Source organism: Dyella sp. RRB7 (assembly GCF_022761115.1).
Classification (GTDB): Bacteria; Pseudomonadota; Gammaproteobacteria; order Xanthomonadales; family Rhodanobacteraceae; genus Dyella.
Map to the genome: position 1 here is coordinate 56,751 of NZ_JAKWJS010000009.1, position 56,725 is coordinate 113,475.

Annotated in this window: 51 protein-coding genes and 1 riboswitch (2 of these 52 only partly in view); of the genes, 26 read left to right on the forward strand and 25 right to left on the reverse strand. The window is 66.2% G+C overall.

What is annotated here, in order from left to right; genetic code table 11:
• The 10 genes from MJ606_RS17205 to MJ606_RS17250 form a co-directional block, all read right to left on the reverse strand.
• Positions 1-105, reverse strand: the start of a protein-coding gene (locus MJ606_RS17205) for a hypothetical protein (protein WP_243050783.1). The gene continues 258 nt to the left of window position 1, outside the view; only the first 105 of its 363 coding nucleotides appear in the window; the start codon lies at positions 103-105; its stop codon lies off the left edge, out of view.
• A 45-nt stretch (positions 106-150) separates the two neighbouring features.
• A complete protein-coding gene (gene accC / locus MJ606_RS17210) occupies positions 151-1,524 on the reverse strand; it encodes an acetyl-CoA carboxylase biotin carboxylase subunit (protein WP_243050784.1) in 1,374 nt (457 codons plus the stop codon).
• Between the two features lie 13 nt (positions 1,525-1,537).
• Positions 1,538-1,993, reverse strand: coding sequence for an acetyl-CoA carboxylase biotin carboxyl carrier protein (gene accB, locus MJ606_RS17215; protein WP_243050785.1), 456 nt, complete (start codon positions 1,991-1,993; stop codon positions 1,538-1,540).
• Positions 1,994-2,061: 68 nt separating this feature from the next.
• Complete coding sequence (aroQ, locus tag MJ606_RS17220) at positions 2,062-2,523, reverse strand: type II 3-dehydroquinate dehydratase (RefSeq protein ID WP_243050786.1); 462 nt, start codon at positions 2,521-2,523, stop codon at positions 2,062-2,064.
• 150 nt (positions 2,524-2,673) lie between these two features.
• The gene (locus tag MJ606_RS17225; protein WP_243050787.1) at positions 2,674-3,216 is read right to left on the reverse strand and encodes a TlpA disulfide reductase family protein; all 543 of its coding nucleotides are present in this window, start codon (positions 3,214-3,216) and stop codon (positions 2,674-2,676) included.
• Entirely contained in the window at positions 3,216-5,405 is a 2,190-nt protein-coding gene (locus MJ606_RS17230) for a protein-disulfide reductase DsbD (RefSeq protein WP_243050788.1), read from the reverse strand. Before MJ606_RS17230 ends, MJ606_RS17225 begins: the two co-directional genes overlap by 1 nt.
• A 100-nt stretch (positions 5,406-5,505) precedes the next feature.
• Positions 5,506-6,423, reverse strand: coding sequence for a DMT family transporter (locus MJ606_RS17235; protein WP_243050789.1), 918 nt, complete (start codon positions 6,421-6,423; stop codon positions 5,506-5,508).
• 182 nt (positions 6,424-6,605) lie between these two features.
• The gene (locus tag MJ606_RS17240) at positions 6,606-7,298 is read right to left on the reverse strand and encodes a glutathione S-transferase N-terminal domain-containing protein (RefSeq protein ID WP_243050790.1); all 693 of its coding nucleotides are present in this window, start codon (positions 7,296-7,298) and stop codon (positions 6,606-6,608) included.
• A 124-nt stretch (positions 7,299-7,422) separates the two neighbouring features.
• Positions 7,423-7,743: a divalent-cation tolerance protein CutA gene (gene cutA / locus MJ606_RS17245; RefSeq protein WP_243050791.1), complete on the reverse strand. Its 321-nt coding sequence runs from the start codon at positions 7,741-7,743 to the stop codon at positions 7,423-7,425.
• Positions 7,743-8,429, reverse strand: coding sequence for a class II aldolase/adducin family protein (locus MJ606_RS17250; protein WP_243050792.1), 687 nt, complete (start codon positions 8,427-8,429; stop codon positions 7,743-7,745). Before MJ606_RS17250 ends, cutA begins: the two co-directional genes overlap by 1 nt.
• 257 nt (positions 8,430-8,686) lie before the next feature.
• Here MJ606_RS17250 and groES point away from each other — a divergent pair, with 257 nt between their 5' ends.
• The 11 genes from groES (at position 8,687) to MJ606_RS17305 (ending at position 22,717) form a co-directional block, all read left to right on the forward strand.
• Positions 8,687-8,980 (forward strand): co-chaperone GroES, encoded by a 294-nt coding sequence (gene groES / locus MJ606_RS17255; protein WP_038623202.1) that lies wholly within the window; start codon positions 8,687-8,689, stop codon positions 8,978-8,980.
• A gap of 54 nt (positions 8,981-9,034) precedes the next feature.
• Positions 9,035-10,678 (forward strand): chaperonin GroEL, encoded by a 1,644-nt coding sequence (groL, locus tag MJ606_RS17260; protein ID WP_243050793.1) that lies wholly within the window; start codon positions 9,035-9,037, stop codon positions 10,676-10,678.
• A gap of 218 nt (positions 10,679-10,896) precedes the next feature.
• Positions 10,897-11,283, forward strand: a complete 387-nt coding sequence (locus MJ606_RS17265) for a DUF2946 domain-containing protein (protein ID WP_243050794.1) — start codon at positions 10,897-10,899, stop codon at positions 11,281-11,283.
• A gap of 262 nt (positions 11,284-11,545) precedes the next feature.
• A complete protein-coding gene (locus MJ606_RS17270; RefSeq protein ID WP_243050795.1) occupies positions 11,546-12,604 on the forward strand; it encodes a transporter in 1,059 nt (352 codons plus the stop codon).
• A 74-nt stretch (positions 12,605-12,678) separates the two neighbouring features.
• Positions 12,679-13,206 carry a TlpA disulfide reductase family protein gene (locus tag MJ606_RS17275; protein WP_243050796.1) on the forward strand — a complete coding sequence of 176 codons (528 nt, stop codon included), beginning with the start codon at positions 12,679-12,681 and terminating at the stop codon, positions 13,204-13,206.
• A 77-nt stretch (positions 13,207-13,283) separates the two neighbouring features.
• A complete protein-coding gene (locus MJ606_RS17280; protein ID WP_243050797.1) occupies positions 13,284-13,955 on the forward strand; it encodes a glutathione S-transferase in 672 nt (223 codons plus the stop codon).
• A 116-nt stretch (positions 13,956-14,071) separates the two neighbouring features.
• Positions 14,072-15,223, forward strand: a complete 1,152-nt coding sequence (locus MJ606_RS17285) for a DUF535 family protein (protein WP_243050798.1) — start codon at positions 14,072-14,074, stop codon at positions 15,221-15,223.
• Positions 15,211-15,765, forward strand: a complete 555-nt coding sequence (locus MJ606_RS17290) for a sigma-70 family RNA polymerase sigma factor (RefSeq protein ID WP_243050799.1) — start codon at positions 15,211-15,213, stop codon at positions 15,763-15,765. Before MJ606_RS17285 ends, MJ606_RS17290 begins: the two co-directional genes overlap by 13 nt.
• Entirely contained in the window at positions 15,762-16,754 is a 993-nt protein-coding gene (locus MJ606_RS17295) for a FecR domain-containing protein (RefSeq protein ID WP_243050800.1), read from the forward strand. The genes MJ606_RS17290 and MJ606_RS17295 overlap by 4 nt, the downstream gene beginning before the upstream one ends.
• A 123-nt stretch (positions 16,755-16,877) precedes the next feature.
• Complete coding sequence (locus MJ606_RS17300) at positions 16,878-19,265, forward strand: TonB-dependent receptor (protein WP_243050801.1); 2,388 nt, start codon at positions 16,878-16,880, stop codon at positions 19,263-19,265.
• A gap of 170 nt (positions 19,266-19,435) precedes the next feature.
• Entirely contained in the window at positions 19,436-22,717 is a 3,282-nt protein-coding gene (locus tag MJ606_RS17305; protein ID WP_243050802.1) for an autotransporter domain-containing protein, read from the forward strand.
• 75 nt (positions 22,718-22,792) lie between these two features.
• On the opposite strand, the gene MJ606_RS17310 is transcribed toward MJ606_RS17305, so the two are convergent.
• Complete coding sequence (locus MJ606_RS17310; protein WP_243050803.1) at positions 22,793-23,050, reverse strand: hypothetical protein; 258 nt, start codon at positions 23,048-23,050, stop codon at positions 22,793-22,795.
• Positions 23,051-23,278: 228 nt separating this feature from the next.
• Entirely contained in the window at positions 23,279-25,177 is a 1,899-nt protein-coding gene (locus MJ606_RS17315) for an LTA synthase family protein (RefSeq protein ID WP_243050804.1), read from the reverse strand.
• Between the two features lie 225 nt (positions 25,178-25,402).
• Between MJ606_RS17315 and glnE the strand changes: the two genes are divergently transcribed.
• Positions 25,403-28,255, forward strand: coding sequence for a bifunctional [glutamate--ammonia ligase]-adenylyl-L-tyrosine phosphorylase/[glutamate--ammonia-ligase] adenylyltransferase (gene glnE / locus MJ606_RS17320; RefSeq protein WP_243050805.1), 2,853 nt, complete (start codon positions 25,403-25,405; stop codon positions 28,253-28,255).
• A gap of 52 nt (positions 28,256-28,307) precedes the next feature.
• Here the strand turns inward: glnE and MJ606_RS17325 are convergent, their stop codons facing one another.
• On the reverse strand, positions 28,308-29,282 hold the full coding sequence (locus MJ606_RS17325; RefSeq protein ID WP_243050841.1) for a mitochondrial fission ELM1 family protein: 975 nt from the start codon (positions 29,280-29,282) through the stop codon (positions 28,308-28,310).
• A gap of 135 nt (positions 29,283-29,417) precedes the next feature.
• On the opposite strand from MJ606_RS17325, the gene MJ606_RS17330 reads away from it, so the two are divergent.
• The 6 genes from MJ606_RS17330 to MJ606_RS17355 all read left to right on the forward strand — a co-directional run bounded on the left by MJ606_RS17330 (position 29,418) and on the right by MJ606_RS17355 (position 34,485).
• Entirely contained in the window at positions 29,418-30,011 is a 594-nt protein-coding gene (locus tag MJ606_RS17330; protein WP_243050806.1) for a malonic semialdehyde reductase, read from the forward strand.
• A gap of 54 nt (positions 30,012-30,065) precedes the next feature.
• Positions 30,066-30,659, forward strand: coding sequence for a YceI family protein (locus MJ606_RS17335; protein ID WP_243050807.1), 594 nt, complete (start codon positions 30,066-30,068; stop codon positions 30,657-30,659).
• Between the two features lie 285 nt (positions 30,660-30,944).
• The gene (locus MJ606_RS17340) at positions 30,945-31,151 is read left to right on the forward strand and encodes a zinc-finger domain-containing protein (RefSeq protein ID WP_243050808.1); all 207 of its coding nucleotides are present in this window, start codon (positions 30,945-30,947) and stop codon (positions 31,149-31,151) included.
• Positions 31,152-31,248: 97 nt separating this feature from the next.
• Positions 31,249-32,376: a glycosyltransferase gene (locus tag MJ606_RS17345; RefSeq protein ID WP_243050809.1), complete on the forward strand. Its 1,128-nt coding sequence runs from the start codon at positions 31,249-31,251 to the stop codon at positions 32,374-32,376.
• A 73-nt stretch (positions 32,377-32,449) separates the two neighbouring features.
• The gene (locus tag MJ606_RS17350; RefSeq protein ID WP_243050810.1) at positions 32,450-33,721 is read left to right on the forward strand and encodes an O-antigen ligase family protein; all 1,272 of its coding nucleotides are present in this window, start codon (positions 32,450-32,452) and stop codon (positions 33,719-33,721) included.
• Positions 33,718-34,485 (forward strand): glycosyltransferase family 2 protein, encoded by a 768-nt coding sequence (locus MJ606_RS17355; protein ID WP_243050811.1) that lies wholly within the window; start codon positions 33,718-33,720, stop codon positions 34,483-34,485. Before MJ606_RS17350 ends, MJ606_RS17355 begins: the two co-directional genes overlap by 4 nt.
• A gap of 1 nt (position 34,486) precedes the next feature.
• Here MJ606_RS17355 and MJ606_RS17360 read toward each other — a convergent pair whose 3' ends face one another.
• Both MJ606_RS17360 and lpxL read right to left on the reverse strand, forming a co-directional pair.
• The gene (locus MJ606_RS17360) at positions 34,487-35,401 is read right to left on the reverse strand and encodes a DUF535 family protein (RefSeq protein ID WP_243050812.1); all 915 of its coding nucleotides are present in this window, start codon (positions 35,399-35,401) and stop codon (positions 34,487-34,489) included.
• Between the two features lie 68 nt (positions 35,402-35,469).
• A complete protein-coding gene (gene lpxL, locus MJ606_RS17365; RefSeq protein WP_243050813.1) occupies positions 35,470-36,387 on the reverse strand; it encodes an LpxL/LpxP family Kdo(2)-lipid IV(A) lauroyl/palmitoleoyl acyltransferase in 918 nt (305 codons plus the stop codon).
• A gap of 136 nt (positions 36,388-36,523) precedes the next feature.
• Between lpxL and waaA the strand changes: the two genes are divergently transcribed.
• Positions 36,524-37,789, forward strand: a complete 1,266-nt coding sequence (waaA, locus tag MJ606_RS17370) for a lipid IV(A) 3-deoxy-D-manno-octulosonic acid transferase (RefSeq protein ID WP_243050814.1) — start codon at positions 36,524-36,526, stop codon at positions 37,787-37,789.
• A gap of 84 nt (positions 37,790-37,873) precedes the next feature.
• Here waaA and MJ606_RS17375 read toward each other — a convergent pair whose 3' ends face one another.
• From MJ606_RS17375 to MJ606_RS17385, 3 genes are all read right to left on the reverse strand, one after another.
• Positions 37,874-39,205 (reverse strand): TolC family outer membrane protein, encoded by a 1,332-nt coding sequence (locus MJ606_RS17375; RefSeq protein ID WP_243050815.1) that lies wholly within the window; start codon positions 39,203-39,205, stop codon positions 37,874-37,876.
• 27 nt (positions 39,206-39,232) lie between these two features.
• Complete coding sequence (locus tag MJ606_RS17380; protein ID WP_243050816.1) at positions 39,233-39,892, reverse strand: protein-L-isoaspartate O-methyltransferase; 660 nt, start codon at positions 39,890-39,892, stop codon at positions 39,233-39,235.
• Positions 39,893-40,056: 164 nt separating this feature from the next.
• Positions 40,057-40,392 (reverse strand): hypothetical protein, encoded by a 336-nt coding sequence (locus MJ606_RS17385; protein WP_243050817.1) that lies wholly within the window; start codon positions 40,390-40,392, stop codon positions 40,057-40,059.
• Between the two features lie 98 nt (positions 40,393-40,490).
• Between MJ606_RS17385 and MJ606_RS17390 the strand changes: the two genes are divergently transcribed.
• From MJ606_RS17390 to MJ606_RS17400, 3 genes are all read left to right on the forward strand, one after another.
• Positions 40,491-41,141 carry a TetR/AcrR family transcriptional regulator gene (locus tag MJ606_RS17390; protein ID WP_243050818.1) on the forward strand — a complete coding sequence of 217 codons (651 nt, stop codon included), beginning with the start codon at positions 40,491-40,493 and terminating at the stop codon, positions 41,139-41,141.
• A gap of 78 nt (positions 41,142-41,219) precedes the next feature.
• A riboswitch (TPP riboswitch) is annotated at positions 41,220-41,314 on the forward strand.
• Between the two features lie 60 nt (positions 41,315-41,374).
• Positions 41,375-43,252, forward strand: coding sequence for a phosphomethylpyrimidine synthase ThiC (gene thiC / locus MJ606_RS17395; protein WP_243050819.1), 1,878 nt, complete (start codon positions 41,375-41,377; stop codon positions 43,250-43,252).
• A 142-nt stretch (positions 43,253-43,394) separates the two neighbouring features.
• On the forward strand, positions 43,395-43,580 hold the full coding sequence (locus MJ606_RS17400; RefSeq protein WP_243050820.1) for a hypothetical protein: 186 nt from the start codon (positions 43,395-43,397) through the stop codon (positions 43,578-43,580).
• Between the two features lie 62 nt (positions 43,581-43,642).
• Here the strand turns inward: MJ606_RS17400 and ppa are convergent, their stop codons facing one another.
• The 7 genes from ppa to MJ606_RS17435 all read right to left on the reverse strand — a co-directional run bounded on the left by ppa (position 43,643) and on the right by MJ606_RS17435 (position 52,862).
• Entirely contained in the window at positions 43,643-44,182 is a 540-nt protein-coding gene (gene ppa / locus MJ606_RS17405; RefSeq protein ID WP_243050821.1) for an inorganic diphosphatase, read from the reverse strand.
• A 128-nt stretch (positions 44,183-44,310) separates the two neighbouring features.
• Entirely contained in the window at positions 44,311-45,135 is an 825-nt protein-coding gene (locus MJ606_RS17410; RefSeq protein WP_243050822.1) for a 2OG-Fe(II) oxygenase, read from the reverse strand.
• A 50-nt stretch (positions 45,136-45,185) separates the two neighbouring features.
• Positions 45,186-46,427: a hypothetical protein gene (locus MJ606_RS17415; protein WP_243050823.1), complete on the reverse strand. Its 1,242-nt coding sequence runs from the start codon at positions 46,425-46,427 to the stop codon at positions 45,186-45,188.
• Positions 46,428-46,572: 145 nt separating this feature from the next.
• Entirely contained in the window at positions 46,573-48,624 is a 2,052-nt protein-coding gene (locus tag MJ606_RS17420) for a prolyl oligopeptidase family serine peptidase (RefSeq protein WP_243050842.1), read from the reverse strand.
• Between the two features lie 192 nt (positions 48,625-48,816).
• Positions 48,817-50,865 (reverse strand): sodium-translocating pyrophosphatase, encoded by a 2,049-nt coding sequence (locus tag MJ606_RS17425; protein ID WP_243050824.1) that lies wholly within the window; start codon positions 50,863-50,865, stop codon positions 48,817-48,819.
• 294 nt (positions 50,866-51,159) lie between these two features.
• On the reverse strand, positions 51,160-52,428 hold the full coding sequence (locus tag MJ606_RS17430; RefSeq protein WP_243050825.1) for a 6-phosphofructokinase: 1,269 nt from the start codon (positions 52,426-52,428) through the stop codon (positions 51,160-51,162).
• Positions 52,429-52,433: 5 nt separating this feature from the next.
• Positions 52,434-52,862, reverse strand: coding sequence for a VOC family protein (locus MJ606_RS17435; RefSeq protein ID WP_243050826.1), 429 nt, complete (start codon positions 52,860-52,862; stop codon positions 52,434-52,436).
• A 230-nt stretch (positions 52,863-53,092) separates the two neighbouring features.
• Here MJ606_RS17435 and MJ606_RS17440 point away from each other — a divergent pair, with 230 nt between their 5' ends.
• The 4 genes from MJ606_RS17440 to MJ606_RS17455 all read left to right on the forward strand — a co-directional run.
• Positions 53,093-53,677: an adenylate kinase gene (locus tag MJ606_RS17440; protein WP_243050827.1), complete on the forward strand. Its 585-nt coding sequence runs from the start codon at positions 53,093-53,095 to the stop codon at positions 53,675-53,677.
• Positions 53,678-53,765: 88 nt separating this feature from the next.
• Complete coding sequence (mpl, locus tag MJ606_RS17445) at positions 53,766-55,121, forward strand: UDP-N-acetylmuramate:L-alanyl-gamma-D-glutamyl-meso-diaminopimelate ligase (RefSeq protein WP_243050828.1); 1,356 nt, start codon at positions 53,766-53,768, stop codon at positions 55,119-55,121.
• A 114-nt stretch (positions 55,122-55,235) separates the two neighbouring features.
• Positions 55,236-55,838 (forward strand): LON peptidase substrate-binding domain-containing protein, encoded by a 603-nt coding sequence (locus MJ606_RS17450; protein ID WP_243050829.1) that lies wholly within the window; start codon positions 55,236-55,238, stop codon positions 55,836-55,838.
• Between the two features lie 73 nt (positions 55,839-55,911).
• Positions 55,912-56,725 carry the 5' portion of an NAD(P)-dependent oxidoreductase gene (locus MJ606_RS17455; protein WP_243050830.1) on the forward strand. It continues 5 nt past the right edge of the window, so 814 of the gene's 819 nt are visible here — the first part of the coding sequence; it begins with the start codon at positions 55,912-55,914; its stop codon lies off the right edge, out of view.

The window sequence follows — 56,725 nt, forward strand, 5'->3', positions numbered from 1 at the left end:
GTCGCCACGGATATACACCCACGCATAACGATCCCAGCCATCACCTTCGTCGAAGGCGTCGGTGATGGCCTCGATGGCCTGCGGCAGGGTCAGCAGTTCGGACATGTCGGTATGCATCGGCGAGCCGTGGCAGCGGCTCGCCGATCGAACTCAGCCGCCGGTGGCGGCCTTTTCCTTCTGCTCGGCCATGCGCTTTTCCAGATAGTGGATGTTCTGTCCACCCTGCTGGAACCCGGCGTCGGCCATGATGCGCTGCTGCAACGGGATATTGCACTTCACGCCTTCGATCACCGTCTCGGCCAGCGCCAGGCGCATGCGCGCAATCGCGGTTTCGCGATCGGGGCCGTGCACGATCAGCTTGCCGATCATCGAGTCGTAGTTCGGCGGAATGCGATAGCCGTCGTACAGGTGCGTGTCCACGCGCACGCCCGGGCCACCCGGCGCCTCGAAGCGCTTTACCGTGCCCGGCGAGGGCAGGAAGGAGTCGGGATCTTCCGCGTTGATGCGGCACTCGATGGCGTGGCCGTGGATCTGGATGTCTTCCTGGCGGATCGTGAGCTTCTCGCCGCCGGCGATCAGCAGCTGCTCGCGCACCAGGTCGATGCCGGTGATCAGTTCGGTCACCGGATGCTCCACCTGGATGCGGGTGTTCATCTCGATGAAGTAGAAGCGGCCGTCCTCGAACAGGAACTCGAAAGTGCCGGCGCCGCGATAGCCGATGCGCAGGCATGCATCCACGCACACCTTGCCGATCTGCTCGCGCTGCTCCGGCGTGATGCCCGGCGCGGGCGCTTCTTCCACCACCTTCTGGTGGCGGCGCTGCATGGAGCAGTCGCGCTCGCCCAGGTGGATGGCGTTGCCCTGGCCGTCGGCCAGCACCTGGATTTCCACGTGGCGCGGATTCTCCAGGAACTTCTCCATGTACACCTGATCGTTGCCGAAGGCCGCCTTGGCCTCCTGCTTGGTCATGGTGATGGCGTTGCCCAGATGCGCCTCGGTGCGCACCACGCGCATGCCGCGACCGCCGCCGCCACCGGCGGCCTTGATGATCACCGGGTAGCCGATGTCGCGGGCGATGCGGATGTTCTCATCCACGTTGTCGCCCAGCGGGCCGCCCGAGCCGGGCACGCACGGCACGCCGGCGGCCTTCATGGCGCGGATCGCCTCGACCTTGTCGCCCATCAGGCGAATCACCTCGGCGGTCGGGCCGATGAAGATGAAGCCGCTCTGCTCCACCTGTTCGGCGAAGTCGGCGCGTTCGGACAGAAAGCCGTAGCCAGGATGGATGGCCTGGGCGTCGGTGATCTCCGCCGCCGCGATGATGCGCGGGATGTTGAGGTAGCTGTCGACCGAGGGGCCGGGGCCGATGCAGACCGATTCGTCGGCCAGGCCCACGTGCTTGAGGTTGCGATCCACGGTGGAGTGCACCGCCACGGTCTTGATGCCAAGACTGTTGCAGGCGCGCAGCACGCGCAGGGCGATTTCGCCGCGATTGGCGATGACGACTTTTTCGAGCTTGGGCATCGTCGCGGGCCGCTTAGGCGATCACGAACATGGGTTCGTCGAATTCCACCGGCTGGCCGTTATCGACCAGGATGGCCTGCACGGTGCCGGAGACTTCGGCTTCGATCTGGTTGAACATCTTCATCGCTTCGATGATGCCCAGCGTTTCGCCAGCCTTGACCTGCTGGCCGACCTTCACGAACGCCGGGGCGCCCGGGCTGGCCGAGGCATAGAAGGTGCCGACCATCGGCGCCTTGATCACGTGGCCGGCCGGCAGCGCCGGGACCGCGGGGGCCGCTTCGACGGCCGCTGCGGCGGCCACGGGCGCGGCCACCGGGGCGGGTGCGGCGACCGGAGCGGCGGCCACGGTGACGGTGCCCTTGGGCACGCGCGACAGGCGGACGACTTCCTCGCCCTCCTTGATCTCCAGTTCCGCGAGGTTGGATTCCTCGAGCAGGTCAATAAGCTTCTTGATCTTGCGCAGGTCCATGGTTCAAACCTTTTCGTTGGTGCCGCCGCAGCGGCCTGAAGTGGAATGGGGTGGCCGGTGGCCGTGAATCAGGAGGCGGCGGGCGCCGCGGCCCGGTCGAGCCGGTGCAGGGCGGCGTCCAGCGCCAGCCGGTAGCTGTCTGCGCCAAAGCCGCAGATCACGCCCACGGCGATGTCCGAGAGATAGGAATGACGGCGGAACGCTTCGCGTGCATGCACGTTGGACAGGTGCAGCTCAATGAACGGAATCGCCACCCCGGCCAGCGCGTCGCGCAAGGCGATGCTGGTATGGGTGAAGGCGCCCGGGTTGATCAGGATGATCGTGGTGCCGTCCAGGCGGGCCTGGTGGATGCGTTCGATCAGGCCATGCTCGGCGTTGGACTGCAGCGATTCCAGCGTGTGGCCAGCGGCCTGGGCACGCGCAGCGAGCAGGGCATCGATATCGGCCAGCGTGTCGCGGCCATAGACCTCTGGCTCGCGCACGCCCAACAGATTGAGATTGGGCCCGTGCAGGACCAGGATCTTCGCCACGCCGTTACCTTCGGTTGAGCCGGCAGGGCCGGCTTCCGGCGCGGAGTGTGCGCGTACTCGCCAATGTTGTCCAGTTCGGCGCAGTTCGGCGATGTTTGAAGGAGAAGTTATCGTTAAACCGTGCGCTGACGTATGGCGACCGAAACCCTGTCAGGGCGCGCCCGGGGCCAGCCACTGCTGCAGGGTGTTGGCATCCAGGGCGCCCCGCCGGCTGGCCAGCACTCGCCCGCTTTCATCCAGAAGCACGCTGTAAGGCAGCAGTTCGCCGACGTTACCCAGTCGCAGCGAAGTGCTTGGACTGTCCAGGCTGCCCAGCAGCACCGGGTAGTTGAGCGGGTGGCTGGCCAGGAAGCTACGCACGTGTGGCGGATCGTCCATGGCGATGCCGACGATGATCGGCCCTTTTTCGCCGACGTTGGCCTGCGCCTTCACCAGTGCCGGCATTTCCTGCAGGCAGGGCCCGCACCAGGTCGCCCAGAAGTTGAGCAGTACCCGGCGGCCACGGTAGTCGGACAGGTGATGTTCCTTGCCATCCAGTCCGGCCAGGGCCAGGTCCGGCACGATCTCGCCCGTTTCGACTACATGCACCCCTGCCGGCACCTTCGCGCGCTGGCTCGCATGCTGCATCCAGCCGCCAGCGGCGGCGACCAGCACGGCCAGCGCCAGGATGATCCCGTTGCTGCGGCTCAACATCACGGGGTGCTGGCCACGGGCGTCCCGGCAGCCTTGGTCAGGGCCTCCTCGACCAGCGAGGGGGTGAGCACGGTGGGCAGCTTGCGACCTTCGCCGCCATCCTTGGGGAACACCACGTAGAGCGGCACGCCGGGCGAGTGGTACTGCTGCAGGAACGCGGCGATGGTGTCGTTCACGTCGGTCCAGTCGCCCTTCATGTAGACCGCGCCGGTGCGCTTGAGCAGGTCGCGGAACGCGTCGGTGTCGAGCACGGCGTGTTCGTTGGCCTTGCAGGTGATACACCAGTCGGCGGTCATGTCCACGAATACCGGCGTGCCGGTCTTGCGCAGCTCAGCCAGTTTCTCCGGGGAGTAGGCGACCATCTGCGTCGGGGTTGATACGTGGGCGAGGCAGTACAGCGGCACCAGCGTAAGCAGCGCCAGCACCACCACCAAGGCGCGGCTCGGCGCACCGCGCGAGCGGCTGCGTTCGAACCACCACAACGTCATCGCCAGCAACACCGCCGCCACCAGCACCAGGCCCACGGCGTCGGCGCCGCGCTGGTGTGCCAGCACCCACACCAGCCACACGGCGGTCAGGTACATCGGGAACGCCAGCGCCTGCTTGAGCGTTTCCATCCACGCGCCCGGGCGCGGCAGCAGGCGCGCCAGCGCGGGCACGAAGCCGATCAGCAGGAACGGCAGCGCCAGGCCCACGCCCAGCATCAGGAACACCAGCAGGGCGTTGAGCATCGGCGCGGCGAACGCATAGGTCAGCGCGCTGCCCATGAACGGTGCCGTGCATGGGCTGGCGACGGCGACGGCGAGCACGCCGGTAAAGAAATCGCCCGCATGGCCCGAGCGCGAGGCCAGCGACTGGCCCACATTGCCCAGCGAGGTGCCGAACTGCACCACGCCCGACATCGACAGGCCCACCGCCAGCATCACGCAGGCCAGCACGCCCACCACCAGCGGCTGCTGCAGCTGGGCGCCCCAGCCCAGCGCATGGCCGGCTGAACGCAATGAGGCGATGACGATGCCGATCAAGGCGAAGCTGCACAGCACGCCAGCGGTATAGAAGAGCGCATGCGAGCGTGCCTTGGCGTGGCTTTCGCCGCTTTCCAGCAGGCCGACCACCTTGATCGACAGCACGGGCAGCACGCACGGCATCAGGTTCAGCACCAGGCCGCCGCCGAGCGCGAACAGCAGGGCGACAAGCAGGCTTACTTCAAGCGCGGGCGTGGCATTCGCCGGGGGCATTTCGGGGGCGGGTTCCGTTGCACTGCCTGCCGTCGGCGTGGCGCCACCCAAATCGATGCTCAGCGCCCGCGTCATCAGCGGATAGCACAGGCCGCCGTCCTGGCAGCCCTGGAAGCTGGCTTCGACCTCCAGTGTCTTGCGGCCGGCGGTATCGCCCTCGATGGCCACGGGCAGTTCGAGCTGGTCGAAGTACACCGTGGTCTGCCCGAAATGGGCGTCCTGATGCGACACGCCGGCGGGCCACGCGGGCGAGCCCAGGCGCAGGCCATCGGCGTTCTTCAGCCGCAGCGTGGTCTGGTCGCGGTAGAGGTAGTAGCCCTTGGGCAGGGTCCAGCGCAGCAGCAGGTGCTGGCGGTCGGTGGCCACGGCCTCGAAGCGGAAGGCCTGTTCGGCCGGCAGCGGTGCGTTGTCCAGCCCGCCCTTGTTGCCTGCGCCCAGCTTGCCCAGCGCGGCACCCAGCGAGTTGGCCGGGTCGGGCGCGCTGGCGTCGGCGGGCAGTTCGAGATCCAGTTGTTCGGTATGGGGGGGATAGCAGATCTTGGGGTCGACCTCGTGGCAGCCCTGGTACTGCACGCTCAGCTTGAGCCGGCGGGCGCCGGTTGCCAGTGTGTAGGGCAAGCTGACGTCGATGCTGTGGTGATATGTCTCGACGTCGCCGAGGTATTCGTCGTGATGTTTCTCGCCATCCGGCAGCTGGGCATCGCCCAGCGTCACGCCGTCGCCCGGCTTGAACTTCATGCGGCCGCGATAGAGGTAATAGTCCGGCGCAATGGTCCAGTGCAGCTTGAGCACGCCCGGGGTGGAGGCGTCGGCGCTGAGCTTGTAGGCCTCGGTCACCGGCAGCAGGCCGTCGGTGTCATCCTGCGCGAAGGCGGGAAGACACAGCGTCAGCCACAGGCAGAGCAGGACAGTGAAACGGGCGGCCAGGCGGCCGGGATGGATCAGACGCATTGCGGCTCCAGCGTGGAGAGACCTGCGCCGGGGCGCGGGAGAGCTGAGGATTATGGCTCAGCTGGCGCCGCCGGGCCGATGTCTTCTGGACAACGCGCGCTCAGCCCTGTTCCATGCCCGCGTTTTCAGGCAGCGGCGGCCGCGGGGCGCGCAGGTGCAGGAACCCGGTGGTCAACGCCACCCCGAGCAGGATCACGGTGCAACCGCCGGCCATGGCCAGGGTGACCGGCTCGTGCAGAAACAGCAGCCCCCACAGCACGCCAAACACCGGGATCAGGTACAGCACCGCCATGCTCCGCGTGGCGCCGATGCGGGCCATCAGCCGGTAGAACAGCACATAGGCCAGCGACGTACAGGCCGCGGCCAGGCCAAACATCGCCAGCCATGCCTGGACGCCCGGGGTCCGGGCTGGCCACATCCATAGCGTGAAGGGCAGCAACAACGCGGCGGCGGCAAGCTGGCTACCGGTGGCCACGCTCAACGGCGCCACGCCGCGCAGGCGTCGCTGGCTGTAGTGGGCGCCGAAGGCGTAGCAGACATTGGCGCCCACACAGGCGGCCATGGCCCAGCCGGTCGGGGCGTGGCTGTGGCCGAACCCCACCGTACCGGCCACCAGCCATACCACGCCAGTCAGGCCGATCACCAGGCCGCTGGCGCGAATCGCATCCAGCCGTTCGCCGAACCACAGCCAGCCGGAAAGCGCCACCAGCAGCGGCGCGATGGCATCGGAAATGGCCGATACGCCGGCCGGCAGGCTTTGCGCCGCATACGAAAACAGCACGAACGGCAACGCCGAATTGGCGATGCCCACCACCGCGATGGGGCGCCAGTGCGCCCGCATCTCCGCCATGCGCGGGCGCGAGGCCAGCAGCGGCAGCGAACACAGCGCCGCGCCGATGGCGCGCATGCCGGCCAGCGCCATGCTGCCGAACTGGTCCGCGCCCATGCGCATGAACAGGAACGATGCGCCCCACAAGGCGCCCAGCAACAGCAGTGCGGCAAGGTCGGACTTCTTCATGTGCGTGTGCATGGCGAGGCTCGATGCTTTGGCTCGTCATGCCTGCGAGGGCAGGCATCCGGTGCCTTTCCGGCACGGCGAAAGGCGCTGGATGCCGCGCCCGCTGGCATGACTGATGAGGAGATGCAGGGCTTGCACGGCACAGGCTACGGCAGGGCGCTGCCAGAACCTGTCAGCAGCCTTCAGCGCGGCGCGCCCTGGCCGAACAGCACGCGCCGTTCCTCCTCGGACAGCGCCTGCTTCGGCGTATAGGCGTTCTCGACGCCGGCATAAGTGCGCAGCGTCGCCGGCCGCGCCGAGATGGTTTCGAACCAGCGCGCCACGTGCGGGAAATCCGCCAGATCCTGGCCATGCGCCTGGTGCGGCACGATCCACGGATAGCAGGCGATATCGGCGATGGAGAAGGCGCCGGCGATGAACTCCCGGTCGGCCAGCCGCCGGTTCAGCACGCCATACAGTCGTGCCGTTTCGCGGGTGTAGCGATCGATCGCATAAGGCACCTTCTCGGGAGCGTAGACGTTGAAGTGGCCGATCTGGCCGGCCATCGGCCCCAGCCCGGCCACCTGCCAGAACAGCCATTGCAGCACTTCGGCCCGGCCATGGGTGTCGGTGGGGACGAAGCGGCCGATCTTGTCCGCGAGATACAGCAGGATCGCGCCCGATTCGAACATGCTCAGCGGTGCGCCACCGCCTGCCGGCTCGTTGTCGACGATGGCCGGGATCTTGTTGTTGGGCGAAATGGCCAGGAAGGCCGGCTCGAACTGCTCGCCCTGGCTCAGGCTTACCGGGTGCACCACATAGGGCAGGCCCGCTTCCTCCAGGAACAGCTTGGCCTTGAGGCCGTTCGGGGTGGCGGCGAAATACAGCTCGATCATGGGAAGGCTCCACGGTTGGCTGGCAGCGATGGCGCAGTGTGGGCGGGCCAGTGGCCGCGTAACAGCGCCAATTCAGGAGAAATCCCGGTAGCCGTTGCGGTGGATGACCGCGACGGTCACCGAGCTACCGGGAAGGATCGCTCACCCAGTCGAGATAGGCCTGGTGGCCCTGCGTCACCGGCACCGCGATCAGCTCCGGCAATTCATAGGGGTGCAGCGCCAGGATGCGCTCCTTCAGGGCGGCGAAGCGGGCTTCGGTGGTCTTGATGAGCAGCAACTCCTCGCTGTCCGTGGTCACCGCGCCTTTCCAGCGATAGGTGGAACGGATGCCGGGCAGGTGGTTGACGCAGGCCGCCAGGCCTTCGCCCACCACCGCCTCGGCCAGGGCCTGGGCGCTGGCGGCATCGGGGCAGCTGCAATAGCAGAGCAGGACGGGATCGGGCATCAGGGCTTCACCGACATCAGGCCATAGTGGGCGAATTTTTCCAGCACCTCGGTGATTTCCCCGTCAGTCAGCAGCACCGGCTTGCCGACCTGCCGCGCCAGGGCGTATTGCCGGGCCAGGTTTTCCACCTCGATGGCGCGCCACATGGCCTGCGCCAGGGTGGTGCCGGTGGCGAGCATGCCGTGGTTGGCCATCAGGCAGGCCAGGCGTCCCTCCAGCGCCTGCAATACCGCGTCGGACAAGGCCTGGGTGCCGTAGGTGTGGTAATCGGCGCAGCGGATCGAATCGCCGCCGCCCACGGCGATCATGTAGTGCGCGGCGGGAATGGCCAGGCGGCACATCGCCAGCGCGGTGCTGTACGGCGGGTGCACGTGCACCACGGCGTGGACGTCGGGGCGGGCGGCATAGATATCGCGATGAAAGCGCCACTCGCTGGACGGGCGCAGCGGATGCGCGTAATGCCCGGCCATGTCCACCAGCACGACGTCGTCCGCGGCCAGACCCTCGTAAGGCGTGCCGCTGGGCGTGATCAGGAAGCCCGCCCCGCAGCGGGCGCTCAGGTTGCCCGAGGTGCCCTGGCTCAGGCCGGAAGCGGCCAGCTTCGCCCCCTGGGCGACGATGTCCTTGCGTAGCGTCAGCTCGGCGCTCACTGCCTTGGCGACCCGGATGGTGTGGCGGGCCGCCATCGTCGTCGCTCCCGGCGCGGCTGTCGATAGGGGCGGCTGGAGGGCCTGGGGTGTGCAATTTTCCCTGTCCGGGCTCTTGAAAGCCCTCCATGGCCCCCCATTAGTGAACTCAGCCATCGGACCGGCGCCTCTTGCAGGGGGGCTTTGCGTCGTTAGAATTGGCACTCACCTCCGGGGAGTGCTAACAAGCGCCAGCATAGGCGTCGCTCCGGGGTACCACTTTTGTCCAACCCATCCAACCAAGCTGGAGCCCACCCATGAGCAAACTGCGTCCGCTGCACGATCGCGTCATCGTCAAGCGTCTCGAAGAAGAGCGCGTCTCCGCTGGCGGCATCGTCATCCCCGACAGCGCCACCGAAAAGCCGACCCGCGGCAAGGTCATCGCTGCCGGTGCTGGCCGCATCCTGGAAGACGGCAAGGTCCGCCCGATGTCGGTGAAGGAAGGCGACACCGTGCTGTTCGGCAAGTACGCCGGCCAGGAAATCAAGATCGACGGCGAAGAGCTGGTCTTCCTCAAGGAAGACGACATCGTCGCGGTGATCGAAGGCTAAGCAGCCTCTCCCGCACCTCTTCCCCTACCTACCGAATTCGAAGGAATACACAAAATGGCAGCTAAAGAAGTCCGCTTCGGCGAAGATGTACGCGCACGCATGCTCAAGGGTGTGAACACCCTGGCCAATGCGGTCAAGGTCACGCTGGGTCCGAAGGGCCGCAACGTGGTGATCGAAAAGAGCTTCGGCGCCCCGACGGTGACCAAGGACGGCGTGTCCGTCGCCAAGGAAATCGAACTGGCCGACAAGTACGAGAACATCGGCGCCCAGATCGTCAAGGAAGCCGCTTCCAAGACCTCCGACGTGGCCGGCGACGGCACCACCACCGCCACCGTGCTGGCCCAGGCGTTCATCCAGGAAGGCCTCAAGGCCGTCGCCGCCGGCATGAACCCGATGGACCTCAAGCGCGGTATCGACCACGCCGTGTCCACCGCCGTGGCCGAGCTGAAGAAGCTCTCCAACCCGACCGCTGACGACAAGGCCATTGCCCAGGTCGGCACCATCTCGGCCAACTCCGATGCCAACATCGGCGACATCATCGCCACCGCGATGAAGAAGGTCGGCAAGGAAGGCGTGATCACGGTCGAGGAAGGCTCGGGCCTGGACAACGAACTGGACGTGGTCGAGGGCATGCAGTTCGACCGCGGCTACCTGTCGCCGTACTTCATCAACAACCAGCAGTCGCAGCAGGTTGAGCTGGACGACCCGTTCATCCTCATCCACGACAAGAAGGTCTCCAACGTCCGCGAGCTGCTGCCGGTGCTGGAAGCCGTCGCCAAGGCCGGCAAGCCGCTGCTGATCGTGGCCGAGGAAGTCGAGGGCGAAGCCCTGGCCACCCTGGTGGTCAACACCATCCGTGGCATCGTCAAGGTTGCCGCCGTGAAGGCGCCGGGCTTCGGCGACCGTCGCAAGGCCATCCTGGAAGACATCGCCATCCTCACCAATGGCGTGGTGATCTCCGAGGAAGTGGGCCTGGCGCTGGAGAAGGCGACCATCAATGACCTGGGCCGCGCCAAGCGCGTGGTGATCACCAAGGAAAACACCACCATCATCGACGGCGCCGGCGAAGCCGAGCGCATCCAGTCGCGCATCGCCCAGATCAAGGCGCAGATCGAAGAGACCTCTTCGGACTACGACCGCGAGAAGCTGCAGGAGCGCGTGGCCAAGCTGGCTGGCGGCGTGGCCGTCATCAAGGTCGGTGCCGCCACCGAAGTCGAGATGAAGGAAAAGAAGGCCCGCGTCGAAGACGCCCTGCACGCGACCCGCGCAGCCGTTGAGGAAGGCGTGGTGCCGGGCGGTGGCGTGGCGCTGATCCGCTCGCTGAAGGCGCTGGAAGGCCTGAAGGGTCAGAACACCGACCAGGACCTGGGCATCGCCATCACCCGTCGCGCGCTGGAAGCCCCGCTGCGCGCCATCGTCGCCAATGCCGGCGAAGAGCCGTCCGTCGTCCTCAACAAGGTGAAGGAAGGCAACGGCAACTTCGGCTACAACGCGGCCACCGGCGAGTTCGGCGACATGATCGCCTTCGGCATCCTGGACCCGACCAAGGTCACCCGTTCGGCGCTGCAGTTCGCCGCCTCGGTGGCCGGCTCCATCATCACGACCGAAGCGGCCGTGACCGAAGTGCCGAAGAAGGAAGAAGGCCATTCGCACGGTGCGCCGGGCGGCATGGGTGGCATGGGCGGCATGGACTTCTAAGTCCGGCTCTCCAACGCCTAGCTACGAAGAAAACCCCGCCTCGCGCGGGGTTTTCTTTTGGGCGCACGCAGGCGGGCGTTCACGCCCAGCGCGATGCGCAAAAACATGCGAGGGGCCGCCTTGATCTTGCCGTGCAGCGTGTTGCCGCATACGCGGATGGGACGTCCGATTCATGCTAATTTGCGGGCTCGTTTTCGTGTCCGCGCAGTGAGAAGTTGGTGACCCGACGCAACGCCCATCGACGATGGATAGCCTGGCTGGCGATGCTGGCCATGGCGCTCATCGTGGTGATGCCGGCCGTTTCGCGCGTCATGCCGATGGACGCGCCGATGCCGGGCGCCATGATGGGCATGGGTGCCGCCTGTCCCGACCATGGGGCGGGCATGACGCATGCCGGTACGCCTGATCGTGCCCCTGCCCATGCCGCCGACCGGTGCGGCTACTGCGTCCTGTTCGACCACCATTCGGTGCTTGCCTCGGGCAAGCTGCTGCACCAGCTGCCGGTGGCACCCGGCGTGGCCGTGCCGGTGGTCGCCGCGGTCGATGATGCGTATGCGTCGCCGATCCTGAGCGCACATCCTCGCGGACCGCCGCGCCTGGGCTAACGAGGCAGCAATCGGGCCGCAGCGTCGTCGCCGCGGACGTTTGCCTTTATCTCAACGCCATCGTTTCCCTGCGAAAGCCACGCCGTAGCGTCATGCGCTGCCGGGTGTGGCATGCCGCAGGGTGACATGGCTGCCCCCATTCAACGCGAGCCATCGCGATGGCCGCGTCCCGTCCAGGAACTCATTCATGCGCGTCATGAATCCAAAAGGCATGCCTGTTCGTCGAAGCTTGGATCTTGGTCCAAGGTTGCCACGCCCATCCATGCGATCAGCCCGATCGCTGGCCGCGATCACCGGCCTGTTCGCCGTCGGCTTGCTCCCGCAGCTTGCCCACGCCTGCGCCACCTGCGGCTGCACGCTCAGTACCGATGCCGCCACGGGCTATTCCACCGAGTCCGGCTGGCGCATCAATGTGGACTACACCTTCATCGACCAGGACCAGTTGCGTCACGGCAGCAGCAAGGCGTCGCCGGAGCAGGTGGTGAACCAGCCGTCCGATCCGTCGCTCGGTGGCGGTGAAATCGAGAAAGGCACCATCAATCGCTACATCAATATCGGGGCTACCTATCGCTTCAACGCGGACTGGGGCGTGACCTTCGTGGTGCCCTACGTGCTGCGCGACCACTCCACCTACGGCACGCAACTGCAGCCCTACACACCCGCGGATACCGCGCCGGACCAGGTCAGCAGTGCGCACGTGGCGGGCATCGGCGATGCCAAGATCCTGGCGAGCTACCAGGGCTTTTTGCCCACGCACAACTTCGGTGTGCAGTTCGGCATCAAGCTGCCCACCGGCCACTACGGCGGCCAGGACGACGATGGCAACTTCGTCGGCCATCCCACCACGTTCAACAGCGGGCCGGGCCTCGGCCAGTCGCTCGACACCAGCCTGCAGGCCGGCACCGGCAGTACCGACCTGATCGTCGGTGCGTATTACTTCCAGCCGGTGAGCCAGAATTTCGATGCCTTCGTCAACGGACAATTCCAGGCGGCGGTCAGCGAGCGGCTGGATACGCCGGGTGGCGACTATCGGCCGGGCAATCTCGCCTCGGTGAGCTTTGGCCTGCGTTATGAAGCGCATGCCAACTGGGTGCCGCAGGTACAGGTCAACTGGTTCCACAAGAGCGCGGACCAGGGCGCGCTGGCCGATACCCCGGATACGGAGGGCACGGTGGCCTACCTGAGTCCGGGCATCAGCGGCAGCCTGAGCAAGAATGTGCAGCTGTACGCCTTCGTGCAGGTGCCGATCTATAGCCATCTGCAGGGTTACCAGCTGTTTCCGGGCTGGACGGGCACGGTGGGCATCAGCATGAAGATCTGATCCGGGACCCTGCCTTTCGCGCGTTGCCGCGCCATCGCGGCAGCGCTTTCATCCATGAGTTCGCGACGTTTGCCATGCCCCGTGTTGTTGCCCGTTGTCTGATTTGCCTGCGTGCCGTGCTGATGCTGGCGGCATTCGCCGGTGCCGTGCACGCCAACGACCTGGTCATTGGCGAAGCGGCACCACCGATCACGCTGCATACGCTCGACGGCAAAAACATCGACCTGGGCGAACTGCGCGGCAAGGTGGTGATCGTGACGTTCTGGGCCACCTGGTGCGATCCCTGCCGGGAGGAACTGCCGCTGCTTTCGCGCTATGCGCAGGCCCACGCGGCGCAGGGCCTGGTGGTGCTTGGCTTCAGCCTCGATGAGCCCGATCGGCTCGAGCAGGTGCGCTCGGTGGCGAGCACCCTGAGCTTTCCGGTGGGCTTGCTGGGCGATCCGCATGTGCCGGGTTACGGTCGCATCTGGCATCTGCCGGTAAGCTTCACCGTCGACCGCAACGGCCGGCTGGTCGACAACGGCTGGAAGGACAAGCAGCCCGCGTGGACGGCCGAGCGATTGGATCAGGTGGTCACGCCCTTGCTCGGGACGGCACGTTAGCTGGCGTCGCGTCCGGCGATACCGGCGTGGTCGAGGCCTCGCTACGATGAGGGCTCCGGCCACCTCTGAAGCGCCCCATGCTCACCGTCCATCATCTGAACAACTCCCGCTCGCAGCGCGTGCTGTGGCTGCTTGAAGAGCTTGGGGTGCCTTACGAGATCAAGCGCTACCAGCGCGATCGCAAGACCATGCTCGCACCGCCCGAATTGCGCGCCATCCATCCGCTGGGCAAGTCGCCGGTGGTGGTCGACGAAGGGCTGACCCTGGCCGAGTCCGGCGCGATCATCGACTACCTGGTGGATCGCTACGGAGCCGGCCGCCTGGCACCCGCGGCGGGTACCCCCGAGCGCCTGCGCTACACCTACTGGCTGCACTACGCGGAAGGCTCGGCCATGCCGCCGCTGTTGCTCAAGCTGGTGGCCTCGCGCATCGCCAGCGCGCCGATGCCGTTCTTCGCCAGGCCGATCGCCCGCAAGATCGCCGGCACGCTGCAGGCGGGTTTTGTCGACCCGCAACTGAAGCTGCATCTGTCGTATATCAACGATGCCCTGGCCGGGACTGGCTGGTTCGTGGGCGACACGTTCAGTGCCGCCGATATCCAGATGAGTTTCCCGCTGGAGGCCGCCAGCGCACGCAGCGGCCTGATGGCCCCGTGTCCGCACATCACCGCCTTTGTCGAGCGCATCCGCCAGCGCCCCGCTTACCAGCGCGCCCTGCAGCGCGGCGGCCCCTATGACCTGTTGGGCTGAACCGGGCGGCAGCCCCGGGGAACGCCTTGCGTGGCCGGCCGATGCGCCGGCCATTTCCGTTTTGGGGTGCTCGCACGTCATAGCTCCCGTCACAGTCACTACGCGGATCGCGCGCCTTGAACGAACGGAATCTACTGCCAGGGGAGGATCCCCTGGACGCCGACCTGGTATTCGCTGCAAGCGGCTGCGCCTTCGCGGCGCAACGCTCCCTGGAGCGCGAGTGGCAGCCGGCGAGGGCAGTGGACCCGCGGGTGGCTGGACATGGGGAGACTATTGCCACGGACGGCACCTTTTCACCGACGTTGTGGTGGCGCTCGCTGCGCGACCGCAGCGATTGGATTGGCCATCCCTGCCAGCGGGCGGTACAGGCCGCCAAGTACCTGCTGCGCGCCGCCTGCCTGCCCGGGCGGCACCAGCGCTTCCTGGCGTTTCTCGCCAGCCACAAGTTGCTGCGTGCCTGCGTGGCGTGCGATCCGCGCCTGCAGGAACGCCACCTGCATCGCTTCATCAATCGGCACTGGCATCGCGCCACGCGCCTGGACAGCCTGCACTGTCACTATCGCTACCTGCTGGAACGGCTGCCGCCGGACGTGTTCGAGGCGATCTATGTCAACGGTCGCGCCACGCTGGGCGAACTGGTGTTGAAGGACGGCAGCACCTTGCTGCTGCATCTGCGCCCGCCGATCTACATGGGTTGCGAAGGCGAGCTGTGCATCGAACTCAGCGAGGCCAACGGCCATTCGCTCTATCGCCTGGTGCTGACGGTGATCGACGACCAGCCCAGCATGGCGATCGGCTGTATCCAGGGGCCCGATGGCGAGCATGCCCGTGCGCGGGTGCGCGAGCTCACTCGCCTGATGTATGGCATGCGCCCGAAGCAGCTGATGCTGGTGCTGGCCTATGCGTTCGCGGGGCAATATGGCATCCGCCGCATTCTCGCGGTCGGCAACGCGGCACATCCGCTGCGCCAGCGACGCCTGTTCCATGCGGACTACGATGCGTTCTGGCAGGAGCAGGGCGGGGTGGCGCGTGAACACGGCTGGTTCGAGCTGCCCGCCACCTTGCATCACCGTACCGAAGCGGAGGTGGCCAGTCGCCATCGCGCCGAATTCCGCCGCCGCGCCGACCTGCGCTGGCAGGCCGTGCAGCTGTTGAACAACGCGTTGTACCACCTGCCGTGGTGGCTCGACGCGGCGGCGGCGAACGACGCGGTAGAATCGCCCCATTCGCTTCCGCCAGGCTTCAGGGAAGCATCGTGGACAAGCTAGCCAAAGCCCCCGCCAACGGTGGCGTGAATCTGGACCCGGCGCACGCCATGCGCATCGCGGCGTTGTTCAGCGAGCACAACCGCGCGCTGGTCGCGTTCCTGCAATGCCGTCTCAACTCGCTGTCCGACGCCCAGGAGGTTGCGCAGGAAGCCTATGTGCGCCTGGTGACGCTGGAGCGTCCCGAGCAGGTGGATTCGTTGCGGGCCTACCTGTTCCGCATCGCCTCCAACCTGGCGGTCGACCGGCTGCGCATGCGCAAGGTGCGCAACGACCATCCGATCGTGCCGCCGGAAGAGGACCTGCATGCCGCGCCCATTCCCGAGCGCCACGTCGTCGCCGCGCGACAGCTGCACGAAGTACACAAGGCACTGCGTGAACTGCCGGCCAAGACCGGCCGCGCCTTTGTCATGCACGTCATCGACGGCTGTGACGTTGGCGTCATAGCGCGTGCGATGAAGATCAGCGAGCGCATGGTGCGCTATCACGTTGCCAACGCCCTGGCGCATTGCCGGGCGCGGGTCGACGAACTGGAGATGCCATGATGGCCGACACCCCGAACCAACAGACCTTGAATATCGCCGCTGACTGGTGGATGCGCCTGCGCGATCCCTCGGCGACCGAGCGGACGACTGAGCAATGGTTGGCCTGGACGGCCGAAGATGCCAGTCACCTTACGGCATTCGAGCGCGTCACCGAGCTGGCCGCGAAGCTGGGCACGCTCAACGACATCACGCGCGCGCAACTGCTCGCCGAGTTCGCGCCACCGCTGGCCACTTCGCGGCGCTGGCTGCCGCTGGCCGCCGCCGCAGCGGTCGCGGCGGTGGTGTTGCTGGGTGGCTATCTGACCTGGCTGGGCGGCGATGGCCGCGCGGCGGCGCAGGTCTACAGCAGCGCCGTGGCCGGCCGTCGCGACGTCACCCTCGAGGATGGCTCGCGCGTGACCCTGGGCGGCGCGACGCGCCTGACCACGCGCTATAGCCGCGACCAGCGCCTGGTGGAACTGGCCGAAGGCGAGGCGTATTTCGAGGTGGTGCACAATGCCAGGCGGCCCTTCGTGGTCCGCGTGGGCAAGCTCACCATCCATGATGTCGGCACGGCGTTCGACGTGCGGCGCACCGGCGAGCGCGTGACGGTGAGCATGGCGGAAGGTCGCGTGCGCATCTTCGATCAGGTCGACGGCAAGGGCGGTGGCCTGGAGGCCGTGGCCGGTCAGGCGGTGTCCTACGACCCGTCCCGTTCGGCCATGCGCGTGTCGAGCACCGACCCCGCCCAGGCGGCGGCGTGGCGCGATGATCGGCTGGAGTTCGACAACGAGCCGCTGGCCGTGGTGGTCGCCAACATCAATCGCTACAGCGCGCGGCCGGTTCGCATCGTCGACGCCGATATCGCGCCGCTGACCTTCACCGGCACGGTGCGCACCGATGCCATCGATGATTGGCTGCATGCCTTGCCGCAGGTGCTGCCGCTGAAAGTCAGCGAGGTGGGCGGGCAGACCGTGCTGTCGGATGCGCGTGGAGCCTCCTCGCGCTGAACGTTCGCGGGCCTGCGTTTCGCAAGGCCGGTGTAAGCCGGCATCGGCGGCGCATGCGGCGCTGTCATGAGGTGATGCGGACATGTCACACTCGCGGCTTTCGCTCGGGGAGAAGCGAACGTCATGAGGGTGGCTGCGCCGTTGCTGATCGGTTGCCTGGCAGTGGGCCTGGTGGCGCCTGGCGCCGCGTGGGCCGAGGCTCGCGACGCCGCTGACGAGGTTCGCGTCGATTTCAGCATTCCCGCGCAGCCGCTGGCCACCGCGCTGATCGCCTTCGGCAAGCAGGCCAACGTGCAGGTGCTCACCGCCGGCAGTGCGATTGCCGGGTTTCGCTCCGCCGGGGTTACCGGGAGCTTTTCCGATGCCGAGGCATTGAGCCATCTGCTGCAGGGCACCGGCCTGGGCTTCGAGTTTCCCGACGCCCGCACGGTGGTGGTGAAGCCCCCCGCGCCCGCGGCGACCGCTGCGGCTGCCCATGCTGCGAACAATCTCCAGGTGAAGGAACTGACGCCGGTGCAGGCCGATGCGTTGGTCGGGCAGGATGTGGGCTTCATGGCGACGCTTACCAGTACCGCTTCGCGCAACGATGCCGACCTGATCGATGTGCCGCAGTCGGTCAGCATCGTCACCCGCGAGCTGATGGATTCGCAGCAGGTACTGACCGTGGCCGATGCCGTGCGCAACGTGGCCGGCGTGCAATACATCGATGGTTCGGACGGCCTGCCACTGTTCCAGATCCGCGGCTTCTATGCCGGCAATGGCCTGACCGACGGCATGCCCAACAGTATCGCGGGATCGGGCGACTACCCGCCGCTGGTCGGCTTGCAACGGGTGGAGGTGCTCAAGGGTCCCCAATCGATCCTGGGCGATACCACCGGCAACAGCTTCGGTGGCCTGGTCAACGTCACCGTCAAGCAGCCGCAAAGCGATCCGGTGCGGGAATTCAGCTATACCTTGGGCGAGCAGGGCGAAACACAGGCTGCGCTGGATCTGGCCGGCCCGCTGGGCCACACGCCAGGGTTGAGTTATCGCCTGGTGGTGTCCGGCGAGTATGCCGAGCGCACGCCGCAGGGTTATGGCGAGCGGCGCAGCGCGTATCTCGCACCATCGATCGCCTGGCGCAACGCGACCACGCAGCTGGTGGTGGGCGTGCAGCGCATCCTCAACCGCCTGCCGGTGCCCGATCATGTGGTACTGCTGGGCAATACCCTGTCGTCGGCCTCGCCCTTCGGACTGCTGCCGGGCAATCCGAGCGATGACGCCAACTACCAGACCAACCGGCTCTATTACCTGCTGGATCAGCAGCTGGGTGATACCTGGACCTGGCGCAGTCGCGGCCAGTACGTGCAACAGCACAATGACCAGAAGAGCTGGACGCTGTACAACCCGCAGGCCAACGGCGATGTCGACGCCTGGGCCGAGTCGTATCGCTACAACGACGCGTACTACTCGCTGCAGAACGACCTGATCGGCGTGTTCGACGCGGGCGCGCTCACGCATACGGTGACGGTGGGCTTCGACTACTCGCGCTCGCATATCGGTCGCAGTGACGACTATCTGCATCCCTATGATGATGGCGTGTACAACCTGTTCACCAGCGGCCGGCTGGCCACCGTGCAATCGGTGATCGAGGCGACTGACGACGAGCCGTTGGCCGGCACCCACTGGTCGGTCGACAGCGGTCTGTTTCTGCAGGACCAGCTCAACCTGGGCGAGCATTGGGATGTGCTGGTAGCACTGCGCCGCGCGGCCTATCAGGTATCGACCGACGATGAGGCCGGCAACCCATGGACGCCGCGGCGTACCAAATGGGTGCCCAACGCCGGCGTGGTCTACAAGCTCACCCCCGATATCGCCTTCTACGGCGGCACCGCCAGCGGCTTCCAGCCAGTGTCCTACCTGGGTGACAACGGCCGTCCGCTGGTGCCGGCACTGTCGCGGCAACTGGAAGCCGGCGCCAAGTTCAACCTGTTCGACGAGCGCGCGCGGCTGACCGTTTCGCTGTATCGCATCATGCTCGACCACAGCTATGTGCTGGTCGAGGAACAGCCACCGTTCTTCGGCTCGCTGGGTCCCGGCCAGACCAATCGCGGCGTGGAGGTGGAGTTCGTCGGCCAGCTCCGCCCCGGGCTGGAACTGAGCAGCAGCTACACCAACGCGCAGATCACCAACCACGATGGCACCCAGGCCACCGGTGCGCCGCGGCAGCGCTTCAACCTGTGGGCCAGCTACTGGTTCCAGGGGGCGGCATGGCAGGGCTGGGGCGTGGCGGGCGGCGTGACGGCACGCAGCCGTTCGCTGGGACAGATGTCCGACTACACCACCTACTTCCCCTCGCCGGGGCAGGCCGAGCTTGACGCCAACGTGTCGTATCGCACCCATGGCTGGCGCGTCACGCTGGGGGTGAAAAACCTGCTCGCGCGCCGCCTTTACGCCGACGATTTCGACGAAACCTTCGTGCCCGTGCGCGTCCGCCGCGGCGTGCTGTTGAGCGGCAGCTACGACTTCTAGTCTTCCCACGCCCATTTTCCACACGCCCGCCGCGCGCATTTCCGTTTCGTGACACCCGAACGTCTAGGTAGTCGGGGCAGGAGATGGCGGCCGAGCCGGCGCGACCGCGATCGATCCATCGACAACACAAGCCGGCGATGCATCGTCACGACATGGAGAGGGGAGAGTTAGTGAGGAAGATCAAGTACAGGCCACTGGTGCTGGCCCTGGCGTGCGCGTTCGCGCCGCAGGCGTGGGCGCAGAGCAACGATGTTCCGCTGGACATCATTCAAGAGAACTATGGCGGCGGCCAGTTCGGTTACCGCCTGGGCATCAATGTCGGCGTCAATGGCGCGGCGCCACAGGAGTATCTGTTCGATACCGGCTCCGATTCGTTCAACATCGACGTGGGCCTGACCGCATTGCACGGTTCCGGCCCGTCCTGGTTTCCCACCCAGCCGGGCGCGTCGGTGGGGCCATTGCAGTTCTACCTGTATGGCGATGGCACCTATGGCTACCTGCAGGCGGCCACCACGGTGTCCAGCATGCAGTTCTACAGTTCGTCGAGCGGCGCGAAAGTGGCCAGCTTCGCCACGCCGGCCGGCGCGCCGGTGGCGATCAACTACGCCTACGTCACCTCGACCGCCACTGGTGCGCCGGTGGGTACGGCCAATGGCGTGACGCTGAAAATCGACACCGGCTTCCAGCAGAACCTGGCCAACGGCGTAGCCCCCGAGGAAGGCGTGTTCTACGGCATCCTGGGTGCAGGCGATTTCGGCAACGGCGTGCCCGGCATGCTTACCTCCAGCGGCTATATCGTCGAGGCCAACGGCGCACCCGGCGTACCGGGCAATTGCGGCCAGGGCTGCCTGATCCTCGGGCTGACGCCTGCGCTGCGTGCGCAGTTCCTCAGCGTGGTGCCGTGGATCGGCGGCGCACAAGGCAACTTCCCGCTGTCGGGTGCGCCGAGCGCCAACCAGTTCGATACCGAGTTTCTCTATGCGCTGAGCGACGGCACGCACACCAGCAGCGCCGCACTGCCCACGCTGTTCGATACCGGCACGCCCAACATCATGCTGATCGACAATGGCGTGGGCCTGCTCAGCGGGGAAACCGCGCTGGGGCATATCAACGCCTACGGTGACGAGATTCCCGGCATCACGCTCACCGCTACCGGCGTGGCTCCGGGCGCGCTGCCCAGTGCGGTCACCAGTGGCGACGATTCCAACGGCGATTACACCAATGTGGTGACGGTGGGGCCTTACGGCGGTTTTCCCAGCAGTGCGATCTACGGCATCGGTTTCTTCTTCCGCAACGCGGTGATGTACGACCTGCAGAACCAGGCCACCGGCTACACGCCGTTCTATGTCACCGATGCGCCGATCACCACGGGCTTCACGGTGACGCCGGATATGGGGCCGCTCGGCCTGGCTGGGGTGATTTCGGGTAGCGCGCCGTTCGCGGTAGCCGCAGGCGGCATCGCCAACCTCAGCGGCACCAATACCTACACCGGTGCCACGGTGGTGGCTGCGGGCGGCTGGCTGGGGCTGGCCGGTCCCGGCAGCGTGGCGCAATCGTCGGACGTGCATATCGATGGCGTGTTCGACGTGTCGCGCGCCGCACAGGCCACCTCGCTGATGTCGCTGTCGGGCGGTGGACTGGTCGAGCTGGGTGGCAACGTGCTGGTGCTTACCCAGGCCCAGGGCAGTTTTGCCGGACAGCTCGTCGATGGCGGCCTCAGCGGCGCCGGCGGTGGCGGGCTGGTGATCGCTGGCGGCAAGGAGGCGCTGAGCGGACAGAACACCTACACCGGTCCCACCGGCATCGGTGCCCATGGCGAACTCGACCTATCCGGCTCGCTGGCCGGTGGCGTGCTCAATCTCGGCGTGCTGGCCAACAGCGGCAGCATCGGTGGCTCGGTGGTCAACCAGGGTTGGCTGGCCAACGGCGGCCGCATCGCGGGCTCGGTGCTCAGCAGCGGCCTGCTCAGCGGCCAGGGCCAGATCGGCGGCACGCTGAGCGTAAGCGGCACGGTCGCGCCGACGTACCAGGGCCTCATGGTGGGCGGCAATTATCTGCAGGGTGCCGGCTCGATCTATCTGGTGGCGGCACAACCCACGCAGCCGGGTGTATCCAGCCAGATCGTGGTCAGCGGCCAGGCGACGCTGGCCAGTGGTGCCGGCGTGGCCTTGGCGCCAGCGTCGGCCGGCCAGCTGTACCAGAAGGGCGCACGCTACACCGTGCTCAGTGCCAGCCAGGGCGTCAACGGCACCTATACCCTCAACGGCAACACCACGTTGAGTGCGGTGCTGGGCATCGCCACCGCCTACGACGCGCAGCATGTCTACCTGGACGTGGTGCAGAACCGCAACCTCGGCAGCATCGGCGACACGCGCAACCAGCTCGCCACGCTGGACGGCGTGCAGTCGCAGGCGCCGACGGCGGCGTTGTTCACCGCGGTGGCCAACTTGCCCAACGATGCAGCGATTCGCGCCGCGGCCAATCAGTTGTCCGGTGATATCTACGCCAGTGCACGGGGGGCTTTCCTCGAAGACAGTCACTTCGTGCGCGATGCCATTACCGGACGCTTGCGCCAATTGGGCGACGGCGGGGTCGATACGGCGCAGTCGAGCACCGCGCCGGCCGCCAATGGATTGGCCTGGTGGGGACAGTTCCTCGGCTCATGGGGGCATCGCGACAGCGACGGCAACGCGGGCAGCGTGACTCGCTCGCTGGGTGGCTTCCTGGTCGGCGCCGATCTGCCGGTGGGCGACAGCAGTCATGTGGGCGCGGTGGGTGGCTATACGCAGACCTCGCTGCAGGCCGCTTCGCGCAACAGCTCGGGTTCCAGTGACGATGCGCATGTGGGTCTCTATGGCGGTACCCAGTGGGGTGCCTTCGGTCTGCGTGCCGGTGCCACCTACACGGAGCACACGCTCGATACCACCCGCTCGGTGGCGCTTGGCGGGATCAACGATCAGCCGCTGGGGCATGGCAAGGCATCGACGGCGCAGGTGTTCGCCGAGACGGGCTACCTGTTCCACTGGAAAACCGCTTCGCTCGAACCGTTTGCCCAGGCCGCCTATGTGCATCTGGACAGCGACAGCTTCACCGAGCACGGCGGGCCAGCCGCGTTGCAGGGCGCGGGTGAAGACAACGCGCTTACCTACAGCACCCTGGGCGCACGGGCGGCCACTCGTTTCCAGCTCAACGGCGATGTGTTCGACGCGCATGCCATGCTCGGCTGGCGCCATGCCTTCGGCAACGTGACGTCACCGGCGCAGCTGGGTTTTGCCGGCAGCAACGCCTTCGTGGTCGATGGCGTGCCGCTGGCGCGCGACGTGATGGTGCTCGACGTCGGCCTTGACCTGCCGGTGACCCGCAACGCCAGCTTCAACCTGGCCTATAGCGGACAGGTCGGCCACCACGTGGTCGACAGCGGCTTCAAGGGCGGTTTCGTGTGGAAGTTCTGAGTGCCTTGAAACGCAGGTAACAAAAAGCCCCGGGAGTTGCCTCCCGGGGCTTTTTCATTCCCGCAACGATTCGGCTTACTTGCCGCTGGGCGGCGTGCCGGCGTCTGCCTTGGTCTTGCTGGCATCATCGGTGGCAGCCTTGGCCTTGTGGCCGCTGTGCTGCTTGGTGGCCTTGTGTGCAGCAGGCTGGGCCGTGTCACCCGTCTTCGCGGCGGCGTCCGTCGCTGCCGCGCCGGCTGCGGTCTTGGTCGCGGCGGCGTCCTGGGCGAAAGCCGGGACGGTCAGCACGGAAGCAGCGGTGACGATAAGGGCGGCAAGCAGGGTCTTACGCATGAGGTAAACCTCCAGAGTGGGAATGCCAGCGAAGGCGTTGCTTCGTGGCTGGGATCGAAGCTAGACCTCGCTGGCCTTACCGAACCTGAACCGATTCGGCTCCCTTAAGCGCGCAGACAGATCGCTGAATCGGCGTTGCCTGACGATGCAAAAACGCGGGTCGACCCGCTTGCTTTTCCTTGCAGGCCGCGGTGCGCCTCATGTCGTTTGGACGTCCATGGGACGACGTCACTGGCGGGCGCCCGCGGACTCGGGTTCGTCGGCATGGAGGTCGTGGCCGGTATCGGCATCGGCGGTTTGCACCTCGGCTTTGGGCAGCAGCCCGTCGAGCTTGCCCTTCATGCGCAGCAGGGCGACGTTGGCCATGTCGTCGTCGGCGTTTCTCTCTACGCGATCTTCGCGCTCGGGCGGCGCACCCGGGGCGCGCGTGAGCGCGGCCAGTTCCGGCGCGACGACCTGGGTCAGCGCGAAGTAGGCGTCATCACGGATACCCGCCTGCTCCAGCAGCCTGCCCGGCAACATCCACGAGGCCAGCGCCTCGCGCTTGGCCGGCATCGGGTTGCGCGGGTCCACCAGCAGCCAGGTGCTGGCCTGGCTCAGCATGTCCCTGCCGTCGACAAAGCCGGTGGCGTGGTAGGTGTCGGTAAGCGCGGGCAGATGATCGCCGTAGAACAGCAGCAGGGTGGGGCGTTCGCGCTGGGCGAGCAGTTCCGCCAGCCGGCCCAGTTCCTGGTCGGCATGCTGCATGTGGTACAGGTAATTCTGCAGTTCGAGCTTGTTCTTGCCGACGATGCCTGCGGGCACCGGGATGGCGTCGCGCGCCGCCGTATCGGCCGGCGGCACGTCATAGGGGCCGTGGGCCTCGATGCTGATGGCGAACAGGAACCGCGGCGGCCCCGCATCCTTCAGCTGCGCCATGATCTGGTCGGTCATCGCGCGATCGGCCATGTATTGGCCGTCCATCGCCGCATTGGCAGGGAAGGACGAGCGCGAGACGAAACGATCGAAGCCGATCGCACGGAAGGCCGTGTTGCGATTCCAGAAACCCGGATCGTTGCCGTGCAGCGCGATCGTTTCGTAGCCATGCGAGCGCAACGTGCGTACCAGGCTGGGGACCACTCGGTGATTCATCTGCAAATAGGGAAACTGCAGGTCATCGAAATAACGCAGCGAAAGCCCGGTCAGTACTTCGAATTCCGTGCGGATGGTGCCGCCGCCATAGGTGGGCACATGCAGGGGTCCGCTGTCGCCCTGTGCGGCCAGCCGATGCAGGTTGGGCGTGAGGTCGCTGTCCTGATAGCCGTTCATGATGGACGGTTCGAAGAACGACTCGCTCTGGATCACCACGATGTCCGGTGCGCCGGCCTGGTCGCCGGCAGGCGTCTGCAGGTGTTCGCGCAGCGCGGTGTCGGAGCGCTCGATCAACTGCTGCGCAGAGGCCGGGTCGGGCTTCTTGCGCGCGTGTCCCTGGTTCACATGGAACATCACCAGCGAGCTGACCAGGCCGGAATGTTCCGCCGTGGCGGACGCCGACCACGGTTCCAGCCACAGGCGTCTGCCGCCGTAGAGCTTCATCCAGCCGGGCATGCCCGCCAGCAACGTGCCCAGCACGGCGGCTATCACCAACCCGGAAATCAGCCGCTTGCCGCGCGTGCGGCGCGCAAACAGCGGCGGTTCGATGCGCCACGCGATCACGATGGCCGCGACGGCGGCAAGCAGGGCCAGATACGGCCATGGGCTCGCCGGCAGGTAGCTGCCCAGCAGCGTGAGTCCGCCGCGGCGCAGCTGGCCCAGCATGCGGAAATCCGCGGGCATCAGCGGCGTGTTGAGGTTGCTCACCTTCAGCGCATTGATCGCATACACCAGCGTCTGCAGCAGGAAGGCCAGCCCAAACGAGAGCAATACGCGCCGGCTCGCTATCAGCAGCAACATTGCCAGCAACAGACCCGGCAGCGCATTGGCCCACAGGAACAGGGGTTGGCTGAAAGCCTGCGCGGGGCCGACACCGATGCCGCCGTCCACCAGGCCGGTCAACAGCACGAAGGCCACCATCGGCACGACGATTACCGCGGCACGGACAGCAAGGGGGCGCGCACGCAGCACGCGAGGCATCGCTGGCTTGGTCATGGCATCCTGCAGATGGTTGTCATGGCTCGGACACGGGACTGTAACGACCCGGAACTGAACCGCTCGTTGAGCATCCGCTGCCGGCTTGCCGACAGCACACGTAGGCTGACATGGGGTGTCGGGGGGCATCGGCCGTCGGGCTTTGAGTCATCCACGGGTGATGTGGCAAACGGGGCGGCGCCCGCCTGCTCGGCAGCGATCGCGCCACTGCGGCACAATGGCCCGATGACTGTCATGAACGGGCTTTCGGAATCCCCCGCGCTGCGTGCGCTGATCGACGATCGTTACAGCGAACTGGTCGCGCGCTGCCGCCTCATGGGCGTGCCGCTGCACGACGATGCCGGTGTGGCTGAACGCATCCGCCGTACGCTGCTGGCCAGCGACTTCGCCTTCGACACCTGGTTCCGCCAGCCGCAGCTGCTGGCGCCGCAGGGGCTGGAGCGCTTGCGTTCGGGCAGCGACGCCAGCGCACGCGTCGATGCGCTGAAGCTGTCCGAGGACGAAGCGGTCTGTCTCACCGAACTGCGCCGGTTCCGCCATGCGGAGGCGCTGCGTCTGGTGTTTCGCGACGTCAATGGGCTGGATGAATTGCCGGAGACGCTGTCGGCCACCAGTGTGCTCTATGAGGTGTTGCTGGGCGCGGCGCTCGGCTGGTCCGAGCGGGCCATGGCGGCGCGCTACGGGCATGGCCGCAGCCACGAAGGGGTATTGCAGCGGCTGGTGGTGATGGGCTTCGGCAAGCTCGGCGGCAGCGAGCTGAATTTTTCTTCCGATATCGATCTGGTATTGGCCTATCCGCACAGCGGGCAGAGTGACGGCAGCCGCTCGCTCGACAACAGCGAATACTTCGTGCGGCTGGCGCGCCAGCTGGTGCGCTTGCTCAACGAGCCCACCGTCGATGGCATCTGCGCGCGGGTAGACCTGCGCCTGCGGCCGTTCGGCAACGCGGGTCGGCTGGCGCTGCCGTTCTCGGCGATGGAGCAGTACTACCAGAGCGAGGGCCGCGACTGGGAACGCTACGCCTGGATCAAGGCGCGCCCGGTGGCGGGCGACCGCCACGGCGGCAAGCAATTGCAGGAACTGCTGCGCCCGTTCGTTTATCGCAAGTATCTCGATTACACCGCGTTTGCCGGCCTGCGCGAGATGAAGGCGCTGATCGATGCCGAGGTCGCGCGCAAGGATCTTGCCGACAATCTCAAGCTGGGACCCGGTGGCATCCGCGAAATCGAATTCGTGGTGCAGCTGATGCAGCTGATCCGTGGCGGTCGCGAGCCGAGCCTGCGCGTGCGCGGCCTGTTGCCCGCGCTCACTGCCTGCGAGGCGCGCGGGCATATCAGCGCGGCACGCGGCAAGGAGCTGCGCGAAGCGTATATCTTCCTGCGTCGTGTCGAGAATCGCGTGCAGATGCTGCGCGATGCGCAGACGCACGATATTCCCGAGGACGCGTTGAGTCGCGAGCGCATCGCGCTGGGGCTGGGACATGCATCCTGGGAACAGCTCGAATCCGAACTGGCCCGGCACCGTGCGCATGTCAGCGAGGAATTCGCCGAAGTGCTGATGCCGCAGGGCGGGCGTACCGCCTCGGCGCCGGTGGCGGATGTCGCGCTATGGCGGCAGGCCTGCGCCGAGACGCTCGATGCGCAGGCCATGGAGGCTTCCGCTTTTGTCCCCGGCGGCGAAGCGGCCGACGCCTTGCTGAAGCTCTCGCAAGCTGCTTCCGTGCGCGCCATGCCACAGCGTTCGCGCGAGCAGCTCGATCGCCTGATGCCGCAGTTGCTCGCGGTGGCGCGCGATAGCGTGGCGCCGGTGGCCTGCCTGCTGCGGTTGTGTCGTCTGGTGCAGGCGGTGGCGCGACGTTCCTCGTATCTCGCCTTGCTGGAAGAACAGCCGGCGGCGCGTTTCCGTCTGGCCCGACTGTTCGCTGAAAATGCCTTCCTCGCCGAGCGCGTGATCGCCCAGCCGCTGCTGTTGGATGACGTGCTCGATCCACGCATCGAGCAGTTGCCGCTCAAGCGTGCGGATATCAGCGCGGAGATCACGCGCGTGCTCGGCACGCTCGATGAGCGCGAAGCGGAGGCCGAGCTGGAGCGCCTCAACGAATTCAAGGCCAGCGTGGCCTTTCGCCTCGGCCTGGCCTTCAGCGACGGACGCGCCGATGCGGTGGCTACCGCGCGGCGATTGGCGGTGCTGGCCGAATCGATCGTGCTGGCGGTCACCGCGCTGGCCGAGCGCGAGCTGGCTGCGCAGCATGGCCGCTTGCCGGGCGAGGGCACCGGTTTCGCCGTGCTCGGCTATGGCAGCCTGGGTGGCGAGGAGTTGGGCTTCGCCTCCGACCTGGATCTGGTGTTCGTCTACGACAGCAAGCGCGCTCATCTGATGAGCGAGGGCGCGCGTCCGCTGGAAGGCTCGCGCTGGTATCAGCGATTGGCGCAGCGGGTGATGAACTGGCTTACCGTGCTGACCCGCGCGGGGCGACTGTACGAGGTGGATACGCGGCTGCGTCCGGATGGCTCCAAGGGTTTGCTGGTGAGCAGCCTGGAATCGTTCGCCGCCTACCAGAAGAGCCGTGCATGGACATGGGAACATCAGGCCCTGCTGCGGGCGCGCCCCGTGGCCGGCGATGCGGCGCTGCATGCCGAACTTGCCGCGGTGCGGCGCGAGGTGCTGGCGGTGCCGCGCGATCGCGCCGCCGTGCTGCAGGAAGTGAGCAGCATGCGTCAGCGCTGGCGCGTCGAGCGCGATCGTTCTAACGCCAGCCAGCTGGACCTCAAGCAGGGCCTCGGCGGCTTGCTCGACATCGAATTTGCGCTGCAAGGCCTGGTGCTGGCGCACGCGTCGGCCCATCCGGCCCTGCTCAACATCACCGCCAACGCGGGCCTGATCGAAGCCTGTCGCAATGCCGGCCTGTTGGATGGCCGGCAGGCGGGCATCTTTGCCGAGGCCCATGCGGGGTTGCTTCACCGCGCCTTGGCTTGCACGTTGGATCTGCGTTCGCGCATTGCGCCGCGTGATGCGGAGCTGGAGCGGCTTTGCGGGGATGTGCAGGAGGTGACGGTGGAGTTGGGTTTTCTGTTTTGATTTGGGGGGGGTGAATTTTTGGCTTGTGTCGTTCAGCAGAAAGCGTAAACCCTCAGCGTTTCTGCCGCGCCTCGATCCGCTCACGCAACATAGCCGCGATTGCCGCCGTCTCGCGCAATGGTTGCCTGGGTGCTTCCGCAAGCGCATCCAGCGCGTGCAGGCGGCCAGCCCCCCGCAGCTCCCGATGGAAACGTTCAATCTTGTCCGGCAATGTCCCCATCACGAACGTATGCACCGGGCAGCCCACCGCACAGGCTTCGGAGAGCATGTTGACCGAGTCGGGCGTGACTACCAGGCGGTCGGCCCAGCCGAGCACGCCCGGATAAGGATTGCTGCCATCGTCATGTCCCGACCACACCAGGCCAGGTACGCCGGCCAACTGCTCGCGCACGCGTTCGACCAACACCGGCGGGGTGCGTCGCGAGGCCAGCACGAGCAGGCTGCCGCCCTCCCGGCGCTGGCGTGCCAGCAGTTGGCCGGTCAGGGCGTCGATATAGGCCTGATCGAAAGTGATGCCCTTGCGCGGGCCACCCAGCAACACGCCCACACGCGGGCGCGGCAGTTCGGCAAACGCCGGATCGGCTTCGCGGCCGTCCTGCAGCCAGGCATCGTCCACCGGGTTGAGCGAGCCCAGCGGCGTCAGCACGTTGGCGCCTTGCAACTGGTCGTGCCGGGGCGCGATCACGGTGTCCCAGTGCGCCGGATCGATGCGTGGGTCGAGAATCTGCACCGTGTAGCAGGTGCGGCCGCTCAGCGGGCGCAGCAGGCGGGTGTACAGGGCGGAGCTGCGTCCGCAGCCGATCGCCACGGCGGGCCAGGGCGGCGCGAACTGCTGTCGCTGGGCACCGGACAGGGCCAGCTGCGCGCCGGCGGTGAGCCGCGGCGCCAGCCAGGACCAGGGCGATCGCGGCTCCAGCTGCAGATGATGGATGGGCAGCCCCAGCATCTCGGCCAGGGCCAGCGCCTGCCGCTGGTTGCCGGCGGCGTCGTCGGTGATGACCCAGCAGTCGCCATGCAGCTTGGTCATGCGGGTGGCGGCCGGTGGCATTGTTTCTCGAAACGGTACAGTTCGTTCCATTCGCCTGGGTCCTGTTTGCCCGCGCCCGCGCTTACACTGGTGGCTGTTGCGCCAACGATGGCGCGTCACGCCAACAGGATACCCATGAGCGAGATGCTTTCCGAGGCTGCCCTCGACCAGTTGTTCCGCACGGCCCGCACGTTCAACGCGTGGCTGCCGAAAGAGGTGAGTGACGCCCAGCTGCACCAGCTTTACGAGCTGGCCAAGTTCGGCCCGACCAGCGCCAATTCCTCGCCGATGCGCCTGGTGTTCGTGAAGTCGAAGGAAGCCAAGGAAAAGTTGTCGCCGTTTCTTTCCGAGGGCAACCGCGCCAAGAGCCTGGCCGCTCCGGTCACCGCCATCGTGGCCAGCGACTATGCGTTCTACGAAAAGCTGCCGCAGCTGTTCCCGCATGCCGATGCGCGCAGCTGGTTCGTCGGCAACCAGCCGCTGATCGAGACCACCGCCTTCCGCAACGGTTCGTTGCAGGGCGCGTATCTGATCCTTGCCGCCCGCGCGTTGGGCTTGGACTGCGGTCCGATGTCCGGTTTCGATGTCGCCGGCGTGGACGCGGCGTTCTTCGCCGGTACCACCCTGAAGGCCAATTTCCTGGTCAACATCGGCTATGGCGATGCCAGCCGTGACCTGTTTCCGCGCAGCCCCCGCCTTTCGTTCGACGAGGCATGCCGGATCGTCTGAGTCGCCGCGGCTCAGACGATAGTGCTGTCCCCAACCCCTCCTGGAGATCCATCCATGCGCGCATTCCGTTACCTCGTTCTCGCCGGCCTGATCGGCGCCGCCGTCACCGCCCAGGCCGCTCCGGTCACCTACAAGATAGACCCGGGCCACACCAACGTCCTGTTCAGCTGGAACCACTTCGGCTTCTCCAACCCCACCGCCAACCTCGGCCTGGGCGAGGGCACCATCGTGTTCGACGACAAGGATCCGGCCAAGTCCTCGGTGGAGGTGACCTTGCCGCTGGCCGACCTCGACACCCACGTGCCGGCGCTGGACGAGCACCTGAAGAAGCCGGACTTCTTCGATGCCGACAAGTACCCCGCCATCACCTTCAAGAGCACCAACGTGCAGGCAGCCGGCGGCAACAAGTTCAAGGTCACCGGTAACCTCACCGTGCACGGCGTGACCAAGCCGGTGGTGCTCGATGCCACCCTCAACAAGAGCGGCGAGCATCCGATGACGAAGGCGCAGACGGTGGGCTTCGACGCCACCGCCACCCTGAAGCGCTCGGACTTTGGCGTGGGCGCTTATGTGCCGAACGTCAGCGACGAGATCCAGATCCGCATCACCACCGAAGCCTCGGTGCCGAAGGCCGGTGCCGCCAAGTAAGCCTGGCCGCGGCGGAAAAGAAGCCCGCGTCAACGCGACGCGGGCTTTTTGCTGGGTGCCATTGGGGAAATCGGTGGCTGGCGTGTCCAGGGCCGCCTCGAGGCGCTGAACGCCTTGCCAAGGTCGACGGGATATCGGGGGCCGGCCCGGCACGATACGGGGGTGCCGCCCCCGGTTGGATAGGGGGCGCAAGGGCTATGCCCCATGGTGAACACGCGCCCTGCCGTTCCGCTGGCGGGCCAGCCTGCTAACATTCGCGGTTCGGTGTCCTGATGGAGTTTCCCCATGTCGCGTTCCCCTGCGGCTGCCACGCTGATCCCGGCGAATGCCGAAAATCGTTACGAAGTGACGCGCGCTGACCTTCCGTTGTCCTGTCCGATGCCCGGCATGGTGCTCTGGAACTCCCATCCGAAGGTCTATCTGCCGATCGTCGAGGACGGTGGTGAGTCCACATGTCCTTATTGCGGCGCGCATTACGTGCTGCGCGACTGACGCCGCTCCCCCCGGCGGCCACTAAAACGCTCGCACTGGCGGGTTTAGGCACGATTGCTGCTTGCCTCTAGGGATGAAGGCACCTTTTGAACAAATCATGTCAGCTGTCGCCACCCCAGCCAGATCACTGACCGTCGTTCAGTTGATCCCCGGGCTCCATTCGGGCGGGGCGGAGCGCTCCGTGCTGGAAATCGGGCGGGCGCTGGTACAGGCGGGCCACCAGTCCATCGTGATCTCGGCGGGTGGCCGCATGGTGGGGCAGCTGGAGGCCGAGGGCAGCCGTCATATCGCCCTGGACGTGGGCAGCAAGTCGCTGCGTACGCTGATGAAGCTGGGCGAGCTTCGGCGGGTGCTGCGTGAACTCAAGCCCGATATCGTGCACGCCCGCTCGCGCCTGCCGGCCTGGCTGGGCTGGTGGGCCATCAAGGGGCTCAAGCCGGCCCCTCATTTCGTGACCACGGTGCACGGTCTCAATTCCCCTGGTCGCTACAGCGCGATCCTGCTTCGTGGCGAGCGGGTCATCGCGGTGTCGCAGACGCTGCGTGATTTCATGCTCAGTCACTACCCGTGGCTGGAGCCGGCGCGCGTGCGGGTGATTCCCCGTGGCATCGATCCGGACGCCTTTCCATATGGACATCGCCCTGACGATGCCTGGCGCAAGGCCTTCTTCGCCGAGTTTCCGGCGCTGTCCGGTGGCCCGCTGCTGACCTTGCCAGGTCGCGGCACGCGGCTGAAGGGCCATCATGACGCGGTCGAATTGGTCTCCGAGCTCAAGCGGCGTGGTATCGACGTACGGCTGCTGCTGCTGGGGGTCATCGAGCCTGGGCGCGAGGCGTACGTGGAAGAGTTGCGCGGGCTGATCCGTGCCCGTGGGCTGGAGTCGCAGGTGGTGCTTGCGCCGCCCCGCAACGATGTGCGCGACATCTATGCCATCTCGTCGCTGGTGCTGCAGCTGTCGAACAAACCCGAATCCTTTGGCCGTACGGTGATCGAGGCCTTGTCGCTATGCCGTCCGGTGCTGGGCTATGCCCATGGCGGCGTCGGCGAATTGCTGGCCGAGCTGTATCCGGCGGGCCGCGTGCCGCCGGCCGATCGCGAGCGCCTGGTCGAGCGCGCCGCCGAGCTGCTGCGCGTGGCACCGCCCATCCCGATGCTGCAGAGCTACCGCCTCAGCGACATGCAACAGGCCACCCTGGCCCTGTACGACGAACTGACGGCCGCCTGAGCCGTCGTTGCCGTTGCCCGGCGGGACAGTGGGCTCACCTACAATGCGTGAGCCACGATCACACGATGTCCGCATGAGTCCATTCGCCGCTTCCCTGAAGGCCGCATTGCGGTCGCCCCTGCTGCCGTTCTGGCTGGTGATCGCGCTGCTGCCGTTCGGGCGCAGTTCGGAACTCGGCACCGTGCTCTGCCTGATCGGCGTGGTGCTGCTGTTCGCGCGTCACCCGTCGGCGCTGGGCGAACATGCGGGCGCGCGGCTGCTGCTGTGGCTGCTGGGTGCCTATGTGGTGGCGGCCTTGTTGTCCGCGGTGGATTCAGTGGCGCCGGCCAAGAGCTGGTCCACGGTGGCGGCGCTGCTCCGCTACGTGCCGCTGGGGCTGTATGCCTGTTTTGCGATCCGCCGCGAAGAAAAGCTCCGGGCGCTGTATGTGGCCGTGGCGGTGGTCGTGGCATTGTGGGCGGTGGATGCCTGGATGCAGGCGTTGACGGGCTGGAGCCTGGCCGGGGGCGCCGAGGCGGAGCGTATCTCGGGCATCTTTGGCGCCAGCAATCTCAAGCTCGGGCCTACGCTGTCGGTGTTGTCGCCGTTCGTATTGTGGGCCGCGCAGCGTCGGTGGGGTCCCAAGGGCCTGTTGCTGGCCTTCGTGCTGCTGCTGGGGCCGGTGCTGTTGTCCGGCTCGCGCGCTTCGTGGCTGTGTTATGCCCTGGTGGCATGGGGTTTCGCCTGGCACATCGCGCGGTCGCCGCTGCGCTTTCTTGCGTTTGCCGGCATGGGAGTGGTGTTGCTGCTGGTCGCCGGCGGCGTGGCGTGGAAAACCTCGGAGCGCTTCCAGCTGCGGGTGGAGCGCACGTTGCAGGCTACGCAGGGCTCCAACCCGTCCCTCGACGTCGCGCTGAGCGGGCGCCTGGATATCTGGCGGACCAGCATGGCCATGTTCGAGGCGCATCCGGTCAATGGCGTCGGCGTGCGCGCCTTCCGTAACGCGTATCCGGCGTTTGCGCCGGCCAACGATCACTTCGTGGTATCCGGTGAAGCCTGTGGTGTGGGCGAGGGTGCTTGCCATGCGCATCAATGGGTGCTCGAGGTGCTCACCGAGACGGGCACGCTGGGCCTGTTGTGCTGGCTCACCGGCATCGTGCTGGCGTGGGCGGCATGGCGTCGCGTAGGCGCCGCCGCGCGTGCGCGGGCCTTTCCGGTAACGCTGGCGCTGGCCGTGATGCTGTTTCCGCTCAATACCCATCTGGCCTTCTATTCGGCCTGGTGGGGCCTGCTGTTTGCCTGGCTGCTGGGGCTGTGGTGCGCGGCGTTGTATGTGGTCCCGGCCGAGGACGGAGGCAGGGCATGACGCGCGAGCCGCTGTCGGTGGTGGTGATCACCTTCAACAATGCCGACACGCTGGACGCCTGCCTGAGCCAGGTGGCATGGGCCGATGAGATCGTGGTGCTCGATTCGGGCTCCACCGACGACACCGTGGCCATCGCCCGGCGCCATGGCGCACGCGTGGCCGTCCATCCATTCGACGACTATGGTCCGCAGAAGCAGCGCGCCTACGACATGGCCAGCCACGACTGGATCCTCAATTTGGATGCGGACGAGATCCTCTCGCCCGGCACCCGCGAAGTGATCGAGCGGGCCCTGGTAAAGCCGCATCACGCGGGCTTCCGCCTGCCACGCCGCGAGCGCATGTTCTGGACCGTGCAACACCGCTGGAGTTGGCGCAACGGCCACCTGCGCCTGTTCGACAGGCGGCGGGGCGGCATGAACGACGTAGAGGTGCACTCGGCGGTGGAGGTGCGTGGCCGCGTGAAGACGCTATGGCGCGCGGATTTCGTCAACGACGGCGACGGCGACATCGCCACCCGGGTGGAAAAGATCAACCGTTACACCACCGGCATGGTGGCGCACAAACTGCGCAAGCGGCAGCGCTTCACCGGCTTGCGCATGGTGTTCTATCCGCCGGTGTTCTTCCTGCGCCAGTACGTCGGCAAGCGTTATTTCCTCAACGGCTGGGCTGGCTTTATCGCCAGCGTCACCGGCGCGTTCTACGCCTTCCTGAAGTACGCCAAGCTACACGAGGCGTACGAGCAGGCGCGACGCGAGAAGCGCTGACTTACGCCGCCTGCGGCCAGGCCAGCGGCTTGTCCTGCAGGGCGGCAAGCAGACGGGCACAGGCTTCGCGCCGCAGCGCCTCGCGCCGACGGAAGGCCGAACGGTGCTTGCTCTCTACCTGGGCCTCATCGCGCTCGGGCTCGGCGGTCGGCAGGGCGAAGAAGCCGTCGGGCTGCAGTACGCCCTGGCACTCTTCCCAGAAGCTGTCGTAGTCGGCCTTGATCTTGTCGGCTTCGCCAGCGAACGGATGCGAGAGATTGCTGACGCCACGGATCCGCTGCGCCCCCGTGAACGAGCCGAATGCGAGCAGCAGCGAGAACAGCAGATTCTTCGGGCGCAGGCCATAGCACTGCTTGGTCAACTCACGTACGGCCTCGCGACCGAGTTCAGCCGCGGCACCCTGCAGGCAGCCGATCAGCAGCGCCTGGCCATCATCGGCGATGCTGAAGATCGCCGAGGACAACAGCTGTCCCTGCGTATTGGCCAGGCACAACGCCAACTCACCCTCGCGGCTGCGGCCCAGCGGCCGGCGCAGCTCCAACAGCAACTGGCTGCCGTCCTTGAGCGTCAGTGCACCGAGTTCGCAACGCCCCTGCAGATACACCGCATCGATCATCGCGGCCGGCAGGTGCTCGAAGGCGAAGCGGTAGTGGCTGCGGATGATGGCCAGTCGTTGGGCACGACCCAGCCGGCGATTGATGTAGTGATGGTGCCAGCGCTCATGCACGCGCGGGTCATGCGCCAGGATGGCCACCAGACGTGGCGAGCCATACAGCTCGCCCAGCCATGCCGACTGTCGCCGCGCCATGCGGGCGCTGCGGGCGATGTATTTCAGGCCGGCGGCAAGGCGCTTGGGGAACGAGCCTCGCCAGTCGCGGCGTTGGCGCAGAGAGCGCAAAAACAGCCGGAGGGACATGGGGAATTTTTATGTCGGGAAAACGCAGAGTCGTTTTACCCGGGCAAACTGTCGTCCACCTGTCACATTCAATAGACGGACGGGCTGCCTTCAGGACGCGTCTTGAAGCGCTTGTGCACCCACAGGTATTGCTCCGGTGCAGCCCTGACCATGTTCTCGATGCAGACATTGACGCGGGCGGTGTCATCCAGCGGGTCGGCGCTCGGGAAATGTTCCAGCGGCGCGCCCAATCGCAGCGCATAGCCCGCATTGCCGGGCAGGCGACGATGATAGAACGGAATCACCAGGGCGCCGGACAGGCGCGCCAGGTGATGGGTGGCCGTGATGGTGGCCGCCGGCACGCCGAAGAACGGCACGAACACGCTGTCCTTGCTGCGCATGTCCTGGTCGGGCGCGTACCACAGCGTGCCGCCGCCGCGCAGGTGCTTGACCGTGCCGCGGATGTCGTCCTTGTCGAACATCGCCTCGGCATAATCCAGCCGCGCGCGCAGCACCACCCACTCGAACACGGCCGAATCCATCCGGCGGTACATGCCCGAGATGCGGATGCGCTGGGAGACCAGCCGCGCGCACAGTTCCAGATGGGAAAAATGCCCGCCGACCAGCAGCACGCCCTTGCCTTGCGCGCGTGCCGCCTCCAGGTGTTCCAGTCCCTCGATGGTCACCGGCACGCGGGCGATCGCGCGCTCACTGCCCATCCAGCCCAGCGCAAACTCCACCATCATCAGGCCGATGTCGCGCAGGTGCGCATTCACCAACTCGGCCTGTTCGGTTTTGGACAGCTCGGGAAAGCACAGCGCGATATTGGCTTCGGCAATTTTCCGTCGCGGCGACGGCACCCGTTGGACCAGTACGCCGAGCAGGCGTCCAAGGCCCATCAGCCATGGGCGGGGCAGGTGGGCGATCAACCAGATCACACCGGCGCCGAGCCAGGCTGGCCATTGCAGCGGTGCGAGCAGGGTGCGGGAAAACGGGGGGCGGGGCATGCCTGGCATCGGTCGCATTGTAGGGGATCGGGGCAGCCCGAACCAAAACAAGCGGCCATGCGCATCGCCATACCCCCGACAGACGGGCCGCGCCATCGAACCGATATACTGGCGCCCCACACGTCAAGGCCCACCGTTGCGCTATCTCTACACCCTCGCCCTGTATCTGGCGACGCCGATCATCGTGCTGCGCCTGCTGGCGCGTGGCGTGCGCTACCGCGATTACCACCGGCGTTGGCGCGAACGCTTCGGGTTCTTCGATGCGCCCGGCGTCAAGGGCAGCCTGTGGGTGCATGCGGTTTCGGTGGGTGAAGTGAATGCTGCCGAGCCGCTGATCAAGGCGTTGCGCGAGTACTACCCGAATGCCCCGCTGGTGGTCACCACGGTGACGCCTACCGGTTCGGAACGCGTGCGGCAGTTGTTCGGCGACAGCGTGTATCACGTGTATCTGCCTTATGACCTGCCGTTCGCGGTGACGCGTTTTCTGCGGCGTGTGCGTCCGCTGCTGGCGGTCATCGTGGAAACCGAGATCTGGCCGAACCTCTATTTCGCCTGTCGCAAGCGCGGCATCCCCTTGATGATCGTCAACGCACGCCTGTCGGAGCGCTCCTTGCGCGGCTACAAGCTGTTGAGCGGCCTGGTAGCCAGCGCGCTGGGTTGCGTGCGGCAAATCGCAGCGCAGTCGCGCACCGATGCGGCCCGCTATCGGCTGCTGGGTGCCGATCCCGGGAGGATCATGGTGACCGGCAATCTCAAGTTCGACATGCCGGTGCCCTACGACGCGGAGCTCAATGGCGAAGAGCTACGGCAACAGTGGGGGCCATTGCGGCCGGCATGGATCGCCGCCAGCACGCACGAGGGCGAGGAACTGCCCGTGCTCGAAGCGCATCTGGAAGTGCTCACGCGCTGGCCCGACGCGTTGCTGCTGATTGCGCCGCGCCATCCCGAGCGCTTCAAGCTAGTGGAAAACTCGGCGCGCAGCCTCGGCTTCAGCGTGGGGACGCGTAGCGCCGATCGCGTGCCGGGTGCGTCGCACCAGGTATTCGTGATCGACGCCATGGGCGAGCTGATGCCGTTCTATGCGGCGTCTGACCTGGCCTTTGTCGGCGGCAGCCTGGTACCGATCGGTGGCCACAACGTGCTGGAGCCCGCGGCATTGTCCACGCCCGTGCTGGTGGGGCCGCATACGTTCAATTTCGAGGAAATCACGCTCACGCTCATCCAGGAGGGTGGTGCGGCGAGGGTCAACGGTGCCGAGGAGCTTGGCAGCATGGTGCTGCAGCTGCTGCGCGACCGCCCTCGCCGGGAACACATGGGCATGGTGGCGCGCATCGTGTTCGACAGCGAGCGCGGCGCGGTGAAGCGCGTAATGGGCATGATCGACAACCTGCTGCAGGAATAGACGTCCAGTTACTCCCGTGCAGATACGACAAGGCCGGGACGTGCCCGGCCTTGTCTCATGCATGGATGGATGCGCCTTGCTGCGTTACTGCAGCATGGCGTTGACCATCTCCACGTCCTTCAGATCGATCGAGCCGGCCGACTCCTTCAGCTGCAACTCATCGAGCACCAGCGCATGGCGCGACTGCGAGTAGCTGCTTTCGGCCTGGGTCAGGGTCTGAATCGCGTTGAGCACGTTGAGCATGGTCTGCGTGCCCACGTCGAAGCCGGCACGAGTGGCTTCCAACGCCTTCTGGCCCGAATCCACCGATGCCTTGTTCGCCTGTACCTGGCTGATGCCGGCGAGCACCGAGCGGTAGTAGTTGAGCGTGTCGCGAACCACCTGGCGGCGCGTGGACTCCAGCGAATCCTGGGCCTCGTCCCGCTGGTAGATCGACTGACGTACACGCGACTGCGTTGCGCCGCCCGAGAAGATCGGGATGTTCACCGACAGACCCACCGTGGTGCCATAGTCGCCATTGCCCGGCACGTTGTAGTTGCCATGCTGCAGCCAGGTACTGTCCTTGCCACGTGACACCGATGCGTTCAGCGTCGGCAGATGGCCGGCGCGGGCCGCGTTGATGTTGTGCTCGGCCGACTCCACCGTGTACTGGCCGGCCTGGATGGTGGCGTTTGACTTCAGCGCCGCCTGCACCCACTGGTCCGGATCGGCCGGGTTGGGCGGCGTGAGCGGAAGATCCTCACGCAGCTTTTTCAGTTCGCCGACAGGCTTGCCGGTGATCTGCGTCAGCGCCTCGCGGGCATCGTTGAGGGTGTTCTGGGCGGCGATCGTCTGGGCTTTGGCCAGTTCGTAGTACGACTTGGCCTGGTAGACGTCGGTGATCGCCGAGAGACCGACCTTGAAGCGCTGATCCGCCTGGTCGTAGGCCTCCTTGTAGGCATCCTCGTTGGCCTTGGCGAAGACCAGCGCGTCCTGGCTGGTGAGCACGCCGAAGTAGGCCGTGGTCACACGCACGTACAGATCCTGCACCGCCGCCTCGTACGTGGCGTCCTGCGACTCTGCCTGCGAACGGGCAGCCGACAGGTTGGCCCACTGGCTCAGGTCCACCACCGTTTGGGTCAGGGTGGCCGAGAGCGAGCGCGTACGCGAATGGCCGGTGTTCACCAGCGAGTTGTCGTTGTAGCTGCTGCCACCGGATTGCTGCTGAGTCAGGCCAAAGCTGCCATTGAGCTGGGGCAGCATCACGGCACGCGCCTGGGTTACGCCTTCACCGGTGGCGAGGCGCGTGGCCTCGGCCTGGGACAGCACCGGATCGTTGGCGCGTGCTTCTCGGTATGCATCCAGCAAGTCCTCGCTGTGGCCGGCCAGCGGAAACGCCGACAGGGCCAGGGCAAGGGTCAGAAGCTTCAAGCGCATGGGTTGCCTCATGATTGGGAATGGAGATCAAAAAACAAAGCGGCGCGGCGGTTCGGCGTGCTTCAGATACGGCAGGTCGGTTTCGAACAAGGCTTCCTCGCGATAGCGGCCATTGCCCTCATGGGTGAGCAACAGCACCTGCTGCACCGGCGATTCGCCACGCACCACCAGCAGGCGTCCGCCGGGCTTGAGCCAAGCGAGGAAACGCTGCGGAATCTGATACACCGCACCGGTCACCACCAACGCGTCGAACAGGCCGGTCGGCTGCCACGAGGCCACCGCCTCGCCCACTTCGAGCTTCACGTTGGCGATGCCGGCCTGAGCCAGGCGATCGCCCGCCGCGGCGATGAAATCGGCATGAATGTCCACGCTGGTGACGCCGGCCGACAACTTGGCCAGGCACGCGGTGAGGAAGCCCGAGCCGGTGCCGATTTCCAGCACCTGATCGGTGGGGGCCAATTCCAGTGCCTGCAGCACACGACCCTCGACCACCGGCTTCATCATCACCTCGCCATGACCCAGCGGCAGGCAGAGGTCGGCGAAGGCCAGCTGACGATGCTCGGCGGCCACGAAGTCCTCGCGGCGCACGGTGCCCAGCACGTCAAGTACGCGTGCATCCAGCACTTCCCAGGGGCGCACCTGGTTTTCGACCATGTTCTGTCGCGCCTGTTCGAAGTTCATCGCCATCTTGCTTACGTCCTGTTCGGATCGAAAAAAAGGCTAAAAAGCATAAGCGCTTAGCCAAGTTCCGACAATGTGCAAAGCCTGCGGCCTAGCCCAGGCGACACGAAGTGCCGGAAGTCATCGCGCTTGGTTGACGGAAGTCATGCGTAGCGCGGTGTCCGCGGACACTATGCACTGCGACGACGAAACTGTGTGACCACGCCAGGCAGGTTACCGGGCAAGCGCGTGAGCGCATCTTGCATGGCCTGATGCAAGGATGCGTCAAGACGCTGGATGCGCCCCTCGGGAGCGCCGCCGCCCTGGCTGCGGGCGGCCACCGAAAGCCAGGCCAGCCAGCGCGCCAGGCGGCTGCGCTCGGTCGCATCCAGGCCAGCCAGGGCGGCGCGCGCGGCAAAGGCCGCCTGGCGAGCGCCTACATGGCTGCGCTCGAGCCAGGCCGCCAGCGCACGCTGCGCAAGACGGTATGCCGGACTGAGGTTGAGTTCTGCGATAGTGGTGGACATGGGGTAAGCCGTGTATCGTGGCCATGGAAAATAACTAAACTGTCGCGTATACTAAACTGGTGTTATCCATTTGTGAAGCCATTCGTGAAGGTGCTGCCATGAGTACGATCCCGCTGACCAAGCCTCAGGGACCTGGCCGTCCCAAGGATATGGAGAAGCGCGCGGCGATCCTCGAAGCTGCCAAGGCATTGTTTGTCCGCAATGCATTCGCGGGCACCAGCATGGATGCCGTCGCGGCGGAGGCCGGCGTTTCCAAGCTCACCGTCTACAGTCATTTTGGCGACAAGGACAATCTGTTTCGTGAGGTCATCCGTGCGCAGATCCAGGATCTGATGCCGGAAGACACCTACCAGTCCGATCCGGAAGAGACCATCCGCGACACGCTGGAGCGCATTGCCCTGCACCATGTGCGGCTGGACTGCGACGTGCAGAACGTGGGCACCTTCCGCGCCATCCTCAGCGATTGCCGTCAGGGCAACCCGCGCTACGGCAAGCTGCTATGGGAAGAAGGCCCGGATCGCACGCACGGCCTGATGAAACGGCTGCTGCAACAGGCGGTTGACGCTGGTCAGCTGGACATTCCCAACGTGGCGCGCGCTGCCGGGCAGTTCATTTCGCTCATCAAGGGCGAAATGCTGATGCGCCGCATGTTCGGTTGCGAGGAGTGCGCGCAGTCCTACGCCGCCGAGCTGGAGCAGACCGCTCGCGATGGCGTCGACATGTTCCTGCGGGCGTATTCACCCCGCTGAAAATCCACGTTTCCGCCTGCAAAAGGCCGGTTCCGGTGGGCCGCACTCGCGGCCCCCATCGGTTCGTGGTCAAATACCCCCTGCAAGCGGGGGTGCCGGCGGCAGTCGGCTGAGAGAGTCCCTTCGAACCTGATGCGGCTAGTACCGCTGTAGGGAGCTTCGCCGCACCGCTGTAAGGGTTGTGCGTCCGGCGCCGTCGCTTCGTTCCCCTGCCTCTCGAAGGACGAATGCTGATGAATGCCCTCCCCACCGATCTCGCGCGCGCCGCGCAGGAACTCTCCGAAGCCGTGACGCGCCCGATCCCGGGTTCGCGCAAGATTCACGTGCAGGGCAGTCGCCCGGATCTGCAAGTGCCGTTGCGCGAGATCTGCCAGGCGCAGACGCCGACCCTGTTCGGCGGCGAGGAGAACCCGCCGATCACTGTGTACGACACCTCCGGCCCGTATACCGACCCGGACTACCGGGTGGACCTGGCCGCCGGCCTGCCGCCGTTGCGGGCCGCCTGGATCGCCGAGCGCGGCGACACCGAACAACTTGCGGGCCTGAGCTCCGCCTTCGGCCGCCAGCGTGCCGCCGACGCCAAGCTCGATGCGTTCCGCTTCACTGCTACCCGCGCCCCGCGTCGGGCCAAGGCCGGCGCCAACGTCACCCAGATGCACTACGCGCGCCAGGGCATCGTGACGCCGGAAATGGAATACATCGCCATCCGCGAGAACCAGCGCATCGAGTCGCTGCGTGACAGCGCGCTGCTCAACCAGCATCCGGGCCAATCGTTCGGCGCCGCGCTGCCAAAGTTGATCACCCCGGAATTCGTGCGCGAGGAAGTGGCGCGTGGCCGCGCCATCATCCCGGCCAACATCAACCACCCGGAAGCGGAGCCGATGATCATCGGCCGCAACTTCCTCACCAAGATCAACGCGAACATCGGCAACTCCGCGGTGTCCTCGGGTATCGCCGAGGAAGTGGAGAAGCTGGTGTGGTCGATCCGCTGGGGCGGCGACACGGTGATGGACCTGTCCACCGGCAAGCACATCCACGAGACGCGCGAGTGGATCATCCGCAACTCGCCGGTGCCGATCGGCACGGTGCCGATCTACCAAGCATTGGAGAAGGTGGGCGGCGTGGCCGAGGACCTCACCTGGGAGATCTTCCGCGACACGCTGATCGAGCAGGCCGAGCAGGGCGTGGACTACTTCACCATCCATGCGGGCGTGCTGCTGCGCTTCGTGCCGCTCACCGCCAAGCGCGTCACCGGCATCGTCTCGCGCGGCGGCTCGATCATGGCCAAGTGGTGCCTGGCGCATCACAAGGAAAACTTCCTCTACACGCATTTCGAAGACATCTGCGAGATCATGAAGGCGTACGACGTGTCCTTCAGCCTTGGCGATGGCCTGCGCCCGGGTTCGATTGCCGATGCCAACGACGCCGCGCAGTTCGGTGAGCTGGATACGCTGGGCGAGCTGACCCAGATCGCGTGGAAGCACGACGTGCAGGTGATGATCGAAGGCCCAGGCCACGTGCCCATGCACCTGATCAAGGAGAACATGGAGCGCCAGCTGGAGAAGTGCCACGAGGCGCCGTTCTACACGCTGGGCCCACTGACCACCGACATCGCGCCGGGCTACGACCACATCACCTCCGCCATCGGCGCGGCGATGATCGGCTGGTTCGGCACCGCCATGCTCTGCTATGTGACGCCGAAGGAACACCTGGGCCTGCCCAACAAGCAGGACGTGCGCGACGGCATCATCGCGTACAAGATCGCCGCGCACGCGGCCGATCTGGCCAAGGGCCATCCGGGTGCGCAGGTGCGTGACAACGCGCTGAGCAAGGCGCGCTTCGAATTCCGCTGGGACGACCAGTTCAACCTGGGCCTGGACCCGGAAAAGGCCAAGGAATTCCACGACGAGACGTTGCCGAAGGATGCACACAAGAGTGCACACTTCTGCTCCATGTGCGGTCCGAAGTTCTGCTCCATGAAGATCACCCAGGACGTGCGCGACTATGCCGCCGAGCACGGCACCGGCGAGATCGAGGCCTTGGAAGAGGGCATGGCGGAGAAGGCCGCCGAGTTCCGCGAGCAGGGCGCCGAGGTTTATCACAAGGCGTAAGCGCCGGTGGTTGCGCATAGGGTGGACGCGGGCGTTTCGCGTTCACCTGTATTTCACGTGATTCGCACTGGCGGCCATCTTGTCAGCGCGCAGGCGACTTGCGGCGTTAGCAGGTAAACGTATCGCCATCAGGAGAGGCATCATGCCGATGTCGAACCATGCCGCCCGCCAGGGCCATGTGATCCTGCGGACCGTGCTTATCGCACTGTCCATTGTCGTATTGGCCGTATGCGTGCTGATGTGGTGGGTCACCGCATTCGGCACGGCCCAGCCCATGGCCAGCGCAGAGAGTCCGGCTCTATCGGCAAGCCACGCGTCGTCTGAGTAAACGCGGGCACAAAAAAAGCGCGTCGCCAGGGGCGACGCGCTTTGACTGCAATCAGAGCGCGATCAGGCCTTCTTGTCGGAGGTATAGCGCTCGATGCCGGCCAGAATCTCAGCCTTCGCCTCTTCAGCGCCGACCCAGCCTTCGACCTTGACCCACTTGCCCTTCTCCAGGTCCTTGTAGTGCTCGAAGAAGTGGCCGATGCGCTCCAGCCAATGGCCGGAAACCGCCTGGATGTCCTTGATATGGGCGTAGCCGGCGAAGATCTTCTCCACCGGAACCACGACCAGCTTCTCGTCGCTGCCGGCCTCGTCGGTCATCTTCAGCATGCCCACCGGATGGCAGCGGATCACTGCGCCCGGCACCAGCGGCAGCGGCAGGATCACCAGCGCGTCCAGCGGATCGCCGTCGCCGCCCAGCGTGCCCGGCACATAGCCGTAGTTGCACGGATAGCGCATCGGGGTGGACAGGATGCGGTCGACGAAGATCGCGCCGCTTTCCTTCTCCACCTCGTACTTGACGGGCTCGGCATCCTTGGGGATTTCGATGATGACGTTGATTTCGTCCGGAACCTTGCGGCCGGCGGAGACGAGGTGCAGACCCATGGGCGTGTCCTTGAGGCGTTGAGCTAGAGAAAAGACCTGAAAGGATACGGCAAAAGGTGGTGCATCGCAGCAGCTTCGGGGCTGGCGCGAGGGGAGAGTTCAGCCAATCGGCCGTCGCTGGGCGAGATCTATGGGTGGTAGGGACGTTCGCGCAACCACTTGGTGGCAATCCATTTTTCCCCGCGAAGCACGGGCAGGCCGGCGTGCAGGGAGGCCGTGTCGCCTGTGTCATAGGCGAAATAGACGGCCGAACCACGCAGCGCGGTGACGGTGAGGCCGAGGGCGGGGAAGCCGGTGCCCCCGCCTTCTTCCGGGGTGTTGAGGTACATCACCACCGAGGCGATGCGCTGCCCGCCCCGCGCGGTGACTGCGGAAAAGCCGGGCTGGCTGGGATCGAACCAGTCATAGTGCGGCTCGTACTCCTGGCCGGGCAGGTAGTGCAGGATCTGCAGCCCCTCGCCATGGTCCACCGGGATATCCAGCAGGCCGGCGATGCGCTGTTCGATCGTCTGCACCAGCGGTGTTTCACCGATGCGGAAGAACATGCCCTGGCTGGTGCGCCGTTCGTCGGTCTGGTGGCGGCCCTCCACGTCGACCGTGAGCGAGCGCTGCAGCCGTGGCCGGGACTGGGCGATGAGCGCATCGCACTCCTCGGCGGTCAGCAGGCCTTGCAGCGCGCGGATGGCTGGGGTCTCCACGCTGAGCGTGACTTGCACGGCATGGCCGTCGATCACTTGCTGGGGGGCGACAGGGTGCCGAGTGCGCTTGCCGGCGCCCGGCTGGCCGATGCTGGCCAGCGGCAGATTCAGCACGCGCGAGACGATGCGCCGGCTTTGTTCGCCGTTATAACCGGCGTCCTTCATCAGGCACAGGATGTCCTGCGGGCCATGGCCGGCATGGGCGGTGGCGAGTATCCACTGGCGCAGTTCGGGGCGGATGTTGATGTTATTCATCGCCGGAAAGGATAAGGCAAACCCCGCCGCAGGGCGCCGTGATCGACAACTCAATCGCGGTGGCGAATATGCTCGATCAGGCTGTCGGTGAGTCCGCTTGCATCGACCCACAATAGCGTGGCGGCGGTGGACGGCACCTGGATCATGCCAGGGATTCCCTTGGCGCCCGGCTGGGTGTGCAGGCGTTCCCATCCAGGCGGCCATGCGGTGCAGGAGGCTGCGGCGGCACAGCTCGTGCGCGGCGAGCGCTGTCGCCAGTGGAAGAATGCGCTACCCGTGAGTGCCGCCGTCAGCGCACCCACGGCGACCCACAGCCAGGTGCTGCCATGAGCAGGCCCGTTCTCGCCCGGAATAGTTGTTCGCCCGGCCGGCGGTGCGGCAGGGCGTGGGGAACCCTGCGCAGGGACAGGCGGCGCTAAGGTTGAAGCGGGACCCGGTGCGATGGGTGGTGCGCCGGTGTCGGCAGGCAGGGCTGGTGCAGTGACCTGGCTCGTATCGACCGCGGCTTTTCCAGGGGTGGTATCGCCATGGGGCTCCACAGGTGCCGATGCGGGCTCGCTGTCAGCAGGGGCATCGAGAAGACCGTTCAATTGAGCGCTCAGCGCGTTCAACACATGGCTTCGTTCGTCCAGCTGCGCCCTGGCGGCATTGGTAACGTCGGCCGCATGACGGCTCTGGCGATCCAGAGTGGCTAGCTGCTCATGCTGGCGCGCCACCAGCGGGGCCTGTGCGGTCAGTGCTTGCTGCTGCTGCGCTACCAGCGCGGAGACACGACGGGTTTCCTCGTCCAGCCGGGCATTGGCAGCGGCCAGCGCGCCGATAGTGAGGCGGGGCGAAGATTGGGCCGGCCTGGCGGGGGCGGGCGGCGCGGTCGTAGTCGTCGCATTGGTCTTCGTCCCCGGGCTGGAGGCTTTCGCACGGAGTTTCAGCGGGAAGCTTCGCGAGGCTTTGCCATAGGGGCCCTCGATCATCAGCCACACCGTCACGCGGGAGGCGTCCACTGGGGTGCTGCTGGTGAGGCGAATGAAGTGCTGGCCGCTTTGGTAGCGGCGCACTTCATGCGTCAGGGCGAGCGTGCGATCGGCCCCGCTGGGGTCGGCCAGGGTGCCGCTGGCGATAGCCGTGAGCTGCCCGGATTCGTCCTGGCCTTCGATGACCAGCGGGACGTCCACCACGAGGGGCTGACCGAGATAAGAACGCACTCTTGCCTGGCCGAGATCGGCGGCGGACAGCGAACCGCATAGCAGGGCCGATACGGCGGCGACCGTGCGGATCGCGGAGACTTTGTTCATCATTCCTGCCCTTGGCAATCGAGGTGGCCCCAGTGGTTGAGCCGCCTCGCACCACGCCTTGGTGGGCTGGATGATGTCGCTTGGCCGTGGCTCCCGGGAGAGAGGCATCGCTGCACTCCCGCCCGGGAATTTTACTGGCCGTGACTTACTTAACGTGCTCCCAGATGTAGGTGTAAGCGAGCGCGTTCATGTAGGCCGACTGCTTGTTGTCCGCCGCCGCGCCATGGCCGCCTTCGATGTTCTCGTAGAAGCTGGCGTCGTAGCCCAGTTGCTGGAGCTTCGCGGCCATCTTGCGCGCATGCACCGGACCGACGCGATCATCACGGGTGGAGGTGGTGAACAGCACCGGCGGATACTTCTGGCCCGCCTTGGCGTTGGTGTACGGCGAAAAGGTCTTGATCCACGCCCACTCGGCGGGCTTGTCAGGGTCGCCGTATTCCGCGATCCACGACGCACCGGCCGACAGGTGGGTGTAGCGCTGCATGTCGAGCAGGGCCACCTGGCTGACGATGGCGCCGTAGAGCTGCGGGTACAGCGTGAGCATATTGCCCATCAGCAGGCCGCCATTGCTGCCGCCCATGGCGCCCAGATGCGCGGGCGAAGTGATCTTGCGCGCGAACAGGTCCTGCGAAACTGCGGCAAAATCCTCGTAGGCACGCAGGCGATTCGCCTTCAGTGCGGCCTTGTGCCAGCGCGGCCCGTATTCGCCACCGCCGCGGATGTTGGCGATCACGTAGACGCCGCCCTTTTCCAGCCAGGCGCGGCCCACGCTGCCGCTGTAGCTGGGTTGCAGCGAAATCTCGAAGCCGCCGTAGCCGTATTGCAGGGTCGGGTTGGTGCCGTCCGCCTTGAGGTCTTTCGGCGCGATTTCGAAATACGGCACGGGGGTGCCGTCCTTGGAGGTGGCGAAGTGCTGGCTCACCACGTACTTCGACGCATCGAAGAAGCTCGGGCTGTGCTTGATCGCCTGCGCCTCGCCCTGGCCCAGGGTGCCGTAGTACAGCGTGGTCGGCTGCAGGAAGCCGGTGACGGTGAGGAAGTAGTCGTCGCTGGTGTCCGCATCGATGCCGGCGGCAGCGATGGTGGAGAGCTTCGGCGCACCGCCCAGGCCGCTGCGCTTCCATTCGCCCGGCCCCGGCGTGAGCACCTCGAGCCTGTTCACCACGTTGTCCATGACGTTGAGGATCAGCTGGTGGCGCGTCCACGAATAGCCGTCCAGCGCAGTGCTGTCGGTGGGCTCGAACAGCACGGTGAGCTCGCGCTTGCCGGCCATGTAGCCGTCGAAGTTGGCGGCCAGCAGCGAGCCGGACTTGTAGGTCTTGCCGCCCACCGACCAGTCGCTGCGTGGCTCGATCAGCAGCCACTCGCGATGCACGTCGGTGTTGGCGTCGTCGGGCACGTCGATGCGGGTGAGCTTGCCGTCCTTGCCGCGCACGAAGGTTTCGCTGTCGTAGAAGGCGATCTGGCGCGTCACGAAGTCACGCTCGAAACCCGGCGTGTTGTCACGCATGGCCGACACGCTCATGTCGTCGTTCTTCGCTTCGTACACCGTGATGGCGCTCGACAGCGGCGTGCCGCGCTGCCATGCCTTGACGATGCGCGGATAGCTCGACGTGGTCATCGAGCCCGGGCCGAAATCGGTGGCGACGTAGAGATGGTCCTTGTCCATCCACGTGACATTGCTCTTGGCCTCGGGCAGTTCGAAGCCGTTCTTCACGAATTGCTTGCCGGGCAGGTCGAACTCGCGCACCACGCTGGCGTCGGCGCCGCCGCGCGACAGCGCGATCAGGCAGCGCTGGTAGTCGGGCTTGAGGCAGTCCGCGCCGTGCCACACCCAGTTCTCGTTCTCTGCCTTGGCCAACGCATCGAGGTCGATCACGGTTTCCCAGGCGGGCTGGTCCTTGCGGTACTCGTCCAGCGTGGTGCGGCGCCATAGGCCCTTGGGGTGGTCCTTGTCGCGCCAGAAATTGTAGAAGTGGTCGCCGATCTTGCTGACCATGGGGATGCGCGCGTTGGAGTCGAGCACTTCGAGGATGCGTGCATCGAGCTGCTTGAACCCGGCGCTGTCGGCGTACTTCGTCACCGTCTGCGCGTTCTGCTGCTTCACCCAGTCCAGCTGCTGCGTGCCGTCGATGTTTTCCAGCCAGAGATTGGGATCGCTGCTGGTCGGTGCGGTGGGGTCGGTGGCGTGCGTCATGCCGCTTAGTGTGAGGCCCAGCGCCAGTGGCAGCCAGAGCGACTTCCTGATTGTCATGGGATGTCCTTGAGAAGTGATGGGTGACTCTTGAGTGTGGCGGCGCGGCGCACGGTGCGCGCGTGACTAAAGTCAGGGCTGCGCAGTCCCTCTCCCCGGAGGGGAGAGGGCGCACGCGTGCCGGACGCCGTTCGGTTACAACAGAGGAATCAGCAGCAGGGCCACGATGTTGATGATCTTGATCAGCGGATTCACCGCCGGGCCTGCCGTGTCCTTGTACGGATCGCCCACGGTGTCGCCGGTCACCGCGGCCTTGTGCGCGTCCGAGCCCTTGCCGCCGAAGTGGTCGTCCTCGATGTACTTCTTGGCGTTGTCCCACGCGCCGCCGCCGGTGGTCATGGAGATGGCCACGAACAGGCCGGTGACGATGGTGCCGATCAGCACGCCGCCCAGCGCCTGCGCGCCGGCTTCCGCGCCGCCCAGCCACTTGAAGCCGAAGACCACCAGCACCGGCACCAGCACGGGCAGCAGCGAAGGCACCAGCATTTCCTTGATCGCCGACTTGGTCAACATGTCCACCGCGCGCGAGTAATCGGGCTTGGCGGTGCCCTGCATGATGCCGGGGATCTCGCGGAACTGGCGGCGCACTTCCTCCACCACCGCGCCGGCCGCGCGGCCTACCGCTTCCATCGCCATCGCGCCGAACAGATACGGGATCAGGCCGCCGATCAGCAGGCCGATGATCACGTACGGGTTGGACAGGTCGAAGCGGAAATCGCTGATGGCCAGATGCTGGGTGAGGTTGTGCGTGTAGTCGGCGAACAGCACCAGCGCGGCGAGGCCCGCCGAACCGATCGCATAACCCTTGGTCACGGCCTTGGTGGTGTTGCCCACCGCATCGAGCGGATCGGTCACGCCACGCACTTCCGGCGGCAGTTCCGCCATTTCGGCGATGCCGCCGGCGTTGTCGGTGATCGGGCCATAGGCATCCAGCGCCACGATCACGCCGGTCATGCTGAGCATGGCAGTGGCGGCGATGGCGATGCCGTACAGCCCGGCCAACTGGTAGGCGCCCCAGATGGCGGCACACACCGCGAGCACCGGCAGCGCGGTGGATTTCATCGACACGCCGAGGCCGGCGATGATGTTGGTGGCGTGCCCCGTGGTCGATGCCTTGGCCACGTGTTGCACCGGCGCATATTCGGTGGCGGTGTAGTACTCGGTGATCACCACCATCGCGCCGGTGAGCACCAGGCCGATCAGCGCGCAGCCGTAGAGATGGCCCACGCCATAGGCCGAATCGCCCATCAGCTGGCTGGTGATCGGCCAGAAAGCGATCGCAGCCAGCACGGCCGATACGGCCACGCCCGCGTAGAGCGCATTCATGATCTTCGGCCCGCGCGCCTTCACGAAGAAGGTGCCGATCACCGAGGCGACGATCGAGGCGCCGCCCAGCACCAGCGGGAACAGCACGCCATTGCTGCCGGTCTGTTCGGCCAACACGCCGCCGAGCAGCATGGTGGCGATCAACGTCACGGCATAGGTCTCGAACAGGTCGGCCGCCATGCCGGCGCAATCGCCCACGTTGTCGCCCACGTTGTCGGCGATCACCGCCGGGTTGCGCGGATCATCCTCGGGGATGCCCGCTTCCACCTTGCCCACCAGGTCGGCGCCCACGTCGGCGCCCTTGGTGAAGATGCCGCCGCCCAGGCGGGCGAAGATCGAGATCAGCGACGAACCGAAGGCCAGGCCCACCAGTGCGTGCAAGGCATGCATGGTCTCGTAGCCCATATGGCTGAGCACCACGTAGTAGCCGGTGACGCCAAGCAGGGCCAGCCCCACCACCAGCATGCCGGTGATGGCGCCGCCGCGGAACGCGACATTCAAGGCGGCGGCCAGGCCCTGGCGTGCCGCTTCGGCGGTGCGCACATTGGCGCGTACCGAGACATTCATGCCGATATAGCCGGTGGCGCCGGACAGCAGGGCGCCGATCGCGAAGCCGATCGCGGTCGCCCAGTCCAGCGCAAAGCCGATGATGAGGAACAGCACGACACCCACGCCGCCGATGGTGGTGTATTGGCGATTGAGATACGCCTTCGCACCTTCCTGGATCGCCGCGGCGATCTCCTGCATGCGTGCGTTGCCCGGTGACTTCGCCAAGATCCAGCGCACCGAGAGCGCGCCATACAGAACCGCCAAGACCGCACATGCCAGCACGATCCACAAGCCATACTGCTGCAGCATCGGAGCCTCCCCATGAGTGGTAACCACATCGTCGGGACCCGCCACCGGCACCCCGACACGGCGGCCGCCCTTGCGGGCGGTCATGGGCGAGTATAGGCAGAGGTTCACGACAGTCGTGTTGTGCGACGCAATACCCGCACTGGGTAGCCCTTTCGCCAGGCTCCGATGCCGATGTGCGTCTACATGGCTAGGGGCGAAATCCCGAGCAACAGCCGGGTCGCCAAGCATGGATGCAACGCGACCCAGGCCTACGCGGACTCATACCGCGGCCCGGATCGCTTCCAGCCGCGAAGCTCAGCCCGCCAAGGGGGCGAGTTTGCGCGCGACCGCGGCATTCTTCAGCGCCACGTAGCGCGGCAGCCCGTCTTTGCCATACGGCAGCGGCGCCTCGCCCTGGATCAGCGGCGCCAGGTAACGCCGTGCCGCGGCGGTGATGCCGAAACCGTCGCGGGTGAGAAAGCCGGCCGGCATCTTCTTCTCCCGGTTGGCGATCTTGGCCAACGGGGCGGGCTCGATCTTCCAGCGGTAGGGTGCGTCGCTGTGACGCACGATCACCGGCATCACCGCATTCATGCCGGCCAGCGCGTACTCGACCGCCGCCTTGCCCACGGCATAGGCCTGGTCGGCATCGGTTTTCGAGGCGAGGTGACGCGCGGAGCGCTGCAGGTAGTCGGGCAGGGCCCAGTGGTATTTGTAGCCGAGTTTCTCCTTCACCAGCGATGCCAGTACCGGCGCGACACCGCCCAACTGGCTATGGCCGAACGCATCGCGCGTGCCTGCCTCGGCGAGGAACTGGCCTTCCGCATTGCGGATGCCTTCGGACGCCACCACGGTGCACCAGCCCACGCGCTCCACCGTCGCCTTAACCTTGGCCAGGAACGCCGCCTCGTCGAATACCCGCTCGGGGAACAGGATCAGGTGCGGCGGCGCATCGGCACCCTCGCCGGCCAGCCCGGCGGCGGCGGCGATCCAGCCGGCGTGGCGGCCCATCACTTCGAGGATGAATACCTTGGTCGAGGTATCGGCCATGGAGGCGACGTCGAGGCTCGCCTCCAGCGTGGAGACGGCGGTGTACTTGGCTACCGAGCCGAAGCCCGGGCAGCAATCGGTGACGGCCAGGTCGTTGTCCACTGTCTTGGGCACGCCGATGCAACGGATGTCGTAGCCCATGGCCTTGCCCAACTGCGAGATCTTCAGCGCCGTGTCGGCCGAATCGTTGCCGCCGTTGTAGAGGAACCAGCGGATGTCGTGGGCGCGGAACACCTCGATCAGCCGCTCGTACTCGGCGCGGCTGGCCTCCAGCGACTTGAGCTTGTAGCGGCACGAACCAAACGCGCCGCCGGGCGTGTGGCGCAAGGCGGCGATGGCGGATTTCGATTCCTTCGAGGTATCGATCAACTCCTCGCGCAGCGCCCCGAGAATGCCGTTGCGGGCCGCATAGACCTGCACGCCTTGCGCGCGCGCCGCCTCGATCACGCCGGCCGCGGTGGCGTTGATCACGGCGGTCACGCCGCCGGATTGGGCATACAACAGGCGGCCTGCGGGGCGGGTTTTCGGCTTCATGGGTATCAATCCGGTAGGGCGAGGTTGCCGTGATCATCAAACACGAAGTAGGGATTGAAAGCGAATTCCCACAGATGGCCATCCGGGTCGGCGATATAGCTGGAGTAGCCGCCCCAGAACGCTTCTTGCGGCGGCTTGACGGCACGCGCGCCGGCGGCCAGTGCCTCGGCGAACCACGCATCCACTTCGGCCTTGGAACGCGCATTGCGCGCCAGGGTGACGCCGGAGAAACCGTTGGGTAGGTCCTCGGCGAGTGCGTCCTCGGCCAGGGCGGTGCGGCCGTAGAGGGCCAGTACCCCTGAGCCGCCTTTCAAGAAGACGATGTTCTCGTTGCTGGTGGAGGATGCCTTCCAGCCAAGTGCCTCGTAGAAGCGCCGTGCGCGTGAAAGGTCGTTGACGCCGAGTGTGACGATATGGATTTGCGGAGCCTTCATGGCCATTTCCCTACCTATGGGTGAGCATTTCGTAGCGTAATCCCGGCCTGCACCGTGTTTCCCGTGACAATCGGGTGTCATCAGTAACTCGTTGTGAAACAGGTATTTGGTTCCCTGCGACGGTTCGCGTCGTTTGACGGCACCCCCCGCAGAAGCTAATTTGAACGCCAATTTTCTTGCATCCGGCGGGAACCGCAGCCTGCGGTGACTCGTGGATACCTTGGAGCATTATGCGACTCGTCCTACTCGGTCCGCCCGGCTCGGGCAAAGGCACCCAGGCCGCCCGGCTGAAGGTTGAACTCGGTGTGCCGCACATCTCGACCGGCGACATGCTGCGCGCGGCGGTGGCGGCGGGCACCCCGCAAGGCCTCAAGGCCAAGGAAGTGATGAACGCCGGCAAGCTGGTGTCCGACGACATCCTGCTGGGCATGCTGGAAGAGCGCCTCGCGCAGGACGATGTCAAGAACGGTTTTATCCTCGACGGTTATCCGCGCAACCTGGCGCAGGCCGATGCGCTCGATCACCTGCTGGCCAAGATCGGCCAGCCGCTGGACGCGGTGGTGAAGCTCGAGGTGCCCAACGAAGTGATCATTGCCCGCTGCGAAATCCGCTTCAAGGCCGAACATCGCCACGACGACGATCCGGAAGTGGTGCGCGATCGCCTGAAGGTCTATGCCGAGCAGACCGCGCCGGTCGCCGATTTCTTCGCCCGCCGCGGCAAGCTGCAGGTGGTCGACGGCGTGGGTGAGCTCGACGAGGTCACCGCACGCGTCAAGCGCGCACTCACCAGCGAATCGGCCGCCGCCAACGGCTGACGCTTGGGGCCGCCGCAAGGCGGCCCGTTGCGTTCGAAGGGCCGGCCTGCGTTGCGCCGGTGCCTGATCTTCTCCCAACAGGTAAGCCATGCGTCTGCATATCCTCGGCATCTGCGGCACCTTCATGGGCGGCGTCGCCGCGCTGGCGCGCGAGCTTGGCCTCAGCGTGGAAGGCTCCGACGCCAACGTCTATCCGCCGATGAGCACCCAGCTCGAATCGCTGGGCATCCGCCTGATGGACGGCTACAAGGCCGACTACCTCAAGCCGGCGCCCGACCTGGTGGTGGTCGGCAACGCGATGGTACGCGGCAACCCCGCCGTGGAGTACATGCTCGACGCGCAGCTGCGCTACATCTCCGGCCCGCAATGGCTGGGCGATACGCTGCTGCCCGGGCGCGAAGTGCTGGCGGTGGCCGGCACCCACGGCAAGACCACCACCACCAGCCTGCTGGCACACCTGCTGGAAAGCGCGGGCCTGGCGCCGGGCTTCCTGATTGGCGGCGTGCCGGGCAATTTCGATGTCTCGGCACGCGTGGGCAGCGGCAAGCCCTTCGTGATCGAGGCGGACGAATACGACAGCGCGTTCTTCGACAAGCGCTCCAAGTTCGTGCACTACCGCCCGCGCATCGCCATCCTCAACAACCTCGAATACGACCACGCGGACATCTTTCCCGACGTGGCCGCCATCCAGCGCCAGTTCCATCATCTGGTACGCACCGTGCCGGGCAATGGGCGGCTGATCGTCAACGCGCACGATCATCATCTCGCCGAAGTGCTGGCGATGGGCTGCTGGACACCCGTGGAAACCTTCGGCATCGGCCAGGGCGACTGGCAGGCGGAACTGCTCGCGGCCGATGGCTCGTCCTTTGTCGTGCGGCGCCGGGGCGAGCGGATCGGTGAGGTGCACTGGTCGCTGCTGGGCAATCACAGCGTGATGAATGCGCTGGCGGCCTTGGCCGCCGCCACCGCGGCAGGCGCCGATCCACGCGCACTGTTGCCGGCCTTCGCCAGCTTCGAGAGCGTCAAGCGACGCATGGAAGTGGTGGGCGAGGTGGGTGGCGTGCGCGTGTACGACGACTTCGCGCATCACCCCACCGCCATCGCCACCACCTTGGCCGGCTTGCGCGCCAAGGTGGGCAAGGCGCGCATCCTGGTGGCGCTGGAGCCGCGCTCCAATTCGATGCGACTGGGTGCGCATGCCGAGGCGCTGGCGCCATCCCTTGCCGATGCCGATGCGGTGGTGTTCTTGCATCGTCCGGAGTTGCCGTGGGATGCCGGGCGCGTCACCGGCGCCTTGAATGGCCGCGGCAGCACGGCACCGACCGTCGATGCGCTGATCGCCGCGTTGCGCGATCAGGTACGCGTTGGTGATCACGTGGTCTTTATGTCGAACGGTGGTTTTGAGGGAGCGCCGAGGCGTTTCGTGGAAGCGTTGCGATCCTGATGGGGGCTTTGGTGGTTCGGGTGTGATGGACTTCTTTTTGTGGCGATAACGCCACAAACTGAGCCCCCATCACAGCCAAGGCACACCCCGCAGCCCACGCGATAAACTCCCCGCATGGCAGCCCACACCCCCGCCACCGATCTGCCCTTGTTCCCGCTCGGCACCGTGCTCTATCCCGGTGGCCAGCTGCCGTTGCGCATCTTCGAGCCGCGTTATCTGGACATGGTGCGTGAATGCGCGCGCAAGGACAGCCCGTTTGGCGTGTGCCTGATCCTGGAAGGAAACGAAGTGGGCGCGCCGGCCGTGCCTGCGGCGGTGGGCACGCTCGCGCGCATTACCGATTTCCACAATCGCGAGGACGGCTTGCTGGGCATCGTCATCGAAGGCGGCTTGCGTTTTCGCGTGGCGCGCACGCGGGTGCGCTCGGATGGGCTGGTGCGTGGCGATGCGGAGCTGTGGCCGGAAGAGGCGGCGCAACCGGTGCCGGTGGAGTTTGCCCTGTTGCAGTCGATTCTCGAACGCCTGGTCGAGACCATGGCGCCGCTGTGGCGCCATGCGCCGCGTGAGCGCTACGACGATGCCGGCTGGCTGGGTTTTCGCCTGTCGGAGTTGTTGCCGCTGCACCCCGACGAACAGCAGCGCATGCTGGAATTGACCGATCCGCTGCGACGGCTGGCGGAGCTGCGGGATATCCTGCCGCGCTTCCAGAAAGCCTAAGTCGATCACCACTTTCGCAACGATCATGGCCCGAGGTTCTACACTTTGCCTTTTCGTGGCGGAGACGCAGTTCATGGGCAGCCTGTCTGGCAAGACCTTGTTCATCACCGGCGCATCGCGCGGCATCGGCCTGGCGATTGCACTGCGCGCCGCCCGCGATGGCGCCAATATCGCCATCGCCGCCAAGAGCAGCGTGCCCAACCCCAAGCTGCCCGGCACCATCCATAGCGCCGCAGCCGAAATCGAGGCGGCTGGCGGCAAGGCGCTGCCGATCAAGTGCGACATTCGCGAGGAAGCCGAGGTGCAGGCTGCCGTGGCGGCCACGGTGGAGGCGTTCGGCGGCATCGACATCCTGGTCAACAACGCCAGTGCGATCTGGCTGGCCGGCGCGCTCGACACGCCGATGAAGCGCTTCGACCTGATGCAGCAGGTCAACGCACGCGGCAGCTTTCTCTGCGCGCAGGCCTGCCTGCCGCACCTGCTGAAGGCGGCCAACCCGCACATCCTCACGCTGGCGCCGCCGCCGTCGCTCGACCCCAAATGGTGGGCGCCGCATACGGGCTACACGCTGGCCAAGATGGGCATGAGCTTTGTCACGCTGGGCCTGGCCGGCGAGTTCGGCCCCAAGGGCGTGGCGGTGAATGCGCTGTGGCCGCGCACCATCATCGCTACCGATGCGCTCAACATGATCCCCGGCGTGCAGCTGGCGCGTTGCCGCAAGCCCAGCATCGTGGCGGATGCCGCGCATGCCGTATTGACGCGCCCGGCCACCGGTTTTGCCGGCCACTTCCTGATCGATGAAGAGGTGCTGCGCGAAGCCGGCGTCACCGACCTGTCGTCGTATGCGGTGGAGCCGGGTCAGTCGCTGCTGCCCGACCTGTTCCTGG

Coding starts and splice junctions, on each gene's coding strand:
- accC (WP_243050784.1), bottom strand. CDS start 1,524: ATGCCCAAGCTCGAAAAAGTCGTCATCGCCAATCGCGGCGAAATCGCC.
- accB (WP_243050785.1), bottom strand. CDS start 1,993: ATGGACCTGCGCAAGATCAAGAAGCTTATTGACCTGCTCGAGGAATCC.
- MJ606_RS17225 (WP_243050787.1), bottom strand. CDS start 3,216: ATGTTGAGCCGCAGCAACGGGATCATCCTGGCGCTGGCCGTGCTGGTC.
- MJ606_RS17230 (WP_243050788.1), bottom strand. CDS start 5,405: ATGCGTCTGATCCATCCCGGCCGCCTGGCCGCCCGTTTCACTGTCCTG.
- MJ606_RS17235 (WP_243050789.1), bottom strand. CDS start 6,423: ATGAAGAAGTCCGACCTTGCCGCACTGCTGTTGCTGGGCGCCTTGTGG.
- MJ606_RS17240 (WP_243050790.1), bottom strand. CDS start 7,298: ATGATCGAGCTGTATTTCGCCGCCACCCCGAACGGCCTCAAGGCCAAG.
- cutA (WP_243050791.1), bottom strand. CDS start 7,743: ATGCCCGATCCCGTCCTGCTCTGCTATTGCAGCTGCCCCGATGCCGCC.
- MJ606_RS17250 (WP_243050792.1), bottom strand. CDS start 8,429: ATGGCGGCCCGCCACACCATCCGGGTCGCCAAGGCAGTGAGCGCCGAG.
- groES (WP_038623202.1), top strand. CDS start 8,687: ATGAGCAAACTGCGTCCGCTGCACGATCGCGTCATCGTCAAGCGTCTC.
- groL (WP_243050793.1), top strand. CDS start 9,035: ATGGCAGCTAAAGAAGTCCGCTTCGGCGAAGATGTACGCGCACGCATG.
- MJ606_RS17270 (WP_243050795.1), top strand. CDS start 11,546: ATGCGATCAGCCCGATCGCTGGCCGCGATCACCGGCCTGTTCGCCGTC.
- MJ606_RS17275 (WP_243050796.1), top strand. CDS start 12,679: ATGCCCCGTGTTGTTGCCCGTTGTCTGATTTGCCTGCGTGCCGTGCTG.
- MJ606_RS17280 (WP_243050797.1), top strand. CDS start 13,284: ATGCTCACCGTCCATCATCTGAACAACTCCCGCTCGCAGCGCGTGCTG.
- MJ606_RS17295 (WP_243050800.1), top strand. CDS start 15,762: ATGATGGCCGACACCCCGAACCAACAGACCTTGAATATCGCCGCTGAC.
- MJ606_RS17300 (WP_243050801.1), top strand. CDS start 16,878: ATGAGGGTGGCTGCGCCGTTGCTGATCGGTTGCCTGGCAGTGGGCCTG.
- MJ606_RS17310 (WP_243050803.1), bottom strand. CDS start 23,050: ATGCGTAAGACCCTGCTTGCCGCCCTTATCGTCACCGCTGCTTCCGTG.
- MJ606_RS17315 (WP_243050804.1), bottom strand. CDS start 25,177: ATGACCAAGCCAGCGATGCCTCGCGTGCTGCGTGCGCGCCCCCTTGCT.
- glnE (WP_243050805.1), top strand. CDS start 25,403: ATGACTGTCATGAACGGGCTTTCGGAATCCCCCGCGCTGCGTGCGCTG.
- MJ606_RS17325 (WP_243050841.1), bottom strand. CDS start 29,282: ATGACCAAGCTGCATGGCGACTGCTGGGTCATCACCGACGACGCCGCC.
- MJ606_RS17330 (WP_243050806.1), top strand. CDS start 29,418: ATGAGCGAGATGCTTTCCGAGGCTGCCCTCGACCAGTTGTTCCGCACG.
- MJ606_RS17335 (WP_243050807.1), top strand. CDS start 30,066: ATGCGCGCATTCCGTTACCTCGTTCTCGCCGGCCTGATCGGCGCCGCC.
- MJ606_RS17340 (WP_243050808.1), top strand. CDS start 30,945: ATGTCGCGTTCCCCTGCGGCTGCCACGCTGATCCCGGCGAATGCCGAA.
- MJ606_RS17345 (WP_243050809.1), top strand. CDS start 31,249: ATGTCAGCTGTCGCCACCCCAGCCAGATCACTGACCGTCGTTCAGTTG.
- MJ606_RS17350 (WP_243050810.1), top strand. CDS start 32,450: ATGAGTCCATTCGCCGCTTCCCTGAAGGCCGCATTGCGGTCGCCCCTG.
- MJ606_RS17355 (WP_243050811.1), top strand. CDS start 33,718: ATGACGCGCGAGCCGCTGTCGGTGGTGGTGATCACCTTCAACAATGCC.
- MJ606_RS17360 (WP_243050812.1), bottom strand. CDS start 35,401: ATGTCCCTCCGGCTGTTTTTGCGCTCTCTGCGCCAACGCCGCGACTGG.
- lpxL (WP_243050813.1), bottom strand. CDS start 36,387: ATGCCCCGCCCCCCGTTTTCCCGCACCCTGCTCGCACCGCTGCAATGG.
- MJ606_RS17375 (WP_243050815.1), bottom strand. CDS start 39,205: ATGCGCTTGAAGCTTCTGACCCTTGCCCTGGCCCTGTCGGCGTTTCCG.
- MJ606_RS17380 (WP_243050816.1), bottom strand. CDS start 39,892: ATGGCGATGAACTTCGAACAGGCGCGACAGAACATGGTCGAAAACCAG.
- MJ606_RS17385 (WP_243050817.1), bottom strand. CDS start 40,392: ATGTCCACCACTATCGCAGAACTCAACCTCAGTCCGGCATACCGTCTT.
- MJ606_RS17390 (WP_243050818.1), top strand. CDS start 40,491: ATGAGTACGATCCCGCTGACCAAGCCTCAGGGACCTGGCCGTCCCAAG.
- thiC (WP_243050819.1), top strand. CDS start 41,375: ATGAATGCCCTCCCCACCGATCTCGCGCGCGCCGCGCAGGAACTCTCC.
- MJ606_RS17400 (WP_243050820.1), top strand. CDS start 43,395: ATGCCGATGTCGAACCATGCCGCCCGCCAGGGCCATGTGATCCTGCGG.
- ppa (WP_243050821.1), bottom strand. CDS start 44,182: ATGGGTCTGCACCTCGTCTCCGCCGGCCGCAAGGTTCCGGACGAAATC.
- MJ606_RS17410 (WP_243050822.1), bottom strand. CDS start 45,135: ATGAATAACATCAACATCCGCCCCGAACTGCGCCAGTGGATACTCGCC.
- MJ606_RS17415 (WP_243050823.1), bottom strand. CDS start 46,427: ATGAACAAAGTCTCCGCGATCCGCACGGTCGCCGCCGTATCGGCCCTG.
- MJ606_RS17420 (WP_243050842.1), bottom strand. CDS start 48,624: ATGACGCACGCCACCGACCCCACCGCACCGACCAGCAGCGATCCCAAT.
- MJ606_RS17425 (WP_243050824.1), bottom strand. CDS start 50,865: ATGCTGCAGCAGTATGGCTTGTGGATCGTGCTGGCATGTGCGGTCTTG.
- MJ606_RS17430 (WP_243050825.1), bottom strand. CDS start 52,428: ATGAAGCCGAAAACCCGCCCCGCAGGCCGCCTGTTGTATGCCCAATCC.
- MJ606_RS17435 (WP_243050826.1), bottom strand. CDS start 52,862: ATGAAGGCTCCGCAAATCCATATCGTCACACTCGGCGTCAACGACCTT.
- MJ606_RS17440 (WP_243050827.1), top strand. CDS start 53,093: ATGCGACTCGTCCTACTCGGTCCGCCCGGCTCGGGCAAAGGCACCCAG.
- mpl (WP_243050828.1), top strand. CDS start 53,766: ATGCGTCTGCATATCCTCGGCATCTGCGGCACCTTCATGGGCGGCGTC.
- MJ606_RS17450 (WP_243050829.1), top strand. CDS start 55,236: ATGGCAGCCCACACCCCCGCCACCGATCTGCCCTTGTTCCCGCTCGGC.